This is a genomic window from Embleya sp. NBC_00896 (assembly GCF_045207785.1).
Taxonomy (GTDB): Bacteria; Actinomycetota; Actinomycetes; order Streptomycetales; family Streptomycetaceae; genus Embleya.
On the sequence record NZ_CP108776.1, the window covers coordinates 3,438,707 to 3,496,377 of the forward strand.

The 57,671-nt window shown below is 69.2% G+C and carries 50 protein-coding genes and 1 tRNA gene (1 of these 51 cut by a window edge); 27 read left to right on the top strand and 24 right to left on the bottom strand.

The window, feature by feature from the left end; all coding sequences use genetic code 11:
• Positions 1-169: 169 nt before the first annotated feature.
• Complete coding sequence (locus OG928_RS15575) at positions 170-1,798, bottom strand: MFS transporter (protein WP_406284066.1); 1,629 nt, start codon at positions 1,796-1,798, stop codon at positions 170-172.
• A gap of 135 nt (positions 1,799-1,933) precedes the next feature.
• Here OG928_RS15575 and OG928_RS15580 point away from each other — a divergent pair, with 135 nt between their 5' ends.
• The gene (locus OG928_RS15580) at positions 1,934-2,137 is read left to right on the top strand and encodes a hypothetical protein (protein ID WP_406284068.1); all 204 of its coding nucleotides are present in this window, start codon (positions 1,934-1,936) and stop codon (positions 2,135-2,137) included.
• A gap of 85 nt (positions 2,138-2,222) precedes the next feature.
• On the opposite strand, the gene OG928_RS15585 is transcribed toward OG928_RS15580, so the two are convergent.
• The 3 genes from OG928_RS15585 to OG928_RS15595 form a co-directional block, all read right to left on the bottom strand.
• Positions 2,223-2,513, bottom strand: a complete 291-nt coding sequence (locus OG928_RS15585) for a hypothetical protein (RefSeq protein WP_406284070.1) — start codon at positions 2,511-2,513, stop codon at positions 2,223-2,225.
• 70 nt (positions 2,514-2,583) lie between these two features.
• Positions 2,584-3,093: a nuclear transport factor 2 family protein gene (locus tag OG928_RS15590; RefSeq protein ID WP_406284072.1), complete on the bottom strand. Its 510-nt coding sequence runs from the start codon at positions 3,091-3,093 to the stop codon at positions 2,584-2,586.
• A 13-nt stretch (positions 3,094-3,106) separates the two neighbouring features.
• A complete protein-coding gene (locus OG928_RS15595; protein ID WP_406284073.1) occupies positions 3,107-3,856 on the bottom strand; it encodes a nuclear transport factor 2 family protein in 750 nt (249 codons plus the stop codon).
• 220 nt (positions 3,857-4,076) lie between these two features.
• On the opposite strand from OG928_RS15595, the gene OG928_RS15600 reads away from it, so the two are divergent.
• Positions 4,077-4,499, top strand: a complete 423-nt coding sequence (locus tag OG928_RS15600) for a hypothetical protein (protein ID WP_406284075.1) — start codon at positions 4,077-4,079, stop codon at positions 4,497-4,499.
• 46 nt (positions 4,500-4,545) lie between these two features.
• On the opposite strand, the gene OG928_RS15605 is transcribed toward OG928_RS15600, so the two are convergent.
• Complete coding sequence (locus OG928_RS15605) at positions 4,546-6,564, bottom strand: serine/threonine protein kinase (protein ID WP_406284077.1); 2,019 nt, start codon at positions 6,562-6,564, stop codon at positions 4,546-4,548.
• 240 nt (positions 6,565-6,804) lie between these two features.
• Between OG928_RS15605 and OG928_RS15610 the strand changes: the two genes are divergently transcribed.
• On the top strand, positions 6,805-6,996 hold the full coding sequence (locus OG928_RS15610) for a ferredoxin (RefSeq protein WP_406284079.1): 192 nt from the start codon (positions 6,805-6,807) through the stop codon (positions 6,994-6,996).
• 75 nt (positions 6,997-7,071) lie between these two features.
• Here the strand turns inward: OG928_RS15610 and OG928_RS15615 are convergent, their stop codons facing one another.
• Complete coding sequence (locus OG928_RS15615) at positions 7,072-7,995, bottom strand: RDD family protein (RefSeq protein WP_406284081.1); 924 nt, start codon at positions 7,993-7,995, stop codon at positions 7,072-7,074.
• Between the two features lie 56 nt (positions 7,996-8,051).
• Positions 8,052-9,158 carry a S1C family serine protease gene (locus tag OG928_RS15620; RefSeq protein ID WP_406284083.1) on the bottom strand — a complete coding sequence of 369 codons (1,107 nt, stop codon included), beginning with the start codon at positions 9,156-9,158 and terminating at the stop codon, positions 8,052-8,054.
• Between the two features lie 219 nt (positions 9,159-9,377).
• On the opposite strand from OG928_RS15620, the gene OG928_RS15625 reads away from it, so the two are divergent.
• Complete coding sequence (locus OG928_RS15625; RefSeq protein ID WP_406284085.1) at positions 9,378-9,818, top strand: nuclear transport factor 2 family protein; 441 nt, start codon at positions 9,378-9,380, stop codon at positions 9,816-9,818.
• A 70-nt stretch (positions 9,819-9,888) separates the two neighbouring features.
• The gene (locus OG928_RS15630; RefSeq protein WP_406284087.1) at positions 9,889-10,365 is read left to right on the top strand and encodes a GNAT family N-acetyltransferase; all 477 of its coding nucleotides are present in this window, start codon (positions 9,889-9,891) and stop codon (positions 10,363-10,365) included.
• A 97-nt stretch (positions 10,366-10,462) separates the two neighbouring features.
• On the opposite strand, the gene OG928_RS15635 is transcribed toward OG928_RS15630, so the two are convergent.
• Positions 10,463-11,608, bottom strand: a complete 1,146-nt coding sequence (locus OG928_RS15635) for a CapA family protein (RefSeq protein ID WP_406284089.1) — start codon at positions 11,606-11,608, stop codon at positions 10,463-10,465.
• A 135-nt stretch (positions 11,609-11,743) separates the two neighbouring features.
• Entirely contained in the window at positions 11,744-12,280 is a 537-nt protein-coding gene (locus OG928_RS15640; protein ID WP_406284091.1) for a hypothetical protein, read from the bottom strand.
• A 211-nt stretch (positions 12,281-12,491) separates the two neighbouring features.
• Between OG928_RS15640 and OG928_RS15645 the strand changes: the two genes are divergently transcribed.
• Positions 12,492-13,124 (top strand): DedA family protein, encoded by a 633-nt coding sequence (locus OG928_RS15645; protein WP_406284093.1) that lies wholly within the window; start codon positions 12,492-12,494, stop codon positions 13,122-13,124.
• Between the two features lie 97 nt (positions 13,125-13,221).
• Here OG928_RS15645 and OG928_RS15650 read toward each other — a convergent pair whose 3' ends face one another.
• Positions 13,222-14,439 carry an LLM class flavin-dependent oxidoreductase gene (locus OG928_RS15650; RefSeq protein ID WP_406284095.1) on the bottom strand — a complete coding sequence of 406 codons (1,218 nt, stop codon included), beginning with the start codon at positions 14,437-14,439 and terminating at the stop codon, positions 13,222-13,224.
• Positions 14,440-14,839: 400 nt separating this feature from the next.
• Positions 14,840-15,832, bottom strand: a complete 993-nt coding sequence (locus OG928_RS15655) for a PP2C family protein-serine/threonine phosphatase (protein ID WP_406284096.1) — start codon at positions 15,830-15,832, stop codon at positions 14,840-14,842.
• 289 nt (positions 15,833-16,121) lie between these two features.
• On the opposite strand from OG928_RS15655, the gene OG928_RS15660 reads away from it, so the two are divergent.
• The 3 genes from OG928_RS15660 to dnaE all read left to right on the top strand — a co-directional run bounded on the left by OG928_RS15660 (position 16,122) and on the right by dnaE (position 21,418).
• Entirely contained in the window at positions 16,122-17,240 is a 1,119-nt protein-coding gene (locus OG928_RS15660; protein ID WP_406284097.1) for a hypothetical protein, read from the top strand.
• Between the two features lie 124 nt (positions 17,241-17,364).
• Positions 17,365-17,637: a DUF2277 family protein gene (locus OG928_RS15665; protein ID WP_406284099.1), complete on the top strand. Its 273-nt coding sequence runs from the start codon at positions 17,365-17,367 to the stop codon at positions 17,635-17,637.
• Positions 17,638-17,869: 232 nt separating this feature from the next.
• Complete coding sequence (gene dnaE / locus OG928_RS15670) at positions 17,870-21,418, top strand: DNA polymerase III subunit alpha (RefSeq protein ID WP_406284100.1); 3,549 nt, start codon at positions 17,870-17,872, stop codon at positions 21,416-21,418.
• Between the two features lie 378 nt (positions 21,419-21,796).
• Here the strand turns inward: dnaE and OG928_RS15675 are convergent, their stop codons facing one another.
• Positions 21,797-22,228, bottom strand: a complete 432-nt coding sequence (locus OG928_RS15675; protein WP_406284102.1) for a winged helix-turn-helix transcriptional regulator — start codon at positions 22,226-22,228, stop codon at positions 21,797-21,799.
• Positions 22,229-22,361: 133 nt separating this feature from the next.
• Here OG928_RS15675 and OG928_RS15680 point away from each other — a divergent pair, with 133 nt between their 5' ends.
• Positions 22,362-23,222: an NAD(P)H-binding protein gene (locus OG928_RS15680; protein ID WP_406284104.1), complete on the top strand. Its 861-nt coding sequence runs from the start codon at positions 22,362-22,364 to the stop codon at positions 23,220-23,222.
• Between the two features lie 69 nt (positions 23,223-23,291).
• Here the strand turns inward: OG928_RS15680 and OG928_RS15685 are convergent, their stop codons facing one another.
• Together OG928_RS15685 and OG928_RS15690 are read right to left on the bottom strand one after the other, a co-directional pair.
• A complete protein-coding gene (locus OG928_RS15685; protein WP_406284106.1) occupies positions 23,292-24,026 on the bottom strand; it encodes an NDP-sugar synthase in 735 nt (244 codons plus the stop codon).
• A gap of 196 nt (positions 24,027-24,222) precedes the next feature.
• Complete coding sequence (locus tag OG928_RS15690) at positions 24,223-25,026, bottom strand: helix-turn-helix domain-containing protein (RefSeq protein WP_406284108.1); 804 nt, start codon at positions 25,024-25,026, stop codon at positions 24,223-24,225.
• A 144-nt stretch (positions 25,027-25,170) separates the two neighbouring features.
• On the opposite strand from OG928_RS15690, the gene OG928_RS15695 reads away from it, so the two are divergent.
• Positions 25,171-25,599, top strand: coding sequence for an SRPBCC family protein (locus OG928_RS15695; RefSeq protein WP_406284110.1), 429 nt, complete (start codon positions 25,171-25,173; stop codon positions 25,597-25,599).
• Between the two features lie 93 nt (positions 25,600-25,692).
• On the opposite strand, the gene OG928_RS15700 is transcribed toward OG928_RS15695, so the two are convergent.
• Genes OG928_RS15700 through OG928_RS15710 form a run of 3 tightly spaced genes read right to left on the bottom strand, consistent with a single transcriptional unit; the run spans position 25,693 to position 29,218 of the window.
• Positions 25,693-26,961 carry an ABC transporter permease gene (locus OG928_RS15700; RefSeq protein WP_406284112.1) on the bottom strand — a complete coding sequence of 423 codons (1,269 nt, stop codon included), beginning with the start codon at positions 26,959-26,961 and terminating at the stop codon, positions 25,693-25,695.
• On the bottom strand, positions 26,958-27,662 hold the full coding sequence (locus tag OG928_RS15705) for an ABC transporter ATP-binding protein (protein ID WP_406284114.1): 705 nt from the start codon (positions 27,660-27,662) through the stop codon (positions 26,958-26,960). The genes OG928_RS15700 and OG928_RS15705 overlap by 4 nt, the downstream gene beginning before the upstream one ends.
• Complete coding sequence (locus OG928_RS15710; RefSeq protein WP_406284116.1) at positions 27,659-29,218, bottom strand: peptidoglycan-binding protein; 1,560 nt, start codon at positions 29,216-29,218, stop codon at positions 27,659-27,661. Before OG928_RS15710 ends, OG928_RS15705 begins: the two co-directional genes overlap by 4 nt.
• A 303-nt stretch (positions 29,219-29,521) precedes the next feature.
• Between OG928_RS15710 and cyaB the strand changes: the two genes are divergently transcribed.
• From cyaB to OG928_RS15725, 3 genes are all read left to right on the top strand, one after another.
• Positions 29,522-30,115: a class IV adenylate cyclase gene (gene cyaB / locus OG928_RS15715; RefSeq protein WP_406284118.1), complete on the top strand. Its 594-nt coding sequence runs from the start codon at positions 29,522-29,524 to the stop codon at positions 30,113-30,115.
• Between the two features lie 93 nt (positions 30,116-30,208).
• Positions 30,209-31,414: a serine hydrolase domain-containing protein gene (locus OG928_RS15720; protein ID WP_406284120.1), complete on the top strand. Its 1,206-nt coding sequence runs from the start codon at positions 30,209-30,211 to the stop codon at positions 31,412-31,414.
• 236 nt (positions 31,415-31,650) lie between these two features.
• Positions 31,651-32,115 (top strand): hypothetical protein, encoded by a 465-nt coding sequence (locus OG928_RS15725; protein ID WP_406284122.1) that lies wholly within the window; start codon positions 31,651-31,653, stop codon positions 32,113-32,115.
• Between the two features lie 24 nt (positions 32,116-32,139).
• Here the strand turns inward: OG928_RS15725 and OG928_RS15730 are convergent, their stop codons facing one another.
• A complete protein-coding gene (locus OG928_RS15730; protein ID WP_406284124.1) occupies positions 32,140-33,012 on the bottom strand; it encodes a BTAD domain-containing putative transcriptional regulator in 873 nt (290 codons plus the stop codon).
• Positions 33,013-33,292: 280 nt separating this feature from the next.
• Here OG928_RS15730 and OG928_RS15735 point away from each other — a divergent pair, with 280 nt between their 5' ends.
• Positions 33,293-34,144, top strand: coding sequence for an arginase family protein (locus OG928_RS15735; protein WP_406284126.1), 852 nt, complete (start codon positions 33,293-33,295; stop codon positions 34,142-34,144).
• Between the two features lie 40 nt (positions 34,145-34,184).
• Here OG928_RS15735 and OG928_RS15740 read toward each other — a convergent pair whose 3' ends face one another.
• Positions 34,185-34,556: a hypothetical protein gene (locus OG928_RS15740; protein WP_406284128.1), complete on the bottom strand. Its 372-nt coding sequence runs from the start codon at positions 34,554-34,556 to the stop codon at positions 34,185-34,187.
• Positions 34,557-34,687: 131 nt separating this feature from the next.
• Between OG928_RS15740 and OG928_RS15745 the strand changes: the two genes are divergently transcribed.
• The 3 genes from OG928_RS15745 (at position 34,688) to OG928_RS15755 (ending at position 37,581) form a co-directional block, all read left to right on the top strand.
• Positions 34,688-35,689 carry a Scr1 family TA system antitoxin-like transcriptional regulator gene (locus tag OG928_RS15745; RefSeq protein WP_406284130.1) on the top strand — a complete coding sequence of 334 codons (1,002 nt, stop codon included), beginning with the start codon at positions 34,688-34,690 and terminating at the stop codon, positions 35,687-35,689.
• A complete protein-coding gene (locus OG928_RS15750; protein ID WP_406284132.1) occupies positions 35,665-35,775 on the top strand; it encodes a DUF397 domain-containing protein in 111 nt (36 codons plus the stop codon). The genes OG928_RS15745 and OG928_RS15750 overlap by 25 nt, the downstream gene beginning before the upstream one ends.
• A gap of 300 nt (positions 35,776-36,075) precedes the next feature.
• Positions 36,076-37,581: an ATP-binding protein gene (locus tag OG928_RS15755; protein ID WP_406284133.1), complete on the top strand. Its 1,506-nt coding sequence runs from the start codon at positions 36,076-36,078 to the stop codon at positions 37,579-37,581.
• Positions 37,582-38,159: 578 nt separating this feature from the next.
• On the opposite strand, the gene OG928_RS15760 is transcribed toward OG928_RS15755, so the two are convergent.
• Positions 38,160-38,232: transfer RNA gene (locus OG928_RS15760), tRNA-Lys, on the bottom strand.
• Between the two features lie 901 nt (positions 38,233-39,133).
• On the opposite strand from OG928_RS15760, the gene OG928_RS15765 reads away from it, so the two are divergent.
• On the top strand, positions 39,134-40,498 hold the full coding sequence (locus OG928_RS15765; RefSeq protein ID WP_406284135.1) for a serine/threonine-protein kinase: 1,365 nt from the start codon (positions 39,134-39,136) through the stop codon (positions 40,496-40,498).
• A gap of 240 nt (positions 40,499-40,738) precedes the next feature.
• Here OG928_RS15765 and OG928_RS15770 read toward each other — a convergent pair whose 3' ends face one another.
• Positions 40,739-41,137: a DnaB-like helicase N-terminal domain-containing protein gene (locus OG928_RS15770; protein WP_406284137.1), complete on the bottom strand. Its 399-nt coding sequence runs from the start codon at positions 41,135-41,137 to the stop codon at positions 40,739-40,741.
• Between the two features lie 367 nt (positions 41,138-41,504).
• Between OG928_RS15770 and OG928_RS15775 the strand changes: the two genes are divergently transcribed.
• The 3 genes from OG928_RS15775 to OG928_RS15785 all read left to right on the top strand — a co-directional run bounded on the left by OG928_RS15775 (position 41,505) and on the right by OG928_RS15785 (position 51,174).
• Positions 41,505-42,578, top strand: a complete 1,074-nt coding sequence (locus OG928_RS15775; protein ID WP_406284139.1) for a serine/threonine-protein kinase — start codon at positions 41,505-41,507, stop codon at positions 42,576-42,578.
• Positions 42,579-42,668: 90 nt separating this feature from the next.
• The gene (locus OG928_RS15780) at positions 42,669-45,638 is read left to right on the top strand and encodes an SNF2-related protein (RefSeq protein ID WP_406284141.1); all 2,970 of its coding nucleotides are present in this window, start codon (positions 42,669-42,671) and stop codon (positions 45,636-45,638) included.
• A 1-nt stretch (position 45,639) separates the two neighbouring features.
• The gene (locus OG928_RS15785; RefSeq protein WP_406284143.1) at positions 45,640-51,174 is read left to right on the top strand and encodes a DNA methyltransferase; all 5,535 of its coding nucleotides are present in this window, start codon (positions 45,640-45,642) and stop codon (positions 51,172-51,174) included.
• 59 nt (positions 51,175-51,233) lie between these two features.
• Here the strand turns inward: OG928_RS15785 and OG928_RS15790 are convergent, their stop codons facing one another.
• From OG928_RS15790 to OG928_RS15800, 3 genes are read right to left on the bottom strand one after another with little or no spacing between them, the layout of a single operon-like run.
• Positions 51,234-51,431 carry a DUF397 domain-containing protein gene (locus OG928_RS15790; protein ID WP_406284145.1) on the bottom strand — a complete coding sequence of 66 codons (198 nt, stop codon included), beginning with the start codon at positions 51,429-51,431 and terminating at the stop codon, positions 51,234-51,236.
• A complete protein-coding gene (locus OG928_RS15795) occupies positions 51,428-51,640 on the bottom strand; it encodes a DUF397 domain-containing protein (RefSeq protein ID WP_406284147.1) in 213 nt (70 codons plus the stop codon). Before OG928_RS15795 ends, OG928_RS15790 begins: the two co-directional genes overlap by 4 nt.
• Entirely contained in the window at positions 51,637-52,482 is an 846-nt protein-coding gene (locus OG928_RS15800) for a Scr1 family TA system antitoxin-like transcriptional regulator (protein WP_406284149.1), read from the bottom strand. The genes OG928_RS15795 and OG928_RS15800 overlap by 4 nt, the downstream gene beginning before the upstream one ends.
• A 159-nt stretch (positions 52,483-52,641) precedes the next feature.
• On the opposite strand from OG928_RS15800, the gene OG928_RS15805 reads away from it, so the two are divergent.
• The 5 genes from OG928_RS15805 to OG928_RS15825 form a co-directional block, all read left to right on the top strand.
• Positions 52,642-53,091 (top strand): ATP-binding protein, encoded by a 450-nt coding sequence (locus OG928_RS15805; protein ID WP_406284151.1) that lies wholly within the window; start codon positions 52,642-52,644, stop codon positions 53,089-53,091.
• Between the two features lie 81 nt (positions 53,092-53,172).
• A complete protein-coding gene (locus tag OG928_RS15810; protein ID WP_406284153.1) occupies positions 53,173-54,474 on the top strand; it encodes a DUF262 domain-containing protein in 1,302 nt (433 codons plus the stop codon).
• The gene (locus tag OG928_RS15815) at positions 54,467-55,657 is read left to right on the top strand and encodes a DUF3696 domain-containing protein (RefSeq protein WP_406284155.1); all 1,191 of its coding nucleotides are present in this window, start codon (positions 54,467-54,469) and stop codon (positions 55,655-55,657) included. Before OG928_RS15810 ends, OG928_RS15815 begins: the two co-directional genes overlap by 8 nt.
• A gap of 129 nt (positions 55,658-55,786) precedes the next feature.
• A complete protein-coding gene (locus OG928_RS15820; protein ID WP_406284157.1) occupies positions 55,787-56,665 on the top strand; it encodes a hypothetical protein in 879 nt (292 codons plus the stop codon).
• A 151-nt stretch (positions 56,666-56,816) separates the two neighbouring features.
• A protein-coding gene (locus OG928_RS15825) for a DEAD/DEAH box helicase (protein WP_406284159.1) crosses the window boundary here: on the top strand, positions 56,817-57,671 show its 5' portion. Its footprint extends 5,901 nt past the window's final position; the window shows 855 of its 6,756 coding nt (coding positions 1-855); the start codon lies at positions 56,817-56,819; its stop codon lies beyond the right edge, outside the window.

Here is a 57,671-nt window from a genome sequence, read left to right on the forward strand (position 1 = left end):
GCTCCCCTGTGCACGCTCCGGGGACCAGCCGGGGCCGACCGGGCACCACCCGCAGGCCGTCCGACCGCCGCCGGCGCCACGGCGAGGGCCTTGATCCGCACCCCGTACGCACGAAGGGCGACCCCTCCCGGGGTCGCCTCCTCGTGCCTCCTCCGCCCCCACCCGATCGTCAGTCGGCGGTCACCGGCATCGGCATCGCGTCGCTCTCTCCCTCGCCCGCCACCGGGTCCGCGGCCTTCGCCACGCCCACCGCGCCCGCCGCGTCGTCGCCCTCGACGGCCTGCTCCGGGACCGGCACTCCGCGCAGCAGGTAGGTCGCGGCGAGCGCGGCCAGGGTCAGGATGACCGCGCCGCCGATCGTGGCGTACTGCATGCCGTGCGTGAACGCGTCCCGCGCGGTGTCCAGGAGGTGCTCGCCCGCCCCACCCGACACGTGGTCGGCGGTGGCGCTCGCGGCCGCCAGCGTGTCGTTCGCCGCGTGCAGCGCGTCGGCCGGCACCCCGTCGAACGTCGCGTCCTTCATGTCCCGGCCGTACACCGCGTCGGCGACGCTGCCCAGGATCGCGATGCCGAGCGCCCCGCCCAGCTCGCTGCCGGTCTCCGAGGTCGCGCTCGCCGACCCGGCCCGCTCCGCCGGTGCGGAGCTCAGGATCATCTCGGCGGTCAGCGTGGTGGCGATCAGCACGCCGGCGGCCACCAGGCCCGCGCCGACCAGGACCACCACGAGCGGCGAGTCGGGCCGAGCCTGGCTCATCACCGCGAACCCGCCCACCGAGAGCAGCAGACCGCCACCGATCAGGTATCCGGGCCGGACCGTCTTGGCCAGCAGGCCGGACACGGTGAGCGCGACCATGATGCCGGGCATGACGGTGAGCGACCACAGCGCCGCCTCGAGCGGGCGCATCCCGAGCACGAGCTGCATGTACTGGGTGTTGAACATCGCCGAGCCCATCATCGCGATCATCGCGATGACGTTGACCGCGATCGACGCGCTGTAGGCCCGGATCCGGAACAGTTCGAGGTCGATCAGCGGGTCGGCGAGCGTGCGCTGGCGGCGGACGAAGAGGTACCCGGCGGCCACCCCGAGGACGATGGCGATCGCGTACAGCGGCGCGAGGCCCTCGGCCGCGATCTCCTTGATCCCGTAGATCACCGCGAGCACCGCCGCGAGCGAGAGCGCGGCGCTGATCAGGTCGATCCGACCGGCCGCGGCGTGCTTGAACTCGGGAAGCAGGAACGGGCCGACCACGAGCAGCAGCACCATCGCGGGCACGTTGAGCAGGAACGCCGAACCCCACCAGAAGTGGTTGAGCAGCAGCCCGCCGGCCACCGGCCCGAGGGTGGCGCCCGCGGTCAGCGCCGCGGTCCAGATCCCGATCGCGGTCCGCCGCTGCGCGGGGTCGTGGAACATGTTCCGGACCAGCGCCAGCGTCGAGGGCATCAGCGTCGCACCGGCCACACCGAGCAGCGCCCGGCTCGCGATCAGCATCTCGGCGCTGTTGGAGAAGGCCGCGACCACCGAGGCCACCCCGAAGGCCGCCGCGCCGATCAGCAGCAGCCTCCGCCGCCCGATCCGGTCGCCGAGCGCGCCCATCGTGATCAGCAGCCCGGCGAGCAGGAAGCCGTAGATGTCCATCATCCACAGCTGCTGCGGAGCCGTGGGCTCGAGCTCCTTGCTGATGAACGGAAGCGCGAAGTACAGCACGCCCATGTCCATGGACACGAGCAGAAGCGGGATGAGGAGGACCGTGAGGCCGATCCATTCCCTACGGCCGGCCTTGGCTGCGGTGGAGGTCATGACGGGAACAGTACAAGCGTCTAAGACGCTTGTCTATGACGCTTGTATAAAAGTCCTTCCCGAGTGCGCTCACCCCGCAGCGGGTACTCGTGTGGCGTGCGGGGGCCGGCGACGACGCGAACCGAGGACGGCGACATGAGTGACGAGCGGATTCCCGTGGACAAGCTTCCCGAGGGCGACCGGCCGCGGATGGACCTGCGCAGCGGCGCCGAGACACCCGTGGACCCCGAGGACCTGGTGCTCGCCGAGGGCAAGGACCTGACCGAGGAGAACATCGAAGCGGCCCGCCGCCGGCTGGCCGAACTCGGCGCGGCCGCGGTGGAACGCATCGTTCCCTGACCGCACGCACGCACGACCGCACGCACGCACGACCGCACGCACGACGACGGGCGCGGCACCCCACCCGGGGCCGCGCCCGTCGGGGTCAGCGGGGAGTGCGCCGCCGGGGACGCATCTCGATGGGGCGGACCTGGTAGACCCCCCGGTCGCGATCCCGCTGCTCGTCGGCCACCTGGAGCGCGATCAGGATCTCCAACGCGCTCCACGCCATCCCGAGCATGCCCAGGCCCACGAACAGCATCGCCCACACCCAGAACCAGGTGTGCGCCCAGACGCCGAGCAACGCCACCATCGCCGCGACAAGCGTCAGCGCCAGGAGTACACCGGTACGAGCCGCCGCGTTTCGCGCGCCGTCGGGAAGCCTGTCGTGCGCCATGGCCGACCCTTCCTGCCACCGAGTTCCAGGATGTTCCTCGCCTGCCCCGTCGTGCGCCGGAAGAACCCGTTCAGTCCCGGGATCGATGGAACTCCCGCCACGTGTCCCAGATGGCCGGGACCGTCCCGGTGCCGTACGAGCGTTCCGGCCAGTTGGCCGGCGGCAGCCCCGCGGGGTTCGCGCCGACGTTCGCGCCGTACCAGAGGTCGTGTCGGCGGCGGGCGAAGTACCACGTGCCGTCCCGCCGTTCGTACCCGTCGCGGTACAGGATCGCCTGGTGCAGCCAGCGCGACCCCTCCTGGATCTCGCCCTTGCAGTACACGTGTCCCGTCGCGTGATCCGCGTCGACCAGGTCGATCACATGCGTGCCGACGTTGAGGATCGTCACCCCGAGCGGGGCCAGCTGCGCCGCGAACGACTCGCGCAGCGCCGCGCGTCCGGTCAGCTCGCGGGTGACCCGCACGTCCGGCACGAACAACCCGCACAGCGCGTCCAGGGCCCGGCTGTCCAGGGCCAGCGCGTACCGCGCGGCGAGTTGGCGGATCTGCTCATAGGCCAACAGGCGTTGTACGTCGTCCATGTCCGACACCCTGTCAGGTGCCCAGGCGGCGGACCTCCTGCGGGTTGTACACGACCTCCACGTACGACCAGCGGCCCTCGCGGGCGTAGTGCAGCACCAGGTTGACGTCCAGGCCGCCGGTCGGCCCCTCGGCCCGCAGCACGGTCGAGACGCGGTTGCCGTCGACGATCCGCAGCCGGACGTCGTAGCGCTTGAAGGGCGAACGCTTGACGCCGTCCTGGATCCACGCGCTCAGCGCGTGCCGGCCCTCCACGAACCCGCTCACGTGGTCGCGCACCCGCACCTCGTCGGTGAAGACCGCCGCGACCGGCGCCCACTCGCCGCCGGCCGCCGCCTCGGCGAGCCGGGACGCGAAGTCGCCGAAGGCGCGCTCGATCTCCTCGCGCGGGGCCGCGCCCGGCAGCGGTTCGGGCGCCCAGCCGATGATGCCGCGCAGCTCGGGCCCGGCCGCGACCGCCGCGTCGCCGCCCGCCGCGTGCCAGCGCGCGGTCATCGCGTCGGCGTCGTCGCCGTTGCGAAATTCGCCCACCGTCTCGAAGCGGTCGCCGTCGCCGACCCGGCGCAGGATCTCCGTTCCGGGCAGCGTGTACCGGGCGGTGCCGCCGGTCGGGTCCGGCAGGTTGTGCCACACGTAGCGGCACACCAGATCGCCGTCGATCATCGTCCACTCGGTGAAACGTCCCGCGCACGCCTCCCCGTCGCCGCCCCCGCCCCGGGCCGCCCGCGCGAGTGCCGCCACCACCTCGTCCCGACTGCCGCCCACCGTGCCTCCCCGCGTTGTCCCGGCGAGCGGGGGCGCACGGAGAGATCCGGGCGCTGTCTGCCACCTCCGGTGCGCGTGATCCTGCCCGCGCGCCGGTCCGAAGTCCAGACCCCATGGGACCACCGAAACGGAACCGTCGCCGGCTGGTATACGTATTACCGATCGCAACAAGCCAGACGGGCTGCGCGCGCACGACGAACATGAAACGGAGGGGACGCGAGTGATCCGGTACAGGGTCCGGGTGGACTTCTACCAGGACGTCCCGCCGGACCGTCCTCCGACGGGGTACGTGGGCTCGTTGCTCTCGGGCGACTTCGCGGGACCGGCACTGCCGCGGGGCGGCGACTCGATCTCGGCCATCCCGCTGGGCGGTGCGCACATAGGGCCGTGGACCGGCGGACCGTACATGATGGTCCACCGGGTCGAGCACCACCCGGTCCCCGTGGACGGCGAGGGCCACATAGTGGAGTGGTGGGAGCAGTATCCCCAGCCCTCCGTGCACGTGGTCGTCAACGCCGAGTGGCCGGACACCGAGGAGTCCGAGCACGAGTTGATGAACCTGTACGAGGAGCAGAGCTGGAGTTCGTTCCCGGCAGGACCGGAGAACCCGTTCCTGCCGGTGGCTGCGGCGCCTGACTTCTAGGCTTTCGCCCGATTTTCGGCGGCACCCCGTCGCGTGGCGCGACGGGCTACTTCTTCGGTTTCGTGTAGCCCGTCGTGTCCACCGACGCCAGGATCTTCTTGAGATCGCCGTCGTACTCCCGGGACAGACCGGCCGTCGAGAACGAGATCATCGATTCCGGCAGCCACCACACCTGCGGCTGGAACGCGTCCCCGCTCGCGCAGGTCACCACGTACTTGAGGTAGTCGTAGGTCAGGTCGCCCTTCTCGACACCCGGCTTGCTGGTGGTCTTCGGACTGTTCTTGCTGGTGGGTGTCTCCTTGTCCGCGGGCTTGGTGACGCACGTCGGCTTCGCGCCGAGCGTCCAGCCCGCGGGGTCCTTGAAGTCCACCTTGCGCTCGGCGGTCTTGCCGACCCAGATCCGCAACCCCGCGCGCTCGCACGTGGTGCGTTGCTCGGCCGGCGTCTTGGCCGGGAGCAGGCATACCTCGGTGTCGCTGACCTGCTTGCTCTCCCAGTCGGCGGGCACCGCGAACTTCACGCCATTGACATTCTGGGTGAAACCACCGGGCTTGCCGCTGAGTTGCGGCGGCGTGTTCGTCGTCTTCTTCGTCTCGGGGTCGGCCTTGTCGTCCTTGCCGCGCAGCACGAACACCGCGCCGGCGGCGATCGCGAGCACCGCCAGGGTGGCGCCGATGATGATCGCGGGGCGCTTGCGGTTCGAACCGCCGCCGGTGTGCTGCCGCGCCGCGGCGCGGCCGGTCGGCGGCGGGGTGTGTCCGCCGTGGGTCGCCGGGGGCGGAGTGTGTCCGCCGTGCGTCGCCGGGGGCGGGGTGAACGAACCACTGGCCGGCGGTTGTTGATGGTGGGTCGCGTACGGCTGGGCGGCGGTGCCGTACTGGCCCGACTGCTGCGGGGGGACGCCGTACGCGCCCGAGGTCGGGGTGTCGCGGTACAGCGGCGGCTGCTGGGGGGACGCGCCGTACGGGTCGTGCGACGGCTGACCGTAGGTCGCCGGCGGCGGAGTCTGCGGCGGCACCACCGGCGCGCCGAAGGCCGCGGTGCCGCCCGAGCGCGCGGGACCGCGCGGAGCCTCGTACACGCGCGGCGGCGGGGTCTGCGGCGCCTGCTGCGGCGGCGGGGTCTGTTGGACCTGCCACGCGCCACCGGACGCCGGCGTCGTCCACAACTGCCCGATCAGCGACGTCGCGTCCGCGACCGGGTCGAGCGAGGGCGCCGCGGCGTTGCCGAGCGCGCCACGCCACACGTGGGTGACGGAGGCCAGCAACTCGCGTGCGTGCGGCCGGTAGTGCGGCTCCTTGTCGGCGGCGCGCTTGACGATCAGGCGCAGCGCGTCCGGCACCCCGGACAGGTCGGCCTCGTCCTGCAGCACGCGCAGCGCGACCACCTCGGGCGCGCCGGTGCCGAACGGGATCACGCCCGTCGAGGCGTAGGTGACGAGCATCGCCCACGCGTAGACGTCGGCCGCCGGCGTGCTGTCGTGGCCCTTGAAGCGTTCGGGGCTCATCCAGGCGGGGGAGCCGATCATCATGCCGGTGCGGGTCAGTCCGGCGTCCTCCATCGAGCGCGCGATGCCCAGGTCGAGCACGCGCGGTCCGGCGGGCGAGCAGATGATGTTCTGCGGTTTGAGGTCGCGGTGCACGACGTCGGCGTCGTGGATCGCGACGAGCGCCTCGGCGAGCCCGGCCGCGAGGCCGAGGAGTTCGTCGTCGCGCATCGGTCCGCCCTGGTTCACCCGTACGTCCAGGGTCGGGCCCGGGACGTACTCGGTGGCGAACCACGGTGTCTCGGCGTCGACATCGGCATCGAGCACCGGTGTCGTACACGTGCCCTTGATCGCGCGCAGCACGTTGACCTCGCGCGTGAACCGGGCCCGGAACTCGGGGTCGTCGGCGTACTGCGCGTGCACCACCTTCACGGCCACACGGCGTTCGTAGCCGTCCAGGCCCGCGTACACCGCGCCCATTCCGCCCGCGCCGAGCCTGCCGGTGATCCGGTACGGTCCGATGTTCTGCGGATCGCCCGGACGCAACGAACGTATCTCGGCGCCGCCCTCGGCCGTCATGGACGTGCCTCCCGTGTTGGTTCGCCGGCCCGCGGCTGCGGCCGTACCGGGATGGAATCCTCTCATCCGGTGGTGTGACCTCCCCAGGGCACCGGCTGGTTCCCCGTTCGGGGGAAAAGGCTCGCCTTACCCATGGGGGTCCGTGATAGTCCATCGGTTGCGTCACGCACGGCAACGTGCCGAGCACGATGGTTCATTGCAAGTCTTCCAGGCAACGCTTCCACGACCGAAGGGCCGCACGTGAAGATCGTCGTCGACTTCGACAAGTGCAAGAGCAACGCCCTCTGTATGGCCGAGGCACCCGAGGTGTTCGAGGTCCGGGATGACAATTTCCTGTACATCCTGAACGAGAACCCCCGTGACGAGATGCGGCCGGAGCTGGAGGAGGCGGCCCGGGTCTGTCCGACCCGCGCCATCTCGATCCAGGAGTAACGCCGTTGGACCGAGGCCGTTGGACCGAAGCCCTTGGCCTGGGGCCGCTGGTCTGGGGCCGTTGGTCGGGTCGGGTCAGGTCGGGTCTCCGGAACGCCCCGCGGAGGCCCGGCCCGACTGCCACCGCTCCCGCACGCCGCGCGCGCCCTGGACGACCGCCGTGGACGCGTTGCGGGTGGCCGACCAACCGCGCGCGAGCATTTTGACGTTGACCACGACGGTGCCGGCGGTTCGGTCGTGCCACGTGCGCCGCCGCGGGCCGAGCACGGCCAGCGGATCCAGGAAGCCGATCAGGCTCACCAGCGCGAACAAGCCGGCCAGGCCCCACTCGCGCAGTGCGATCTCGTACCACGTGAGCAGCACCGCGGCCCACGGCAGGACCACCGCCACCAGGGTGCGGCGTCCCGCGCGCCACGCGCCGACCGGCACCCGGCCGGGGACCGCCGCCGCCGGCGTGCCCGCCGGGACCACCTTCGCGCCGACCATGATCTTGCCGAACGTGCGGCCGTACCGGGCGTGCATGAACCAGTCGTAGAGCGTGGGCACCAGCAGGTGCGCGAGGATCAGCAGGAACAGCAGCGTCTTGGTGGTCCCCCACAGGCCGTCCACGGCCTCCAGCGGCGCGCGTTGGGCCTCCCCCGCCCGGCCGAACACCACGTCGAGGAACGCGTCGCGAACGACCTTGGTGGGCAGATCCGTGGCCTTGGCCTGGATGTAGTGATAGGCCAGGAACCACAGCGGCAGCACCAGCGCGGTGGTGAGCAGGTAGTCCGTGGTGCGCGCGACGAGCCGCATCGTCCGGGACGCGAGCGGGAGTTCGCCGGCGTCGCCCGGCTCGCCTTCCACTGGGCTCGGCTGCGCGGTCGGCGGGGCCTGATGCGGGATCAGAGTCGGTGCGGGCGCGGGCGGTTGGTGCCAGGACAGGTGCGGATCACCGTTGGCGGCTCGTGCGTCCCCGTACGGCGACCCTGGGCCCTGCGGGGGCTGAGGGAACGTCATGAACGGGACGGTATCGCGCAGATCGGTCCCGCCGTCGGGGTCCCCGACGAAAACCGTCAGCTCTTGAGCTCGCCCAGGATCACCTCGACCGTGGCCCTGCCGCGGTCGCCGGTGCGGAGCAGGTCGACCTCGACCCGGTCGCCCGGCTGCTTCGCGGCCAGCACCTCGGACAGCGTGCCGACGTCCGGCACCGCCTGGCCGTCGATCGCGGTGATCACGTCGCCCGACTGGATGCCCGCGGCCCCCGCGGCGCCGCCGTCCTGGACGGACGCCACGCCGACACCGGTGGCCTGCCCGTTCGGGCCGGACACGGTGCGCACGGTGACGCCGAGCGCGGCCTTGCCGGAGCTGACGACCCTGCCCTCCTTGATGATCTGATCGGTGATCGACTTGACCGTGTTGGACGGGATGGCGAAGCCGATGCCCGGGGCCGCGCTGTTGCCGGTCTCGGGGTCGGTCGCGGCGAGCGTGGGGATGCCGATCACCTGGCCGCCGAGGTCGACGAGCGCACCGCCGCTGTTGCCCGGGTTGATCGCGGCCGAGGTCTGGATCGCGCTGGAGATGGTGGCGCCCGGGGAGCCGTCGGTCTGCGGCTCGCTGACGGTGCGGCCGACGGCCGAGACGATGCCCTCGGTGACGCTGGAGTCGAGGCCGAGCGGGTTGCCCATGGCCATGATGATCTGGCCGACCTCGAGCTTGCTCGAATCGCCGAACCTGGCGGGCTTGAGGTCGCTGGGCGGAGCGTCGAGCCGGATCACCGCGAGGTCGTCCGGCGCGAAGGACGCCACGAGCTTGGCGGTGATCGGCTTGCTCACGTTCGGGAGGGTGACCTCGAACGTGGTGGCCTGGCCGACCACATGGGCGTTCGTGACGATGTTGCCCTGGTCGTCGTAGACGACGCCGGAGCCGAGCCCGCTCGCGGTGGTGATCTGCACGACCGAGGGCAGGACATCTCGGACGATCTGCCGGTATTGCGCATCGAGGTCGTTGACCGGAGCGTTGTTCGGCGTCGTGGCCGACGCGACGTTGCCGTTGCCGTTGTCCGTGGCGGTGTCCGAGCCCTTCTCCTTCGAGTCGCCGTCGCTGCACGCGCTCGCTCCACCCAGTGCGATCGCGGCGGCCGCGACCGCGACCGTGAGCCGTTGCCGCGTCGTCCCGCTCACGGTGTCTCCCTCGCGTCGTACATGTCGTCGGCGGTCCCGCGCGACAGCCCGGTTGCCGATCCCAGGGCGGGTCCCCCGAGCTTTCGACGCACTAACCACATAAAAGGACTTTTCACCGCCCCGCCGGCGCCGCGCCCCTTTCGCCATGTGCTTGTTCATGTCAAGTTGGCTCCGCGATCACGGAACGACGCCACAGAGCCGGAGAGAGTGGGCACCCGCATGCTGACGCTTCAGGAGATCTCGGACCGGATGGAGATCCAGGACCTGATGGTCCGCTACTCGCACGCGGTGGACACGGGCGACTGGGACGCCCTCGACACCGTCTTCACCGCCGACGCGCTGATCGACTACTCGGCGATGGGCGGTTCCAAGGGCGGCCTGAAGGAGACGAAGGAGTTCCTGGCGTCGGTGATGCCGGGCTTCGGCGCCTACCAGCACCTGATCTCGAACTCGTCGATCACGGTCGACGGCGACACCGCCACGGGCCGCACGATGTGCCACAACCCGATGGTCTTCAAGGGCGAGGACGACGAGACCCCGGGCCCGATGATGTTCTGCGGCCTCTGGTACCTCGACACCTTCACGCGCGTGGACGGCCAGTGGCGGATCGCGACCCGCAGCGAGGAGAAGTCGTACATGTACGTGGCGCCGACGGCGTAGGGCGGTCGTCCGGTCCGGTCCGCTCCCCGCCCCGGTGAAACGGCCCACGGAAGCGAGGTAGTTTCGGGGGATGATCCGCGAAGCCACCGCAGCCGACATCCCGGCCATCCACGCGCTCGTCCGCGAGCTCGCCGAGTACGAGAAGTGCCTGCACGAGGTCAAGTCCACCGAGGCCCAGTTGCACACCGCCTTGTTCGGCCCGACCCCGGCGGCCTTCGCGTTCATCGCCGAGGACGACACGAGCGGCGAGGTCGTCGGCTTCGCCCTGTGGTTCCTCAACTTCTCGACCTGGGAAGGCGTCCACGGCATCTACCTGGAGGACCTGTACGTCCGCCCCGAGGCCCGGGGCGGCGGCCACGGCAGCGCGCTGTTGAAGCGCCTGGCCCAGGTCTGCACCGAACGCGGCTACGCGAGGCTCCAGTGGGCCGTCCTGGACTGGAACGAACCCAGTATCGGCTTCTACGACTCCCTGGGCGCCACCCAGGAATCCGACTGGATCGGCTACCGCCTCACCGGCACCCCGTTGACCCGCCTGGCCGGCAACTGACCCACGCGGCCCTCGAAGGACCCCCGTGCCATCCGCACGGGGGTCCTTCGCGTCGACAGCTCGCGATCGGGGGCCGGTTCGCTCCAGGCCCGGCGCGCTACTTCTTCGGCGTCGCCGTCAATCCCGTGCACGGTCGCAGGGTGTCCCGGCGATCCAGGATCCGCTTCGACTCCGCGCCGGTCACCGGCATCGGCACGCCGCGGTTGTCGATCGAGGCCGGCGTGAACTTCTCGCCGACCACCTTGCCGTCCTTGATCCTGAGCGTCGCGACGCCGGTGTCGTTCGAGTTCGGGTACGGGGACGTGCCGTACCAGAGGAAGTTGCCGTATCCGTAGCCCACGTAGGTGTCGCCCAACCAACCCGCGCCCTGCATCACGTGCGCGTGCGTGCCCAGGATCGCGTCCGCGCCCGCGTCCGCGAGCTTGCGGGCCACGCTCTTCTGATCGGCGCTCGGGCACTTGTCGCCCTCTATGCCCCAGTGCATGTACACGACGATCACGTCGGCCTGCGCCTTCGCGTCGCGCACCGCCTTGACCAGCCGGTCGGTCTGCAACGCGGTGGCGATCCCGGGCTTGCCGGCGCCCGCGCGGTAGAGCTGGTTGGTGATGTCCTGGACCTGGCTCGCGGCCAGGAACGCGACCTTGACGCCCTTCACGTTCTTGATGAACGGGCGATACGCCCGCTCGGCGTCCTTACCGAGGCCGACCACGCCGATCGGCGCCTTCTCCAGCGCGGCGACCGAGTCCTCCAGCCCGACCTTGCCGTAGTCCACGGCGTGGTTGTTGGCCATGCTGACCACGTCCACGCCGACGGCCTGCAGTTCGTTCAGCGCCTTCGCCGGGGCCCGGAAGTGGTAGGTCTTGTTCTCCGGCGTACCGCGCTCGGTGATCGCGGACTCCAGGTTGACCATCGCCAGGTCCGCGTCCGCGAGGGTCTTGCCGATCGGGCCGAGCGCGCCCTCCGGGCCCGCGTTCAGGCGGGGCACGGTGCGCTCGAAGAAGTGCACGTCACCCGCGAACGCGACGCTGATCTCGGTGCCCGGCTCGGCCGTGGCGGGCGGTGCGGTCGTGCTCTGCGGACCGGCCGAAGCGGGGTCCCTGCCCACGACCGGGGTCGAGTCCGCGGCGTTCTTCGACGTCCCGTCCGAATCGCCGGAGTCGGACAACAACCCACACGAGGCGAGACCGGCGATCAGCAGCGGGGCGAGGCCGAGCGCGGTGGTCCGGCGGTGGGGTATATGCACGCGCACAAGGTAGCCCAGCCACGTACGCGTCCGTACGTCAGCGCGCGCGTGACGAGAATTACCTCACCCGACCGGCCCTTCGACGCAACCATTCGGCCCTCCCGCGGACGACCGACCGGCCCGTTCGGGCGCCGATCAGCCGTTGAGCGCCTCGTACACCCGGTCGCACAGCTCGGGATGCATGTCGAAGTAACCCTCGTCGTCGACCTCGAAGGCCCCGGTCCGGAAGCTCTCGGTCACCGTGCGCAGCATCAGCGGGATGGAGGCGTACACCATCGGGTCGTCCGCGCCCTGGACGAAGCTCGCGACCTGGACGTCCTCGCCGTCCCAGACCGCCGCGTAGAAGTCGGCCGCCGGCGACACGAGCAGCGGCAGCCACTCGACGCCCTCGGGCTGGTCCATCTCGATCTCCTCGCGGAACTCCAATGCCTCCGCGAGGCTCACCAGGACGTAGCCCGGTATGAACGATGCCTCGTCCACGAGCTGCTCGGGCTCCTCGCGGGTGCCGTCCGCCCAGCCGAACCACGAGACGATCTCCGCCGGTACCCCGTCACCCACCCGGGTGCGTACCGCTTCCGCCGGCAGCCCCGGCTCCAGCAGGGCCACCACGGGGCGGTCGAGGCCGGTCAGCTCCGCCCGCACGGCGTCGAGCCCTTCGTGAACGGCGTCCATGCCACGTCCCTTGCGTTGTTCGTATTCGCGTTCGGTGAGGGTGTTCGTATTCGGCGCGGTCCTTCCCGGCGGTACCGGGAGCGGTGCCGCGACCGAGGGATCAAGCCTGACAGACGTTCGACCGTTCGGCGCACCCCGCCTTGTTTCCGCGCTCGGCGGGTAGCCGCCAGGCAATCGTCCGCTCGACGAACGACCGGCGAAGGGAGTGGCCATGGACGCGTGGCTCGACCCGATCATGTCGTTCACGCAGTCCCCGTGGGCCTACCTGATCGTCGCGCTCACCGCGCTCCTGGACGCGATGCTGCCGATCCTGCCGAGCGAGAGCGCGCTGATCGCGTGCGGCGTGTTCGCGACCGTGGGCGGCTTCTCGCCCAACCTCTTCCTGCTGATCCTGGCCGGCGCGATCGGCGCCTTCGTCGGCGACAACCTCACCTACGCGATCGGCCGGTGGGCCGAGCCCTTCGCGAACCGGCACATGCTCAAAGGCGAGCGCGGCAAGCGGGCCAGGGAGCGGGCGGAGCGCTGGCTCACCGAGCGCGGTGGCGTGATGATCGTGGTCGGCCGCTACATCCCGGGCGGCCGAACCGCGGTCTCGCTGGTCGCGGGCATGGTCGAGTACCCGATCGCGCGGTTCCGGATGTTCACCGCGATCGCGGGCGTGACCTGGGCCACGTACGGCGTCCTGCTGGGGTTCTGGGGCGGGGCGGCGTTCAAGGACAGCCCGCTCAAGGGCATCGCCGCCGGGCTCGCGGCCGCTGCGGTGCTCACGCTCCTGGTCGAGCTGATCCGGCGGCTCGTGACGGCCCGGCGCAGGCCGGCCGACGCATCCCGCCCGCATCCCTGACCCACCGTCAAAAGCCGCGAGGCCACCGGGACTTCCCGGTGGCCTCGCAGGTGTTCAGGTGTTCAGCTACTCGCGTCCGCTTCGCGGTGCGGCGAGGTCAGTACGGGAGCGGCAGGATCGCGCTCGTCGGGAGGACCTCGACCTTGAGGTCCGGGTCCGGGCCGGCGCCCTGGAAGCGACCGTACTTCGGCACCGCGTTGCGGCGGTACTTGGTGGTCGAGTGCTCCGGGTCCTTGTCGAACTCGGGGATGACCTTGTCACCGAAGAGCTCGAGCATCTCGAGGTTCTCCTCGTGCGTCATGCCGTCGTTGACGCCGAAGACGAGCTGGTCACAGCCCACCTTCCGGTACGCCTGGACCTGCTCGCACACCTCGTCGGGGGTGCCGACGAGCATGTAGCCGCCCTTGATCAGGTCGTCGAGCAGTTCGTCGCCGCCGGCCGAGAGGTCGAACGTGGGCGACGGCCAGGTCACCGCGTCCGCCGACTTGGGCATGGTGTCGTGGTAGAGGTTCACCAGGGTGACCAGGTAGCCGCGGCCCTTGCTGAGCGCGATCTCGCGGGCGCGCTTGCGGTCGGACAGACAGATGACGGCGTTCGTCATCATGACGTTGTTGTTCTGGTAGTCGCCGATGATCTCGACCGGGTTCTCGGCGGCTTCCTTGTAGGCCTCGATCCGGCCCGCGAGGTTGTGGACCGGTTCGAAGTTGAACGCGATCGCGCCGATGCCCATCGAGCCGGCCTTGCCGAAGGTGGCCGGGTTGCCGCAGGCGACCCAGATCGGCGGGTGCGACTCGCCGTACGGCTTCGGGTGGATGTCGTGCGGGGTCGGCACGGTGAAGTGGTCGCCCTCGAACGTGTAGTCGGTCTGCGCCCACATCCGGGGGATCTCGCGAACGACCTCGTCCCACTCGGTCTTCGTCGAGTTCTTGTCCATGATGTTGAACGAGGCCATCTCGTGGCTGCCCGCACCGCGACCGGTGCCCCACTCGAAGCGGCCCTCGGTGATGTGGTCCATCATCGCGGCGCGCTCCGCGTAGCGGACCGGGTGCTCCTTGCGCGGCGACAGGCTGTTGATGCCGGTCGCCAGGTGGATCCGCTCGGTCTTCGCGGCGACGTAACCGATGGCGACCTCGGGGGCCGACATGTGGCTGTACTCGACCAGACCGTGGTGCTCGCCGAACCAGGCGTACTTCCAGTTGTGCTTGTCGGCCTTGATGGCCAATTCCATCTCGCGCATGAGCACGAGGTGCTCGCTCGCGCGATCGTGAGCGGCCGGACCGGGGGTGTACCCGTTCAGGAAGATGCCGAACTCCACGTGGAGCCTCCCAAAATCGCCTGGTTCAACGAGCGCTGCATACGCCTGTATGAGGTCTGTGTACGGGACAGTATGCGAGCGCCGGTCGGAACTTTGTTTACACGTGGCTAACGTCACGTCAGATGTCAGGCGCCGCCCGGGACATCGAGCTGACGCATAGTCAGATCCTCTCGCGACAAAGGCCGGAGATCCAGAGGACCGGCCACGAGGCCCCCGCCACACCCCTGATACGCGGGTCGATGCGCGGTCGATACGCGGTCGATACGCCATCGCCGAAACGGCTCGAAATCTCCCCGCGAACACAAACGATCCCGGAGTGGCCGGGCCGGCGGGAATCACCCGACGCCCATTACTCCGAGATCGTTTCCGGTGTCGAAACCGCGTCGCCGACGCGCCTCGCTCAGCCGACCCTCGTCCGCGCCAACAACAGCGTCACGTCGTCGCGGTGACCGGTCAGGTCGGCGAGCCCGAACAGCCGGCCCGCGGTCGCCTCCAGGTCGAGGCCGCGACTGCGCTCGAAGCGATGCGCGAGTCGTTCCATGCCCTGATCGAGCGACAGTTGCGGGCCCTCCACGAGACCGTCGGTGACCAGGCCGAGCGTCTCGCCGGGGGCCATGGTCAGCGTGGTGCACGGATACTCCTGATCCGCGAGCATCCCGAGCGGCAGACCGCCCTCGACGTCCTCGATCCGCGGCGTGCCGGCGGGATCCGCGAGCAGCAGCGGCGGGTGCGCGGCACGCGCGACCGACAGCCTGCCGCGGGCGGGATCGAGGTAGGTGAGTGTGCAGGTCGCGTGGGCCGGACCGGGGAAGCGGTCCAGGAAGTCGTTGACCAACGCGAGCGCGCGCCCCGGATCGGGCGTGACCACCGCGTACGCGTGCAGCAGGGTACGAATCCTGGCCATGATCGGCGCCGTCCCCGCGCCGTGCCCCTGTACGTCCCCGACCGCGAGCGCGACCTGTCCGTCGTCCAGCGTGAACACGTCGTACCAGTCGCCGCCCACGCCGAACTCGTCCTGCGCCGGGCGGTGCCGCACCGCGAGTTCCAGGCCCGCGACCGGCTCGGGGTGGGACGGCGAGACGCCCGCGCGGAACGCCTCGGCGAAGTCCCGGTACGGCGGCGGCGCCACCGGCTCGGTGCCCAGCGCGCGGGTGACCCGGCCGGCCACGTCCGGCGGCATCCCGCCCGCGGCCGAGGCGGCCGCGGCGTCGGCGTACCAGTCGGTGGTGATCGCCATCAGCGTGTGCGACTCCTCCTGCCACGCGTCCGTGCTGACCGTGAGGCTGCCGTCCTCGCCCTGGTACACGCGCCAGGCGGTCGCGGGGTCGTAACGGCTGTCGCGCGTCCCCGACGAAACCAGCAGCCGCCCGGGCCCCGCGTCGACTGTGACCATGCGCCGTGCCTCCTCGCGTCGGACCTCCTGCGCAGGGCCCAACGCGCGGCGGGACCGCGAGGCAACGGGCGTTGCGCCGAACACGCGAGGATCGCCCCGGGCCCGACCGACAGGGGCCGGACGCGATCACGGCGCGAGACACCCGACCGGCCGATCCGTCGACGACCCGTCGCCCACCGGCCGCCCGCCGGCCATCCGGGGCACATCCGGCCCACATCCGGCCCGGTTAGGGTGCCGGTCTCCACCGGTTGGCGACGCCGCCCGGGGTGGGCGACGGGGGTGCGCGCACATGGGCGATCCGACGACGAACCTGGTCCTGCGTCCGGCCCGGGCCCAGCTGTGGCTATGGGTGCCGTACCTGCTCGTGTTGACGGCGGTCTGCGGTCTGGTCCTGATGCTCGCGGAGAACCCCCTCGACTACGTCGTGGGTCTGGTGCCGCTGGTCCCGAGTTGGCTGCACGTGCTCGGCGTGCTGTCCGACCGGAGCGAGTTCGGGCCGGACGGCGTGCGTGATCGCCGGTTGTTCGAGCACCGATTCGTCCCGTGGACCGACATCCGTCGGGTGGCTCCCGCACGCGGCCCCGGCGGATCGCGGGTCGCCTTGACGGGCGCGGACGGGGCGGCGGCGCACATCCTCGCCGCCTCGCGAGGCGCGTTCCCCGGTGGCCGGACCCACATTCGGGACCACCTCGACCGAATCCGCGCCGTAGCCCCTGCCGGCGTACCGGTGGACCCCGTCGAGGCGGCCGACCGGCCCGGCGGGCGGCGGGTCGGCGGGCCGCTCGCCCGCGGGGGCCGCACCCTCGCGTGGATGCTCGCCCTGCTCGTCCCGCCGCTCGGCTTCCTCGCGGTCGCGGCGCCCCAGGACGCCCCGTGGTGGCCCGGCAACCCGGCGGAGGCGCGGCGACTGCCGGACCCGTGCGCGCTCACGCCGCCGCCGAGCGAACTCACCGGCGGCGAGCCGGCACGGGGACGCGAGGCGCGCTCGCGTCCGGCGCGCTGTGTGTGGTCGGGGCCGGTGATCGTGACCGTCGAGTACCGCCTGTACCGGTGGGAACGCGATCGACACGGCAGCGGCCGAGACCGCGCGCACGACGTGTTCCGGACCAGGACCCGACCCGCCGGCGGGCTGTGGACGCCGCTGCCGGCACTCGGCGACGAGGCCGCCGGCACCCGGTACGACACCATCGTGGTGCGCGGGGCCAACGTGCTCGTGGAGGTCACCGCCCTCGCCGGCCCCGGGATCGGCGAGGGTGTCGTGGAGAACGAGTTCCCGGACGGCGAGGGCGCGGAGGACCTGGCCGATCGCACCGCGCACCCGACGGGTCCGGCACCGCCGCCCGAGGTGGTGCGCGCCGCGGTCGAGCGGATCGCCCGGGAGGCCGTCGCCCGCATCGAGGTGGAGTGACGGCGCTCGGCAGCCGGCTTCGTACTCGGCGCTCGGCGCTCCGTGGCCGGCGGCCGGTGGCCGGCGCTCCGCGGCCGACGATCCGCGCCCGACGGGTGTCGGCGCCCCGATCTAGCCTGGAGGCATGTGTAGGAACATCACGACGCTGCGTGGGCTCGAACCCGTCGCCACCGACGTGGAGATCGAAGCCGCCGCCCGTCAATACGTCCGCAAGGTGGGCGGCGTGCAGTCCACGTCCGCCCGCACCGAGGAAGCCGTCGAACGAGCCGTGGCCGCGGTCGCCGAGGCGACCAGGGTCCTGCTCGCCGAACTGCCCGAGCGCCGCCAACCCCCGCCGACCCTGCCTCCGCTGCGCAGGCGCGAGGCCACCGCGCACGCCGCCTCCGAAGCCGGCTGAGCGCCGGGCGGCGCGTCCGCCGAGCAGCCGCGACAGCCGTACCCAAACCGCGCCGAACCCGCGCACAGACCACTTCGAGGGCCACTCCGGGGCCACTCGGATACGGCTGGGAAACGACTCGGAAAAGCCTTCGCCGATCGGCCCGGACACCTCGCTCGGACACCCGGTTGCCGACCTCCGCCGCGTTATGGTGGATGGCCCCCGCCGCCCCCTCCGAGGAGCCTCACACACCGTGTCTGACTCGTTCGTTCACCTGCATGTCCACACCGAATACTCGATGCTGGACGGAGCGGCGAAGAACGACAAGCTGTTCGCCGAGGTGGCCCGGCAGGGCATGCCGGCGGTCGCGATGTCGGACCACGGCAACATGTTCGGGGCGTACGAGTTCCAGCGCACGTCCAAGAAGCACGGCGTGAAGCCGATCATCGGGATCGAGGCGTACGTCGCGCCCAGCACGCGGCACGCGCGGCGCCCCGAGTTCTGGGCCCCCGGCGGCAAGCGCGCGCCGAGCGAGGACGGCGAGGGCGGCAAGGACGTCTCCGGTGGCGGCCGGTACACCCACATGACGATGTGGGCGGAGAACGCGCAGGGCCTGCGGAACCTGTTCCGGCTCTCCAGCCTGGCGTCCATGGAGGGCTACTACATGAAGCCCCGGATGGACCGCGAGCTGATCGCGGAGCACCACGAGGGCATCATCGCCACCACCGGCTGCCCGTCCGGCGAGGTGCAGACCCGGCTCCGGCTCGGCCAGTACGACGAGGCGGTCAAGGCCGCGGCGGCCTACCAGGACATCTTCGGCAAGGAGAACTACTTCCTGGAGCTGATGGACCACGGCCTCGACATCGAGCGCACGGTCCGCGAGGACCTGCTGCGGGTGGCCAAGGAGCTGGACATCCCGCTGCTGGCGACGAACGACTCGCACTACGTCACCGAGGACCAGGCCGACGCGCACGACTCGCTGCTGTGCGTGGGTGTGGGCAAGAACAAAGCCGACCCGAACCGCTTCCGGTTCGCGGGCACCGGCTACTACATCAAGACCTCCGACGAGATGCGCCGGCTGTTCGACGAGCTGCCGCAGGCGTGCGACAACACCCTGGCGATCGCCGAGCGGATCGGCGACTACGACGAGGTGTTCAACCACGTCGACCGGATGCCCCAGTTCGACGTGCCCGAGGGCGAGACGCAGGAGACCTACCTGCGCACGAAGATCGCCGAGGGCCTGAAGCGGCGGTTCGGCGACACCCCGAGCAAGGAGGTGCTGGACCGCATCGAGACCGAGATGCGCGTCATCGGCCCGATGGGGTTCGCCTCCTACTTCCTCGTGGTCGCCGACATCTGCCAGTACGCCCGCGACAACGGCATCCCGGTCGGCCCCGGCCGAGGCTCGGCGGCGGGCTCGATGGTGGCCTACCTCACCGGCATCACCGGGCTGAACCCGCTCGACTACGACCTGCTGTTCGAGCGCTTCCTCAACCCCGAGCGGATCAACCCGCCGGACGTCGACATCGACTTCGACGACCGCCAGCGCGACCAGATGGTGCGCTACGTCACCGAGAAGTACGGCTCGGCCTACACCGCACAGGTCAACACCTTCGGCACGATCAAGGCCAAGGCCGCGATCAAGGACTCCAGCCGGATCCTCGGTTTCCCGTTCGCCACCGGCGACCGGATCACCAAGGCGTACCCGCCGGACATCATGGGCAAGTCGATGCCCCTCGCGGGGATGTTCGACAAGGATCACGCCCGCTACACCGAGGCCGGCGAGATCCGCGCGCTGTACGAGTCCGACCCCGAAGTGAAGATGGTCGTCGACACCGCGCGCGGCATCGAGGGCCTCACCCGCGGCACCGGCGTGCACGCCGCCGCGGTCATCCTGTCCTCGACCCCGCTGATCGACTTGATCCCGCTGCACCGGCGGGACAAGGACGGCGTGATCATCACCGGCTTCGACTACCCGTCCTGTGAGGAGATGGGCCTGGTCAAGATGGACTTCCTGGGGCTGCGAAACCTGGGCATCATCGACCACGCCATCAAGATCATCAGGGCCAACCGGGGCGTCGACGTCGACATCGAGACGATCCCGCTGGACGACCCGGTCACGTTCGACCTGCTCTCCCGGGGCGACACTCTCGGCGTGTTCCAGCTCGATGGCGGGCCCATGCGCGCACTGCTCAAGCTGATGAAGCCGACCGAGTTCGAGGACATCTCCGCGGTCTCCGCGCTGTACCGGCCCGGCCCGATGGGCATGAACTCGCACATCAACTACGCGCTGCGCAAGAACGGCCAGCAGGAAATCGTGCCCATCCACCCGGAGTTGGAGGCACCGCTCACCGAAGTCCTGGGCCCCACCTACGGCCTGATCGTGTATCAGGAGCAGGTGCAGCGCGCCGCGCAGGTGTTGGCCGGTTACAACCTCGGCCAGGCCGACCTGCTCCGCCGTGCGATGGGCAAGAAGAAGAAGGAGGTCCTGGAACAGGAGTTCATCCCGTTCCAGGCGGGTTGCCGAGAGCGCGGCTACTCGGACGAGGCGATCCAGGCCGTCTGGGACGTCCTGGTGCCGTTCGCCGGCTACGCGTTCAACAAGTCGCACTCCGCGGCGTACGGGCTGGTGTCGTACCAAACGGCCTATCTGAAGGCGAACTTCCCCGCCGAGTACATGGCCGCGCTGCTCACCTCGGTGGGCGACGAAAAGGACAAGATGGGCATGTACCTGGCCGACGCCAGGTCGGCCGGCATCCGCGTCCTGTCCCCCGACGTCAACGAATCCGTCGCCGACTTCACCGCCGTCGGCTCGGACGTGCGGTTCGGCCTGCGGGCCATCCGCAACGTGGGCGACAACGTCATCAACGACATCGTCGAGGCGCGGACGAGCAAGGGGAAGTTCAACTCGTTCGCCGACTTCCTGACCAAGATCGGGCTGCCCGCGTGCAACAAGCGCGCGGTCGAATCGCTGGTCAAGGCCGGGTCGTTCGACGCGCTCGGGCACACCCGCCGGGCTCTGGTCGACGTACACGAGCAGGCACTCGACGCGGTCGTGGGCCTGAAGAAGCAGGAGGCCGCGGGCCAGTACGACCTGTTCGGCGGCGGCGACGAGGCCACCGAGGAACCGGCCGTCGGGCTCGACTTCACGCTCACCGACCAGGAGTGGCCGCGCAAGCTCAAGCTGGCCACCGAACGCGAGATGCTCGGCCTGTACGTGTCCGCGCACCCGCTCGACGGAGCCGAGCACATCCTGTCCCGACACCGCGACACCTCGATCGCCGAGCTGAAGAACTCGGGCCGGACCGAAGGCCAGATCCAGCTCGCCGGGCTCATCACCGGCATCCAGCGCAAGGTCAACAAGAGCGGTTCGCCCTGGGCGATGATCAACCTCGCCGACCACGACGGCGAGATCGAGGTGCTGTTCTTCCCGCAGTCCTACACGCTCGTCGCGCACGCACTGGAAGAGGACGTCGCGGTCAGCATCAAGGGCCGGCTCAACGAGCGCGACGGCGCGATCAGCATCTTCGGCTCGGAGCTGGTCCCGCTGGACATCGGCTCGGCCGAGCACGGCGGCAAGGCACCGGTGTGCCTGAAGCTGCCGACCACCAAGGTCACCCCGGCCCTGGTCGCCGACCTCAAGCGCACCCTGGCCTCACACCCGGGAGACGTCCCGGTCCACCTGGTCCTGGAGAGCGCCCGCATGCGCACCCGCTACAACCTGGACTTCCGCGTCAACCCGGAGGGCGGCCTCGCCGGCGAAATCAAATCCATGCTCGGCGCAGGCGTCTGGAGCATCTAACCCCCAAGCGCCGGCCGGCCACCTCCACCCCGTCCGGCGCTTGCGGACAACCCTTCCAAGCCCATCGGGCGCTCGAGAACAAAGCCCACCCAGCCCGTCCGGCGCTTGAGAACAAAGCCACCCCAGCCCGTCCGGCGCTTGAGGACAACCCTTCCAAGCCCGTCCGGCGTTTGAGGACAACCCTTCCAAGCCCGTCCGGCGCCTGAGGACAAAGCCACTCCAGCCCGTCCGGCGCCTGAGGACAAAGCCACCCCAGCCCGTCCGGCGTTTGAGGACAAGCTTTTCAAGCCCGTCCGGCGTTTGAGGACAACCCTTCCCAGCCCGTCCGGCGCCTGAGGACAAAGCCAACCCAGCCCGTCCGGGCGGCTTCGCGCCGAGTCACGCCCGCTCCCTGTCGTACGCCTCCCGGGCCACAAGCACCTGCTCCATGTGCCCCTCCAGATGCGCGATCAAATCGAGCAACTTGGCCGCAGTCCCCTGACCCATGACGGTGAGGCTGTACTCCACCCGCGGCGGAATCGCACTATGTACCTCGCGCCGCACAAACCCGTCCCGCTCCAGCGCCTGCAACGTCTGCGCCAGCATCTTCTCGCTGACGCCGTCGACCCGCCGCCGCAGCGCGTTGAACCGCATCGGCCCGTCGTAGAGGCCGCCCAGGACCAGCACGCCCCAGCGGCCGGTGATGTGCTCCATCGCCGCTCGGGACACGCACGCCTTCGCGAACACGTCGAACTCGAACTCCGCGGTCGGGTCCGGCCCGGTCACCGTGTCCATCGCTGCCTCCTTCGCCGGCTCCGGCTGCGTCTCCATGCCTTGAGACTACCTCCGAGTGAGCACTTTCAAAAGGGATGCACTCTCCCAACGCTTGCGCTTTCGAAAAGTTAGTGCAATCGTTTGGACAGCGACCGGACGACGGGTTCGGCGCGAAGGAGAGGAACGCGTCATGATCGTCGTCACCGGAGCCACCGGACAGTTCGGCCGCCTCGTCGTCGAGGCCCTGCTCCAGCGCGGCACGCCCGCGTCGGAGATCGTCGCCGCGGTGCGCACGCCGGCCAAGGCCGCCGACCTCGCGGCCCGCGGGGTACAGGTGCGCGAGGCCGACTACGAGCGGCCCGAGACCCTGGTGCCCGCCTTCACCGGTGCGGACAAGCTGCTCTTCGTGTCGTCCAACGGCCCCGAGGAGGCCCGGATCTCGCAGCACGGCGCCGCGGTCGCGGCCGCCGCCGAGGCGGGGGTCGGGCAGCTGATCTACACCTCGGTCTACGACGCGACGAACAGCCCCCTCGGCCTGGCCCGCGTGCACCGCGACACCGAGGCGAGGATCGCCGCGACCGGTCTCCCGAGCGTGCTGCTGCGCAACGGCTGGTACACCGAGAACTACACCGGCTCGCTGGCCGGCGCCGTCGAGCGCGGCGCGGTCGCCGGTGCGGCCGGCGAGGGCCGGATCGCGTCCGCCGCACGGGCCGACTACGCCGAGGCCGCGGCCGTCGTGCTGCTGAGCGACGACCAGGCGGGCAAGGTGTACGAGCTCACCGGCGACACCAACTGGAGCCTGGGCGAGCTGGCCGCCGAGGCCGCACGGCAGACCGGCAAGGACGTGGCCTTCGCCAACCTTCCGGCCGAGCAGTACACCGAGATCCTGGCCGGCGTGGGCCTCCCGGGCTTCCTCGTCGAGCTGCTCGTGGACGCCGACATCCAGGTCGCGGGCGGCGCGTTGGCCGGCATCACCGGCGACCTGTCGGGTCTGCTCGGCCGCCCGACCACGCCGCTCGCGGACACGGTCGCGATCACGCTGAAGGGCTGACGCGACGTCATGAGCGAAAGCGCCCCGGGTCGGCAGTCGATGCCGCCCGGGGCGCCTTCGCGTGTCCGGTCAGGCTCCCGCGACCGCGAACTCCTGGGCCAGGCGCCGTCCTTGGCCGATCAGCTCGTCCGTGGCCGCCTTGACGTCCTTCACGGTGTCGATGCCGCGCCAGTAGCCGTCGATCCGGTACGCGCGCATCCGGTCCCGCGCGGCCAGGTCGGGGAACGTGGTGTCCTCGTGGTCACCCTTGTCCGGCAACAGCGCCACGACCTCGGGCGCGACCGCGTACACACCGGAGTTGATCCAGTAGGGCAGCACGGGCGACTGGACGAAGCCGCGCACGCGGTCCCCGTCGTCGATGTCGACCACACCCCAGTTCGACCGGTAGGGCGAGAGCGCGATCGTGACCGCGGTCCGGGCGGCCTCGTGCCGGGCGATCAGGTCGCCGAGGTCGAAGTGCGTGATCACGTCGCCGTTGAGGGCGAGGAAGTCCGCCGCCGGGTCCGGCAATCGACGGGCCGCCAGCTTCATCCCGCCACCGCGGCCGAGCGGTTGCTCCTCGACCGCGTAGGTCGCCGCGAGACCGAACCGCGCACCGTCTCCGACGTAGTCGCGGATCATGTCGGCCCGGTATCCGACCGACAGCACGACGCGCTTCACCCCGTGCCCGGCCAGCCACAACAACTGGTGCCCCAGAATCGGCGCCCCCGCCACCGGCACCATCGCCTTCGGCGCGTCGTCGGTATACGGCCGCATCCGCGTCGCCTGCCCACCGGCCAGGATGACCGCCTGCTCGATCGCCACGCTTCGACTCCCTTTTCCCGCTTGCCCGCATCGGACCGATTCACAACGCTACGAGAACGTCGACCCGGTCCTGCCCATCCCCCCACCGCCGAACCCCTCGGAAGGTCCCGCGTGCGGGCTTGGTGCCGAGCCGTGCCGAGCCGTGCCGTGCCGTGCCGAGCACCGAGCCCGACCGAGCACCGGTGAGCGTTTCCGGTCACGGCACCAGCAGCCGCCGCAACACCGTCGGGGTATGTCCGAGCTGCTCGCGCACGGTGCGGGACAGGTGGGCCTGATCGGCGAAGCCGAGGTCGGCGGCGAGCACCGCGAGGCTGGGCTCGCCGGCCTCCAGCCGGTCGAGCGCACGGCCGAGCCGGACGCGGTTGCGGTAGCGGGTGACGGACACGCCCAGCTCGCGGGTGAACGCGCGGCTGAGTCGGTACGGCGACGCCCCCACCAGGGCCGCCAGCGGAACCAGCCCGGCCGCGGCCGGGTGGTCGACGGCGATCGCCTCCCGGGCCGCCGCGACCAGGCGGCGATCGGTCGCCGGCCGGTCGATCGGCCGCGGGCGGGCCACGACCTGCTCGACGGCGCGATGGACCAGGGCGAGCAGGTGCTCGGTCGCCGCGTAGTCGACATCGCCCCGCGCGGCGGCGCGCAGGCAGCGGCGATGGGCCAGGTCGAGCGGGCCGTCGACGTACAGCGCCGAGCGCGCCGTACCCCCGGCCTCGCCGGCCAGGTCCCGCCACAGCTCCGGCGCGACCTGCACGGATGTACACACGTCACCACCGGCCGGATGCGCGAAGCGCTCCTCCTCCCCCGGGACACCGACGTAGGCGATCGTCGGCTCGAGGTCCACGCCCACCCCGCCGACGCTGCGCCGGAATCGGCCGCTCCGCACCAGCACGATCCGGTAGTCGTCGCGGGCCTCGGGCTCGGTCCAGTGCCGGTGGTCGCTTCGACACGTCACGGCGCTCACGACGAACGCGGGCCGCGTGACGAGATCGATGTTCGACAGCACCCTTCCACGCTACGCGGGGGCCCGGACAGGGGCGGCGGGCGGCGGGCGGCGCAAGAATCTTCAAGACCTCCGGGCGGGTCTGCGGCAGTCTCGAAGCAGGTATCCGCAGGCTTCGAGTTCCCAGATCCCGACCGGAGAATTCCCATGACCCACATCCACGAGACCCGAACCATCGACGCCCCCGTCGAGGACGTCTGGGCGATCATCGGCGAGTTCGATACGGGCCCGACCCGGATGGCGCCGGGCTTCGTCGTCGAATGCCGGCTCGAAGCACCCGACACCCGGCTCGTCACCTTCGCCAACGGCATGACCGCCCGTGAACGGCTGATCGAGCTCGACGCCGAGGCCCGGAGCGTCACCTACTCCGTCATCGGCGGCAGCAGCACCCCGACCCGCGATCGCGCGACCATGCGGGTCCTGCCGACCGCCGACGGCCGAACCACCTTCGTCTGGACCCGCGACGTGCTGCCCGACGCGCTCGGCGTCCCGATGGCTCAGGCGATGGTCCACGGCAGCGATCTCGTCAAGGCCACGATGGAGGCCCTGAGCGAGTCGCCGGTACGGCCGAGCTGAGCCGGTGGACGGCCCGGCCCGGCCGGCCTGCCGGGTCGAGGGCGCGGCGCGGCGGGTCACGTCGGATCGGGTCGGGTCGGCTCGGTCGGGTCGTCATCGCTTGAGTGCTTCGACGGGTTCTATGCGGGCGGCGCGCCAGGCGGGGTAGAGGCCGGCGAGGAGTCCGGTGGTGAGGCCGATCAGGGGTGCGGCGGCGACGGTGGCGGGTTCGATGATCGGGGTCCACTGCTTGACGGCCGCGGTGGCGACGACGGTGACGGTGGCGAGGCTGGTGCCGATGAGGCCGCCGAGGGTGCCGAGGGTGGCGGATTCGGTGAGGAATTGGCCGGCGATGTGTCGGCCGCGGGCGCCGAGGGCGCGGCGGAGGCCGATCTCGGCGGTGCGTTCCATGACGGCGATCAGGGTGGTGTTGGCGATGCCCACCGCGCCGATGATCAGGCAGATTCCGGCGAGCAGGAGGAAGAGTGCGCCGAGGTCGTCGGTGACGTGGTCGCGGAGGGTGCGCGGGTCCGGCGGCGGGATCGGCTTGAAGGCCTCGGGGGTGTCGGGGCGCAGGGCGTACGGGACTTCGCCGGCGATTTGGCGGGCGGCGCCGATCTTCGTGGTGACGAGCATTTTGGCGCGTTGGCCGGGGTCGGGGGGTCCGTAGATGCGTTCGGCGGTGGTGCGGGGGATGAGGACGGACAGGAGGAGGTCGGGTTTGTGGTCGGTGTCGGTGAGGATGCCGATGACGGTGAAGGGGGTGTCGCCGATGAGGATGGCGGGGGTGGTGTCGAGGGTGGTGATGCCGAGGCGGTCGGCCATGCCTTGGCCGATGACGGCGACGGCTTCGGCGCGGGTGTCGTGGAAGGTGTCGTAGCCGCGGCCGGTGGCCCAGTGGGGGCCGGCGGCGTCCAGGAGGCCGGGTGAGGCGGCGATGACGGGGATGTGTTGGCCGTTGGCGTCGGGGCCGATGGGTGCGGAGCGCACGGTGGTGCCGGTGGGGAGGCGGACGGTCCAGTGGACGCCGGCGTGTTCGACGCCGTTGAGGGTTTGGACGCGTTGGTCGGCGTCGGGGGTGAACATGAGGGGTTGGTTGGGTGGGTCGGTGCCGCCGGTGTCCTCGATGGTGACCTCGGTGGCGGTGAGGGCGTTGAAGCGGTCGTCGATCTGGCCGGTGGCGGTCGCGGTCAGGCCCAGGATCGCCACGAACGTTCCCACGCCCAGCACGGTGCCCAACGCGGTCAGGACCGAACGGGCCGGACGTTGCAACATCCCGGCCAACGCCTCGGAGAACAGGTCGCGCGGGTGTTGTCGGGACGGGATGATCCGGTTGTTTCGGCCGGGCTCGGGCCGGGGTCTCAGCAACTCGTCCAGGCTCATCGGAGGACGCCTCCCGAGATGACGCCGTCGCGGATCGCGACGCCGCGGCCGGCGCGCGCGGCCACCGCCCGATCGTGGGTGATCACCAGGATCGTCATCCCCTCCGCGTGCAGGCCGTCGAGCAGGGCGAGCACGCCGTCGGCGGTGGCCGTGTCCAGGTTGCCGGTGGGTTCGTCACACAACAGGAGTGAGGGGCCCGCCGCCAACGCCCGGGCGATCGCCACCCGTTGACGCTCACCACCGGACAGCGTGGTGGGCGTGTGATGCAGGCGATGTCCCAGACCGACACGGGCCAAGACCTCCCGCGCCCGCGCGGCCCGCTCCGCCCGACCGCGCCTGCCGCCCTGGTACATCATCGCCAACTCGACGTTCTCCACCGCCGTCCGATACGGCAACAGGTGGAACGACTGGAACACGAAGCCGATCCGCGACCCCCGCAACGCCGTGCGGTCGCGCTCCTTCAAGGCACCCGTATCGATGCCGTCCAGGCGATACGTCCCCATCGTCGGACGATCCAACAACCCGGCCACATTGAGGAACGTCGACTTGCCCGACCCGGACGGCCCGGTGATCGTCACGTACTCGCCACGCCCCACCACCAGATCACCCGGCCGCAATGCCGCCACCGGCGGCGGCCCCGGATAGGTCAGCCCCACCCCCGTGAACTCCACGACGGGCGGCGGTGTCCGATGGCCGGTCACGACCGGGGAGCGCCGTTCCCGAGGGCCTTGCCGTCCGCGTCGACCGGCGGGGCCTTGCGCGCGGCGCCGATCACGATCCGGTCGCCCTGGGTCAACGCTCCGTCTTCCATCGGCGTGACCTCGACATAGCCGTCGCCGGACGTGCCCGGCCGTACCTCCACCCGGCGCCGCTCGCCGCCGGCGTCCAGCACGGTCACCACCGTTCGCCCGTCCGCGCCGGCGGCGACCGCCGACAACGGAACCACCAGCACGGGGTCGCCCGACGACGCCGCATCGATCGTCAGGCGGACGTCCTGCCCGGCCAGGCTCGGATCGAGGACGTCCGTCGGTTCGACGACGATCTCGTAGCCCTGTGCGCCCGTTTGCGCCGCGCCCCCGGCCCCGCCCGCAGCCGAGCCGTCGCTCGCCGCGGGGTCGCTCGGCGAGCCCGGCGCGTCCGCGATCGAACGCACGCTCCCCTCGGCCCGGACCCCGGAGAGCTCGGACAGGATGCCGACCTTCAGCCCCGCTCGGACCAACCCCTTCTCGTGCGAGGCCAGCTGTCCGCGCACGATCAGGTCGCCCGCCGAGATCGTGAGGGCCTTCTCCTTGACCTCATCGCCCACTCGGGCCTGCACGGTGTCCACCCGAGCCGGAAACTTCGACAGGAAGACCACCTCCGCCGCCGGCAGCATCGCGCCGGATTTCGCCCGCAGCGCCGCAAGCGCGTCCCCGGCCCTGGCCACGTCCTCTTCGGCGTAGCGGACCTGCTCCTCGGCCTGCCTCGTCCCACCCGTGTTCGCGCCGCCGGTCGCCGGTGACGAACTGCCGGAACCGCCCGCCTGGATGGCCTTCAAAGTGTCCTTGGCCTGGGTCAACGCGCGCTCCGACGAGGTGATCCGCTCCTCGGCGGCGCGCACGGCCTCGTCGCCGCCCTCGCCCGCCTCGGGCGCGTCGTACCCGATCGTCGTGTAGAGCGCGGCCACCGCCGCCCTGGTCCCGGCGCCGTACGTACCCGCCCGATCCGAACCGACCCGGTACCCGAGGCCCTCGAGCGCCGCCTGCAACTGCTCGACGTCGTGGCCCTCGCTGCCCGGCTTCAGGTCCCGGTACACCGGCAACTCGCCCGGCAGCACGAACACCGGCCGCCCGGACACCTCGATGATCACCTGCCCGGCCTCCAGCACGTCCCCAGCCTTGACCCGGACGCCCGTCACGACCGACCTGACGACTCCCCCGCCGTCCTTGCCACCGCCCGCCGTCGGCTGCGGCGCCACCACCACCGTCTGGCCCGCCGTGACCCGTCCGCGCAACACCACCGTGTCGGTGAGCACCCGGCGTTCCACCACCGCCGAGATCACCGAGGCCGCCGGCGCCTTCGCCTCGGCCGCCTTCTCCGCGGGGGACTTGATGAACCGAGCCGCGGTCACCCCACCGGCGGTCAACGCCACCGCCACGACCACGGTCGCGAGCAGCGCACGACGCCGGCCGGAGCGCGCCGGCGGCCGGCCCCGCGGATACGCGCCCTCCGGCTCGTCGGCCGCACGAAGTGCCTTGGGCTGAATGTGGGTGTCCATTCGGGTCCGCGCTCCGTCGGATAGTCGAGACATCTGGACCTGAAGACTTCGGCAAACCCCGGGGTCGGGCACCGAACAAGCTATGTATGCACCTACGTACGGTCAAGGAACGTCACTTTATGTTGCTGATATTAGCCTATAAATCACCCGAAAGATGTCCATAACATCCGTGCTCCGAGCCGGTCGCGCAGTGTGGTGTGCGCCGACTCGTGCACCGACTGCGGAAGACTCGACCGCGGAACGCATGACCGAGGTCCCGGCCTCGCCGCGACCTCGGCCGCCTCCCGAAGGGAGTGGGATCGGGTGATCGAGGCCGAGGTGAAGGCGCGCGTGCGGAACCTTCCGCTCGTGCGGGAGCGGCTCGAACGACTGGGGCCCGGGCGGGACGAGGTGTACGAGGACACCTACTACGACGACGAGGCGCGCACGCTCTCGCGCGGCGATCGGGAGTTGCGGGTCCGCACCGTGCGCGGTCCGGGCGGCGCGGTGTCGGTGCTGACCTACAAGGGCGCTCGGGTCGATCCGGCGTCCGGGTCGAAGCCGGAACACGAGACCCGGGTCGCCGACGCGTCCGCCGTGCGCGCGCTGCTGGGCGGCCTCGGCTACCGGCCCTGGATCCGCTTCGAGAAGCGGTGTCGCAACCACGGCTTCTCGTACGCGGGCCGGGACATCCTCGCGACCGTGGTCCGGGTGCCCGAGCTCGGCGAGACCTTCGTCGAGGTCGAGACGATGGTCGACGGCGACGCGCTGCCGGCCGCACTCGACGCGATCCGGGCGGTCCTGCGCGACCTGGGCATCCACGAGGACGACCACACGAACGAGTCGTACACGGACGCCGTCATCGCCCGGCGAGCCCTTGGCCGGTCACCATCGGAGGCGCCGACCGACTCGTCGTGACGGCCCGACTCGGGGTCGTGTCAGGGAAGAGCGGGGGGCGAGATCGGGGTAATCCCCGATGGCCGCAGGTCGTCGAACGGCCAGCGTGGGGGCATGACTTCGCACCTCTCCCGGATGATCGTCGGCGTGGGCGTTTCGGGCGTTCTCCTGCTCTCCACCATGGCCACGGCCACGGCGACTCCGGCGGATCCTCCACCCGCCACCGCCTGTCCCCCGAACACCCCGGTCACGCCGATCCCCGTGCTGCCGCCGCCGAACCCGGAGGCCCTCAAGGCCGCCATCGGCGACCTGACCCACCCTCAGGCGGTCTCCGCCCAACTCCGCGTCGCCGGTCCGGCCGGTCGCTGGTACGGGACTTCGGGTAGCGCCGACCTGCGCACCGGACGCCCCGTCCGGCCGGACGACCGCTTCCGCGCCGGCAGCATCACCAAGCTGTTCGTCGCCCCTGTCGTGCTCCAGCTCGCGGCCGAGCGCCGGGTCGACCTGGACGCGCCCATCCAGCGCTACCTCCCAGGCCTGCTGCCGGCCGACTACGCGCCGATCAGCCTGACCAATCTGCTCGACCACACCAGCGGCCTCCCGGACATGGTCGCCCCGGAGGCGCCGGACGAGGACAGCCCCGAGAGCATCGTCGCGCACCGATACGACGACTGGACCCCGCGGCGCCTGGTCGAGACCCAGTCCGGCGGACCGCTCAAATTCGCCCCGGGCACGAAGCAGGAGTACCGGGGCGTCAACTACGTGCTCCTGGCCCTGCTCATCGAGCGGATCACCGGCCGCCCCTACGGCGACGAGATCGGTCGGCGCCTGCTCGACCCCCTCGACCTCCGGGACACCTCGTTCCCCGGCCACGACTCGCGCATCCGCGGCCCGCAGGTGCGCGGCTACCTGCGAATGAGCGACGGGCGGCTCCGGGACATCACCGTCTTCAACCCGTCCTCCTCGTACGGCGAGGGCGAGTTGATCTCCACCACCCGTGATCTGGACCGCTACCTGGAGGCGCTGTTCGCCGGGAAGCTGCTCCCACCCGCCTTCCAGGAGAAGCTCTTCACCCTGCCGTCGGACGACGTGAAGATGCTCGACGGCTGCCCGGCCCGCTACAGCCAGGGCCTGCAGACGGCCACCGTCAACGGCGTCACGTTCTGGGGCAAGACGGGTGAGCAGTACGGCTACAAGTCCGCGGCGTTCTCGACCCGGGACGGGCAGCGGCGATTCGTGCTGTCCACCACGGCGACCTCCCGGAAGGAGACCGAACGGCCGATGACCGCCCGCGTCGCGGAGGCGCTCACGAAGCCCTGACGGGCACGCCGCGGCCAGGGGGCTCGGTGCCGTGGAGTCGTCGTGGCACGGTCGTGGTCCGTCGTGGTCCGTCGTGGATCGTCTTGGAACCACGGCGGAACCACGATGGGACCTCGATGGGACCTCGATGGAGCCGCGATGGCACCCCTCTTCGGGACGATCACCAATAGCTGATCTCCCGTCAGCTCTCGGTGGATGCCCCCGTCCGCCGAGGGTTCCTCGTGAAGGGAATGCCCATGTTCCGCTCGAAGATCGCCCGTACCCTCGGCGTGGTCGGTGCCGCCGCCGCGCTCACCGCCGTGGCCCAGGGTCCTGCCTCGGCCGCGACGGTGAACTGGAGTACGAGCTATCCGAACCTCGGCAACACCATCTGTTCGAGCTCGACGGTGCTCTCGCAGACCGGCGTCCAGCTCCTCACCTGCATGTCGTGGGGCGGCGGCAAGGTCCAGTCGTACACGATCGCCGTGAACGGCCAGGCTGCCTCGGTGCTGGTGCCCGAGGTCAAGACGGGGGTGACTCTCAACAGCAACGCGACGAACACGTGCGCGGCCATCGCCATGCCGGCGAGCAGCTCGCGTTTCTGCAGCGGCCCCAAGCTCAACGTGCCCGCGGGCACCTGCACGACGATGTTCGCCTTCACCAACTACACCTGGTTCACCGCCCAGGCACAGTGGTCGCCGTCGCGCCAAATCTGCGCGTAGGCACGTCCGGTCGGGCCGCGGACGTCATGTTCGCGGCCCGACCGGCGGCGAGGCGGACGCTCCGCATCCACAGGGCGGCGTGACGATGTCGCCCGCGAGGATCAGCTGTTGCAGTCTGCGCGCGTCCGGTCCCGGTTCGACGCCGAGCCGATCGACCAGCACGCCGCGCAGGCTGCGATACGCCTGCAACGCGTCCGCCCGTCGGCCGCTCCGGTACAGCGCGACCATCAATCGCGGCCACCACGGCTCGTACAACGGATCCCGCGCGACCAGGCCGGCCAGCTCGTCCACCACCTGCCGATGTCGTCCGAGCGCGAGGTTCGCGTCGATCCGCGCCTCCTGGGCCGAGACCCGCAGCCGCAGCAGCGCCCCGCGATGGCAGGCCACCGGCCCGGCCGGGTCCGCCGGATCCACCCCGGCGTACGGCTCGCCGCGCCAGCGCCCCAACGCGTCGCCGAGCAGCTCCGCCGCCGTCGCGGGATCACCCGCAGCCAACGCGGCGCACCCCGACTCGACCCGCCCGGCCGCCACGTGCGCGTCCAACTCGACGCGCTGCTCGGCCAGTTCGTACCCACCCGGCCTGGTCACCACGATCCCGCCGGCGTCGTCACCCAGTAACCTCCGCAGCCGCAACACGACTTGTGCAACGGCCTTGCCGCGCGTCGCCGGCACACCGGTCGGCCACACCTCCGCCAGGATCCGCTCGACCGGCACCACCTTGCCGATCGACGCGGCCAGCAGGGCCAGCAGCACCCGCGGCCGAGCACCGGCGATCGGCCGCCACGCGTAGGGCCGTCCGCCGCTCGGCCACAGCTCCACCGGCCCGAGCACGCCGACTCCGGCCGTGGTCGCGACGAGGTCACCCGCTCCCTGACGTATCCGTACCGACTCAAGCATCAGTCCTCCTCCGTGCAGCCTCCTCGGAGGCTAGGAAGTCGACACGTGCCGCAGGGCCGACCGCTACGCGGTCCGAGGGCAATCACGCCTCATTCGAGGGCCCCTGAGGGCGCGATCCGGAGGCGGCGGTCGGGATCGACGGGTAGGACGCGGGCGGGTGGTGGCGGCGGCGGCGGCAGCAGCAGCAGCAGCAGCAGCGCATAATTCGCCGGCCCGTATATCCATGCACGGCTACGGTGGTGCTCCCAGCGATCTCCGGCCCACCGACAAGGAGCCCGACATGCCCGATCCCACCGTCGTCGAAATAGCCCAGTGGCAGGGCTCCTCCACTCCGACGGCCCGCCGGCGGCTGCCCGAGGGCGCCGCCCGACTGGCCGCGCTCGCGTCGCCGTCCGGCCATCTCCGCGCGCTCACCGACGACGCGCCGGGCACGGCCCACGCCGGCGTCGCGCACGCGGACGTGCTCGCGCACAACCTGGCGGCGGCTCGTGACGCGGTGGCCCGGGCCGGCCATCCGGTCGTCACCGTCGGCGGCGACTGCGCCGTGGACCTCGCGCCGATCGAGGCGGCCGTCCGCCGGCACGGCGATCGGCTCGCGGTGGTGTGGTTCGACGCGCACGGCGACCTGAACACCCCGGCCACGTCACCGTCCGGGGCGTTCCACGGCATGATCCTGCGCGCGCTCCTCGGCGAGGGACCGGCCGAGTTGTCCCCCGAACGGGCCCTGCGCCCGGGTCAGGTCGTCCTCGCCGGCGTCCGCGCGCTCGACGAAGGCGAACGCGCGTACATCGACCGGCACGGCATCCCCGTGCTGCCGCCGGCGCGACTGGCCGATCCGGCCGACCTGGTCGCCGCAGTCACCACCACCGGCGCCGACGCCGTACACATCCACATCGACCTCGACGTCCTCGACCCGACCACATTCCCGGCCGTCGGCACCCCGGAACCCAACGGCCTCCCTCCGGCCCACCTGCTCACCGCCGTGGCCGCCCTGACCACCCACTTCACCGTGACCGGCCTGACCATCACCGAATACGAGTCGACCGGAACCGACCCCGCCGTACTCACCACCCTCATCCCACAACTGATCACCCTCACCACCCACACCCCGCCCACCCCATCCGGAGTTTGACCAAAAGCTTCGACAGGACCTTGAGCGGTCACCGCCCTTGTTACTCGCTCGGGTGCTTCCCGTAGTAGGGGCTGACGGTCGTGGCCAGCTTCCGCTGGATCTGCCGCAGTGCCCTGATCGTCGCCTCGTCGGCGAGCCCCGTGGTCGTTGACCATTCGACGCCCGAGCCGGCGAGGTCGCTGACGAAGACGATCTCCGTTGCCAGGAGGGTCCGCGCCCAGTCCACCGCTTTGAGAGGAACGTCGTCGCCGAGTGCGGCCCGTAGTCTGCGGCACTGGTCGAGTAGATCCTGGGCGTCCGTGAACCCCATGCCGACGGCAAGCTGATCGCTGCATCGAGCCGGCCCGCCCCATTCAAGAAGCGCACGTCGTAGCAGCTCGACCTCGTGCTTGGTCAGAAGCTCACTTGCCATCACCACGCGTTCTGACATCGCCTCCGCCACCCCCTCCTCGTCGACACGGACCGATGTCCGAAAAGCGCCGTCCGCGTTGTATCTGGAGAACTACCGTGAATCGCGGACTCCGTCCATGTCGAAGGAGCACGATGACCGACAGACCTTCTCCCGGGAACGCCACGTTCGTCGCCGCACGCTACGCCCGGGGCTGGAACACGCAACAGCAACTCGCCGACGCCTTCGAGCACCAGGCACGCGAACTCGGCCTTCGCATCGACGTGAGCGTCCGCCAGGTCCGCCGCTGGGAGAGCACCGCGCCACCGTGGCCCACACCCGACTATCAGTCCGTACTTGAGGCGATGTTCGGGCAGTCGCTGTCCGCGCTCGGCTTCGTACCGCCGTACGGCAATGGGGTTCAGTCGGAAACAGTGCACGGTGTACGCGCGGACCGTCACGGCGGATGGTGGCGAGCCGTCGTGGACGATCTTCCGAACCATCTGGAACGTCTCGTAGCCATGGAATCGATCGCCACCGGCGTCCGTTCGTACCAGACCACGCTGATCCCCGGCGTTCTCCAAACGTACGAGTACGCGTGTGCCGCAATCCGCGCCACCGGTCCGTCCTTGAGCGATGAAGCCGTCCACCAACGTGCCGAACTACGCATGGAACGGCAACGCCGCTTCCGACCGACACCCGGTCACCCTGCGTGGTTCATCATCGACGAATCCGCGCTACGCCGCTCCCTGGGCAATCGAAGCGTGCTCCTCGACCAACTCGCACATCTCCTTCAAGAAGCTTCGCGACGCCCGGAATTGCGGATCCAGGTCTTGCAGGTCGACGCAGAGACGGCGATCCCTCAGCCGTTTGTCATCTACCAATTGCCCGAGCCGAGCAGGTGTGTGGTCTACCTCGAAGCCGTTGGTGACGCCATGTACGCCGACAGTGTCGAGATCGTCGCGGGATACTCCATCGCGTACGAGAGCTTGCAGGCCGCCGCGCTACCGCCTGCGCGCTCGCTGGAGTTCATCAGCAGGAGGTTGGCGAACCTGTGGGATCCCGAGACGGAAGTGAGAACCTCGTGGGGTGGCGAAAGTCCAGCCACTCCGGCGACAGCGGATGCGTGGAGGTGGCGGCCAGGACCGCCTGCATAGGGGTGCGGGACAGCAAAGACGGATCCTCCCCAGTGATCGCGTACCGCGCCGAGGAATGGTCGAAGTTCCTCGCCGCCACGCGCTGACCACAGACCGAAGGCCCGACCTCATTGGACCCGAGGTCGGGCCTTCTTGCTGTCTGAGCCGCGGCCGTTCGACGGCCGAACCGCAGTCACCCGAGGGATTTCGGAGGGGACGCGAGACTGGGCTGCACACATCATTACGCCCCTCTGACGCATAAATAACAGCAGGTCAGGACGGGTTTTGGGACGGCCTCCTTACTCCTGGGCCCTGCTGCCGTAGCAGTCATGGTGAAGCCCAGCGAGACGGATTATGTCGAAGTAGACTTCGACGTAACCAGTCGCAGTCAATGTGTGGGAGATCCGATGGAGAACGGTCTGCTGGTCAAGCCAGGCGACGTGGTCGACCGGGACCGAGAGTGGAACCTTCTCGTGGAGTTCCTCGCTGATCCGGATCCCGCGATGCGGCTCGGCATCGTGTCCGGGCGACGGCGACACGGGAAGTCGTACCTTCTACAGGCCTTGTCCGAGCAGGTCGGCGGCCTGTATGTCACGGCGATCCGGGAAGAGGGGCGGCTGCCTGCGATCCAGCGGTTCAGCGATGCGGTCGCCGCCCATGCCGGTCTGCGGTCCGGCAGTCTGCGCCTGACGGACTGGCGTGATGTGCTGTCCAACGCCCTGGATGTGACCGCCCGTTCACCGCACCCGCTGTTGGTGATCGACGAGCTGCCGTACCTGCTGCAGCACTCACCTGAGATCCCGGGCTTGCTACAGCAGCTTTACGACGAGCGTCAGCGTGGCGCGCGGCCCGGGGACGGGCCGGGCCTGCGGTTGATCCTGTGCGGTTCCGCGATGAGTGTCATGCATGAGCTGTTGTCGGGGACGAAGCCGCTGCGGGGCCGGGCCGTGGTCGACCTGCGCCTGGGGCCGTTCGACTACCGGGACAGCCGCACCTTCTGGCAGATCAAGGATCCGCTGACCGCGTTGAAGGTGCACGCGGTTCTCGGCGGTGCACCCGGCTACCGGCCGGTGGCCGCCCGCCCGCATCCGGACGACGGCTTCGACGCCTGGCTCACCCGCACCCTCCTCGACCCGGGCCGCGCGGTGTACTCGCGCACCGAGACCGAGTACCTCCTGCGGGAGGACCCGCGGATCACGCAGCACACGCTGTACTACGACATCCTCACCGCCATCGCCCAGGGCGCCACCACGCCCACCAAGATCGGCGCGGCCCTCGAGCGTCCGCGCAACGCCGTTGCCCACCCTCTCGGGGTGCTGGAGTCGACCGGGTATATCCGGCGTGAGCAGGACATCCTGCGTACCCGGCACCCGGTCATCACGCTCGCGGACCCGGTCATCCGCTTCAACCAGCTGATTACGCTGCCGCAGGCGGCCGCGGTGGAGCAGGGCTTCGCCGAGCAGGTTTGGCAGCAGGCCGCCCCGACCTTCAACTCCAAGATCCTCGGACCGCACTTCGAGGACCTGGCCCGCGACTTCACTCGCCGCTACGCCTACGGCCTGCTGCCCACAAGTCTGCCCGGCCCGGTCGGCACCACCGAGGTCGCCGACCCGGCCGCCCGGACCAAGCACGAGGTCGACGTCATCGCCCTGGCTGCCGGCGAACGACCGCAGTCCCCCCGCGCGAAGATCGCCCTCATCGGGGAGGCCAAGGCGACCGCCGCCCGCCGCGGCACCGGAGACCTGCAACGTCTGGAGCACATCCGCACTCTGCTGGCCGACCAGGGGTACGACACCTCCGGCACCACGCTGGCCTTGTACTCCCTGCACGGCTTCTACCCCGACCTGATCGAACTGGTGGGCCGACGTGACAACATCCTCCTGGTCGACCTGCCCACCCTCTACGGGGAGTAATTCGGTCTGGCGGAAGTGGCTCCGGGCCGGCCCAGATTCCCTGGGCGATCCGGTGACCGGCTTCCCTGCGGAACCGCCGTACCCGCCGCGACTCCAGCGCCGCGACCACCCGCAGCCACAGATCCTCCTGCACAGCAGGCGTTGGCCACCGCCTGTCCCCCTCGATCAGCACCCGACGAGCAGGAGCGCGTCAGTTTCTGGTCAATATCCGACAATGTCGAGACCTCTCGCCAAGATCTGCTCCAGTGGCTGGTCGAGCACGGGCTCCATCCAGCGACTCCCTAGCAGCCGAAGCCTCTCGGGCCCAGGCATTCAGACAGTTCCATACCCGACGTCATCGACCGGGCCCTGGCCGAGGCCGCCGGCCGGATCGTCCCGCGCGCCGCGAAGGCCGTGGTCGAGTCCGCCGAAGACCAAGTCGCCGAGCCGACCGGTGAAGCCCGGCCGCTCCCGTGTGACCTGACACCGGGACGTCCGCTCACGCAAGCGGCCCCGGACCAGAGGTCCAGGGCCGTGAAGAAGACCGCAGCTCGCGGTATTCGTGCTGGTCAGAAGCCTAAAGTCGGTCCTGACGCGGGTGGGCCGTCAGGGGATCGAACCCTGAACCCGCGGATTAAAAGTCCGCTGCTCTGCCAATTGAGCTAACGGCCCGGTTGGGCATCGGCGGTGACCCGCGTTTTGCCCACCGGCAGAGTACCGGTAACGCATCGAACCTGCTGCGAGTATCCCCGGACACGCCGTGACCTGCGCAGATGGGACTTGGACGAACTCGACACGAGTGCGTCCGCAGGGCTGCACTGAATGGCGCGAACGAGACAATACGAACACCACATGCTGTTGCGCCTGGACCCTGTGCTCCTCCGAAAATCCGTGTGAGGGGGCAAAAATCCGGCTCAGATCGGCATGCTCGTGGAGATCCGGGCTCACACCGGGCTCACAAATGGCCTTTCGGGCCTCGCAGCACGGTTACTGTGCGTTATCAGGGCCGTCTTGTGCGACCTGGCGTCGGTCCTTGTTGGGGCGCGGCGGCGCTCGTCGTGATCGCCAAGGGCGTCTGACCGCCGTCGGCTCGTCTGCGCGCCGCCGCGCACGCCTGGCGCCGCATCACCGGACACAGCCTGCGCCACGGCCTCGTCAAGGAATCCCTGGTCGCAGAAGCGCATCCGGACGACGTTGCTTGGCAGGGCCGGTGGGCGCCGGGCAGCCGCTCGTTCCGCGAGCGGTACGTCCCCAAGCCGGCCGACACCTGGACCACCAACGCCACCCGCAACCTCACCCGAAGGGGTCCCGCGGCCGGGTAACCGCGGCTCGCCCGCCCCGGATTGGATCACCGCCCAATTTGCCCCGGTTCTTGGGTCGCTTCGCGATTGGTTTGCCGCAGGGGGCGCAAACGGCACCGCGTATGAGGGATGTTCCGCAGTGCGGGTCGTCCGTGCGTGGTTGGCTGAGCGGCCGGGACTGCGTGGTGGTGGCCACATAGGGCGATAGAGGGATGTTTGTGCGGGTTGTGGCTGGTCGTTACGCGTTGGTGCGTTTTGTGGGTCGCGGCGGGATGGGTGAGGTCTGGGAGGCTCGCGACGAGCTGATCGGACGGCGCGTGGCGGTCAAGTTGCTCCCCCAGGACGGGCGCGCCGCACCCGGTACCGCGCTGTCCTTCCGCGAGGCGCGCACGGCCGGGGCACTGAACCACCCCGGGGTGGTCACCGTGCACGACGTCGGCCGGGACGAGGCCGACGGGGCGTTGTTCCTGGTGATGGAGTACCTCGACGGGCGAGACCTGGCAAGCGTGTTGCGCGAGGACGGCCCGCCGTCGACCCCGACCGCGGTCGACTGGGCCGCGCAGATCGCCGCCGCGCTCGCGCGCGCCCACGACGCCGGAATCGTCCACCGGGACCTGAAACCCGCGAACCTGATGCTCACCGCCGAGGGGCGGGTCAAAGTCCTCGACTTCGGCATCGCCCGGTTCGCGGAGTCGGCGGCGATGTCGAGCCAGGTGATGGGGACGCTCGCGTACATGGCTCCTGAGCGGTTCGACGGGCAACCCGGTGATACCCGTTCCGATCTCTACTCGTTCGGCTGTGTGCTGCACGAACTGTTCACCGGCCGCATCCCGTTTGACGTGCCCGGCCCGGTGCCGATGATGAACGCCCACCTCAACACCGAGCCCGGCCGACCCAGCGAGCACCGGCCCGGCGTACCTCCGGCAATCGACGACCTGGTCCTCGCACTGCTCGCCAAGGACCCGGACCAACGCCCCGGCAACGCACACGAGGCCCTGAAACGCCTGCGCCCACCTCACGCCGCCGGCACGACCGTCCCGCGCATTCCGCAGAGGCGTCGCCCTCCGCTGGACCTGTCCAGTGAGCCAACCCCGGAATCTCCCGCTCCCGACGATGCCCCGTCCAACCAACGCGACGATCGACCCTCTGATTCGCCTGACTCACCCACTGGCTCCATGTCTGTGCAACGACGGTCGATGAGTCCCGCCGGCGTCACCGTGGCCTTGGCCGTAGCCGTTGCCGTCGCTTCCCTCGCCGTCACCGCTGTCGTACTGGGCTCCGACTCGCGGCGTAACGCTGACGTTGCAGCGACAGCCACTGTGACAGCGACGTCTGATCAGGCGGTCGTTGGCGGCAATGTGTCCTGCACTTCGGGCAATCTCGTCGTTGGCGTATGGGTGGAGGCCACGAGGGGATCAGGTTTCGCTTTCATCCGCCTGGAACCCGCCGGATCGTCCAGCTATCAGTACACCTTGCCGAGCTCCGAGACGTACACGCTGCATGTGGGCTGCGGCGGCACGTCAAAGGACTGGGCCGTATCTGTCAATGACGCACCGCAGGTGTCCGGAAGGCGAAACTCCTTCATCTGCAACGACATACGGGACCGGCCCGGCTACGGGACGTGTACCACCCAGTAGGTCCCCGGCCCGAGGTGACCCTGAACCGTACGGTAGGGGCGACCACATGCGGCACCTCGCGCGGCTCGGACAAGAACGTGCCCAGCACCCGCACCGTGCCCCACTGCACCGAAGGACCACCATGACGTGCAGCATCGACACCCCCGGACCCGCCGACGAGATCACCCGCGACCTGGGCGAACTCGTGCGCCTGCTCAACCACGCCCTCCTGAAGGACGGCGTCGGCTACCCGAGCGACATCTACACCGTGGTCGGCGGCCTCGGCACCGCCGCCGCCGGCCTGCCGCACGTCCTGAACGCCCTGGAACTGACCGTCGCCGACCTGGGCGAGCAAGGACACGTCCGCGTCGACGACGACAGCGACCCCACCGGGCGGATCGCACACACCATCACCAGCCTGCGCGCGGCGGCGGCCCACGCACGCGAAATGACGAGTTCGGTGGTGAGCGGGCCGTCGGCGAGGTTGCCGCGGCGTTGGGCCTCCCACAGCACGGTGAGGGGGTCGACTGCCTCGCCTCGGTGGACGAGGGCGGCGACGCTTCGGTACAGCGCGGCGTGGGCCGGGTCGGCGAAGTCCGTGGGGAAGAGCCGGCGTGCGATCTCGCCCAGGGGCGCGGGGTCGGCGATCAGCGCTGCCACCAGCGCCTGCTCCTCGGCCAGGTCGCGTGGACATGGCCGCTCGGGCGGGACGGTGCGAAGCTAGCTTCGACGTGAATCGACTCGCCGTGAGTAGCGACGAAGAGTCGGCGCGGAGCCGGGTTGGTGGGCGGTGGCGTGGCGACAACTGCGGCATCGGCCAAGCATGCGGCCAAGTGGCGCAGTGGTCTTGGGGGTGCCCACCTAAACTGCCCCCGCGTCACTTGGTGCGCTCGGTGAGCAGCCGATGTGTGCCCGATCGAGTTGTCCCGATCACGAGGGAGGCCGGCAGCCCGTGGAGCCACTGAGAGATGACGACCCGAACGTCGTCGGCGGGTACACCCTGGTGTGTCGGATCGGCTCCGGTGGGATGGGGCAGGTCTACCTCGGTGAGTCGGCGGCGGGTCACCAGGTCGCGGTCAAGGTGATCAAGGCGTCCGAACTCGATGAGGACTCGCGGGCGCGTTTCGTGCTCGAAGTGGAGAGCCTCAAGACGGTCTATGGCCCCTTCGTGGCGGCCTTCGTCGGGGCTGATGCGCGGGCTGACCACCCGTGGCTGGCGGTCGAGTATGTCGCGGGGCCCGATCTGCGCGCCTTCATCGATGAGCACGGCCCGCTGCCTCCGGCCGAGGTCGCCAGCCTCGGCGCCTTGCTCGCGGAGGGTCTGCGCACGGTGCACGAGGCCGGGCTCTTGCACCGGGACCTCAAGCCGCAAAACGTTGTGCTCGCGCCCTACGGGCCCAAGTTGATCGATTTCGGTCTGGCCGTCCTTGCCGAGCGGCGCACCACGTTGACCGCCACGGGTGTCGTGGTCGGCTCCGTGCTGTGCATGCCGCCGGAGCAGGCCCGCGGCGAGCACGATCTGGATCATGCCGCCGATGTCTACGGGCTCGGAGCCGTCCTGCTCTTCGCCGCCACGGGGCATTACCCCTATACCGGGCCGACGTGGCAGGCGACCGCGCTGCGCATCGAGGACCCCGATACGGCGCCCGACCTCGACGGTCTGCCATCCGAGTTGCATTCGCTGCTGACCGCCATGCTCGCGTACGACCGCGCCGACCGGCCGACGACGGCTCGCGTCACCAAGGAACTGGTGCGCATCATCGCGGGCCTCGGGCTGACCGCCGCCCAGGCCAAGCGGCGGCTCACGGGGCGGATCCCGATCCTGGAGCCCCCCACGCTGCCCGGTCCCTCTTCCGTCGATCCGGTCGGGTACGCACCGATCGTCGTGGACGTGGCGGCACGCGAGGACGACGCCATGCCGTGGGCCGAGGAGCGCGATGGCCCGTCCGAGGACGAGGTGACGGACATTCCCCCACCGGCCGACGGGCCAAAGGGCGCGGCGCGGCCGGCGGGTTCGGCCGGGGCTCGGGTGCGTCTTCCCGCGCCATTGCGGATCGCCGAACGGATCCGCGCCGGGTACGCGCGCGACGCCCGTTTCTGACCAGCCGGCGGGCCGTCCGCTCCGTGGCAGACTTTCGGCGGGGCCAGGACACACATTTTTCGGCATTCCGCACACGGAGGGACAGCAGGGGTGGCAGAGCAGGGGGAGACCCGCTATCCGCCGGGCGCTCAGATTCTTGTGCGCGACGAGGAGTGGCTGGTCAGGACGGCCACGCCGACGAAGTACGACGGCGACAAGATCGAGGCGATCGGCGTTTCGGAGTTCGTCCGTGACGAGGAAGCGGTGTTCTTCACCGGCATCGACACCGGGATCCGGCTGCTCGAACCGGACAAGACCCGACTGGTGCCCGACACCTCGTCCTACTTCCGTCGCAGCCGCCTGTTCCTCGAAGCGGTTCTGCGCAAGACGCCGCTTCCGCAGTCCGAGCGGGGACTCGCCCTCGCCGACCGCTTTCTGCTCGATCCGCTGGCCTATCAAAAGCGCCCCGCCGAGTTGGCACTGTCCATGGGCAATCTGCGTCCGCGCATCCTGATCGCGGACGTCGTCGGGCTGGGCAAGACGCTGGAGATCGGCCTCACCCTGGCCGAGCTGATCCGCCGGGGTCGCGGCGAGCGCATCCTCGTCGTCACTCCACAGAGCGTTCTGGAACAGTTCCAGCACGAGTTGTGGACTCGGTTCTCGATCCCCCTGGTACGCCTGGACTCGCTGGGCATCCAGCGCATCCAGCGCGAGATCCCGGCCGGGCGCAACCCGTTCACGCACTACAAGCGCGTCATCATCTCCGTGGACACGCTCAAGAACATCGGCCAGTATCGGCACCACCTGGAGCGCATCCAGTGGGACGCGGTGGTCATCGACGAGTCGCACAACCTGATCAACGCGGGCAGTCAGCGCAGGGCCCTGGCCGAGATCCTCGCGCCGCGGACGGACGCGCTGTTGTTGGCCAGCGCCACCCCGCACAACGGCGACAAGCGCTCCTTCGCCGATCTGATCTCGCTGCTCGACCCGGCCGCGATCGCCGACCCGGATCACTACGACCCGGCGAAGGACCTCGGCCACCTGTTCATCCGACGGACCAAGATCAGTCCCGAGGTGCGCAACGAGTTGAGCGGCACGTGGGCGGATCGAGGCCCCACCGTGTCCCTGCACTGCGCGGCCACGGACGCCGAGGAACGCGTGTTCGCGGAGATCGCCGAGCATTGGCTGCCGGAGCCGACGACCGTTCCCGAGTTCGGGACGGCGGACCGGGACCCGAAGTCGGTGAGCACCGACCCGCTCTTCGCGTACAACGTGCTCAAGACGTTCCTGTCGTCGCATGTCGCCCTCGCCGACACCGTCGGGCGCCGCAAGAAGACGCTGGCCGCGAAGACGGCCGAGCCGACCGCCCAGGGCAGGCACCCGGACGCGGCGATCGCGGCCGAAGTGGCGGCGCTGGAGCGGCTGGAGACGATTACCGCCTCGATCGGTAGAGCCGGCGCCCCCGGCGACTCGGCGAAGCTGGACACCCTGATCGAGCAGTTGAGGGAAATCGGTGTCGGGCCGGGGAGCGCCACCCGCGTGGTCGTGTTCTCCGAACGGGTCCCCACTCTCAAGTGGCTCGCCGAGGTGGTGCCCGCCCGGCTCGGCTTCGCGCCTGACAAGGACGGGGTGGTCAAGGCCGTACAGGTCATGCACGGTGGCCTGAGCGACGAGCAACAGCGCGCGTGCCTGGAGGCGTTCGGGCTCGCGAAAGACCCGGTACGCCTGTTGTTCACCGGCGATGTCGCGTCCGAGGGCGTCAACCTGCATCGGCAGTGCCATCACCTCGTGCACTACGACATCCCGTGGTCGCTGATCCGCATCGAGCAGCGCAACGGCCGCATCGACCGCTACGGCCAGCACCACGAACCGCAATTCCGTGCGCTGATCCTCACCTCCGGCCGGCCGGGCGCGAAGGACGACCGGACCGTCGCCGAGAAACTCCTCGTCCGCGAGGAGGAGGCGCACAAGCTCAACGGCACGGCGGAAGCCGAGTCCGGCTACTACCGCGCCGACGAGGAGGAGCGGCGGTTGATCCGGGAGCTGATGCTGGGCGGAAACGTCGAGGATTTCCTGGACCCCGCGTCCGGTCCGGCCGACGGGGACTTGGCCGACCTCTTCGGCCAGGTGGACAGCATCACCGAACACGAGTTGCCGCGGCGCGCCGAGGTCCCCTCGCTGTTCGACGGAGACACGTCGGCCTTCGTGGACACCGCGTTGGCCGAGGTGTTCGGCGATCGGGCCGAGGACGCCATCGGCCTGGTGCCCCGGAAGGACCACGGGGGTCACGCCTACCTTTCGCTGTCCCCGGCCATGGCGCCCGATCTGTTGCATCGCCTCAAAGCCCTGCCTCCGTCCTACCTGAAGGAGTTGGGCGTCGCCGAGCGCATGCTCGTCACCTTCGATCGCGACCTGGCCTTCGCGAAGCTCGCCGAGGCCCGCGAGAGCACGAAATCCATCTGGCCCGAGATCTCCTATCTCACCGAGATCCATCCCATGGTGGAGTGGCTCACCGACAAGGTGCTCGTGCAGTTCGGGCGGCAGGAGGCACCCGTGATCACGTCGCCCTACGTCGAACATCCCACCTTCCTGGTGCAGGGGATCTACTCCAACGCGCTGGGACGTCCCACCGTGGTCAAGTGGATGGCGGTGGGTGCGGCCGCCGGATCGTTGGTCGTGGGCTCCATGTCGGAGGCGCTGGCCACGGCGAAGGTGGGGCCGCGCCTCGCCGGTGGTGGTGTCCCGCGTGACCTCGCCTACCTCCAGAGCCTGGTCCCGGACGTCGTGGCCGAGGCTCGGACGTACCTGGAGGAGTCCAGGAAGCAGTGGGACGAGGAGATCAGCGCGCCCCTGGCCGACTATCGCCGACGTCTGGCGCACTGGCGGCAGGACTCGCTGCTGCCCGGCGCGACCGACCGTCACCGGGAACGGATCGAGGAAACCGCGGGCGAACAGGCCCAATTGTTGGACCGGTTGCAGACCAGTGGCCGGCCCCTCCTGCGGGTGTTGGCCGTACTCGACCGGCCTGCCCCCGACGATCTCGAAGATTTTGACGGCGCGCGTGACGCGGTGGAGAACTGACGTGACCTACGACTCGCTGGTCAATCACGGCGACTACCTCTCGGCGCACTACCTGGCCGAGGTGTTGCCGAAGGACCTCAAGGCCAAGGACGGTCTGCTCGCCCGATGGGCCGCCGCCGAGGACGACGCGCGGCGCGAGCACGCCGCCGCCATCGCCGAGGCGGAGCGCACGGGGGCCGAACCCGGCGCTGTGCCGCCGCGCGCTCGCACGCCGCGCGAGAGTCTGCGCGCCCTGAACGGCCCCTACTTCGCGAGCCGGGCCGACTTCGAGCGCGACGCCGCAGCCCTCGCGGAGCCGGACGCGCCGGTTCCCGCCGACTGGGGCAAGCGGCTCACCGAGCTGCATCTGGCCACGCTGTCCGCCCTCGGGTACGCGGATGCCCACGAGCAGACGGTGACGGTCCACCGTGCCGGCCACGAGTACTCGGTGGAAGCCGTGCACGCCGAGCCGGGGCTGATCGCGATCTCGTGTGGTTGGACGGCACGGCCCGACGCGGCGCTGGACCCGGACGGCGCCGGTCGGTTGCGGCACCCGGTGGCCCTGGAGGCCTCGGGGCGGATCGCCGACGCGAAGGCGCTCACCGACTTCCTCTTCGCCTGCGACGAACCGCCGCGCTACGTGCTTCTCGTGGCCGGTGGGGTCATCGTCCTGGCCGATCGACTGGCCTGGCACGAGGGCCGCTATCTCGCCGCAGACCTGGACGCCGCCCTCAACCGCCGCGACGACCGCAACGGCGGCGAACTCGACACCATCGCCGCCCTGTTCGGCGTCGACTCGCTGCGAACCCCGGAGGAGGGCGGCACCGCGCCCCTGGCCGGCTTCGTCGAGAAGTCGGGCAAGCACGCGGTGGGAGTGTCCACCGAGTTGCGGGAGGGTCTGCGGCTCTCGGTCGAGTGGATCGCCAACGAAGTCCTGACCCGGCTGCGCGAGGACCACGGGATCACTCCGGAGCAGATCGACGATCCGGCCCGCCTCGCGAAGCAGCTCAGCCGCGAGTCGCTGCGTTACCTCTACCGCATCCTGTTCCTGCTGTACGCGGAGGCTCAGCCGGCCCTCGGTATCCTGCCCAGCGACTATCCCGAGTACGCGCGAGGCTACGGCCTCCAGCGCCTGGGTGACCTGGTGGTGCGCGACCTGGTCGGCGAGAAGTCCAGAACGGGCTTCCACCTGTACGAGTCCCTGGACCTGCTCTTCCGCAAGGTGGAGGAGGGCCACCGGGAGTACGGCAGTGAGCCGGAGGACGTGGCTGCGGACGCGGCCGACCGGGCGGCCGCCGCAGCCGAGCACGAGGCCGCCGCATTGCTCGCCGCGGGCACCATTTCGCAGGACGAGTACACCGCACGGGTCCGGGAGGCCGACCGGACCCGCCGTGCCGCCCGCAGCGCGGATGTCGGGCTGCGCTTCGAGCCGCTGCGGTCCGACCTGTTCAAGAAGGACGCGGTCCGCCTGATCTCTACGGATCAGGTCGAGAACCCGCGCTTCGAGGAGGGCGGGGACGAGCCGGAATTCCTGGACACCAGGCTCCGCAACGAGACCCTGCACAAGGTGTTGCGCCGGTTGATGCTCACCAAGGGCAAGGGTCGCGAGCGGGGCGGGTTCATCTCGTACGCGCAGTTGGGCATCAACCAACTCGGCGCGGTCTACGAGGGATTGATGTCCTATAGCGGCTTCATCGCCGAGGAGGACCTATACGAGGTCGCCAAGGGCGGGGACGCCTCGGGCGGAAGCTGGATGATCCCCGCGTCCCGGGTGCAGGACTACCCCGAGGAAGTCTTCGTCGAGCGGCCTCACCACGAGACCGGTCTGCCCGTGCGGGAGGTGCACCGCAAGGGCTCCTTCGTCTATCGGCTGGCAGGGCGGGACAGGCAGACCTCCGCTTCGTACTACACGCCGAAGTCGCTTACCGAGGTCACCGTCGAGCTGGCGCTCAAGCACCGCCTCGACCAGGACGGCACGGTCACCGCGGCCCGCGAACTCCTCGAATGGAAGATCTGCGAACCCGCGCTCGGTTCCGGGGCGTTCCTCAACGAGGCGATCGACCAGGTCGCGGCCGAGTATCTGCGCCGGCGTGAGCAGGAGTTGGGACGCCGGGTCGACACCGAGCAGCGGCAGATCGAGTTGCAGAAGGTCAAGGCGTACGTCGCGCTCCACAACGCCTACGGCGTCGACCTGAACGCCACCGCCGTGGAGTTGGCGGAGGTGTCGCTGTGGCTCAACTCCATGCACCCGGGCATGCGGGCACCGTGGTTCGGGCTGCACCTGCGGCGCGGTAACTCGCTGATCGGTGCGGGAAGGAAGATCTACCCGGCGAGTGAACTGCCCCACGGTCGGTGGTTGTCGCGCAAGGATGCCCTGCCACCGACGGAACTTCCCTTCCGCGACGGGGAGTTGCCGGAGGGGGCCGTCCACCACTTTTTGCTGCCGGCCGGCGGGTGGGGAGCGGTCGCCGGGGAGAGCGAGGCGAAGAAGCTCGCGGAGGAGCAGGCGAAGGCACTCGGCAAGTGGCGCAAGGGAATCCAGCGGGCGCCGAAGGCGCCGAAGCCGTTCGAGGAAAAGGGCGACGAGCCCGAAGCGAAGCGACAGAAGCGCTATGAGGCGTGGCAGAAGCGGGCGGAAAAGTCCGAACTGTGGCGACTGCAACGGGTCGCCCGCCGCGCCGAATTCCTGTGGAGCCTGGTCGCCAAACGGTTGGAGCTGTCCGAGCAGAAGATCTCACGCCGCATCGAGGTGTGGGGCGCGGACTGGTTGCAGCATCCCGATGAAGCGGTGGATAGGAAGAGGGTCCTTGATGATCTGACAGCCTTGGGAACACCCTACTGGCGTTTGAGAACCGTCATGGACGCATGGTGTGCTCTGTGGTTTTGGCCGCTGGACAAGATGGCCGACTTGCAGGGTGAAACTAACGCCTACCAGATCGACAGCAGGCCGGTCACGGCTGCGGACCTGCCCGCACTACTGTCTACCTCAGTGTCGGAGTCCGGGCCAATGGCAGGGCCTGAGCCGAGTGCTGTACCAACTGCTGGAGACGTGCTCTGGGAGGCGGCCAGTCTCTTTGACGTCCTTGCCGGTGAGCAAAAGCAGCTGGACAGCACAAGAGGACTGAAGACTGCCGGACGCAACGTGAGTGGCGGCCGAAAGGCGCAGATCACCACAAAATGGCGTCCGACAATTCCTCTACTGGATTTCGTCGACTGGCTTGATTTTCTGGAGGCGACTCTCGGGACAGAGGACGCCTCAGCGGGAACCTTCCTGGCAGGGTTGGATGAGCTTCGCGTGGATGAAGCGCTCCCCCTCCTAGAGGCGTTCGAACAAAGTCTTGAGGGCACCCTCGGCATGGACGAGGCCCGTAATCTTCCGAGGCGATTCCCTTGGCTGGACCTAGTCGAGGACATTGCCGGCTCAACAGAGCGGGATATAAATGCAGAAGATGGGCACGGATTCTTTCACTGGGAGTTGCACTTTGCCCATGTGTTCCGGAGTGCGAGTGGAGGGTTCGACCTCCAGGTGGGAAATCCGCCGTGGGTGAGGCCGCGCTGGGAAGAGAATGCGCTTCTCGCTGAATATGAGCCGTGGTTCATGCTCACCGAGAAGCCCACCTATGCAGAACGGTCACAGAGGCTCGCGGCGCTGACCAAGAAGTCCCCCGTTCGCCGCTACTTGCTGCGTGAGCTTGCTGTGCACAGTGGAATCGTCGCCATGCTTGGCTCTGCACAAATGTATCCTTTGCTGAATGGTACACACACCGACCTGTACCGAGCTTTCATGTGTCGCACATGGGAGCACATGTCTTTCGACGGAACAGTGGGCTTGATTCATCCGGACACGCACTTCAGTGGCGACAAGGAGGCTCGGCTGCGAGAAGCGGCATACACTAGGCTTCGTATTCACGGGGATTTCGTGAACGCGGGTAACCGCTTCTTTCCACGGCCAGTCGGGCGGTCCAGTCATTTTGGCGTGCACATCTATGGACGAGCGGGCGATATCCGCTTCGATCACCTGTCTTGGCTTTTCTCGGTTGACGCCCTGCGCCTGTCCGAGCACGACGATGGTTCGGGCCCCGACCCTGGGGTGCGATACGGAAGCAGCTGGGATGAACGGCCACACCGGAAGCGGATCGTACGAGTCGACGAGGGCACGCTCGCGCAGTGGCAGCGGCTCACGGGAGACGAGGACCAACCGGTGCGTCAAGCGCGTCTACTGTCGCCGGTAAGTACTGCGGAGGCGCAGGGTATTGAGGCATTGGTCGACTATCCGCTCCGGCTGGCGGCCCATCACCCTCAGATCGGCGGTGGATACGCCGAAACAATTTCCAAGGCTGCTGGTCTCATTGACCACAATGTGCCCGGCGAAGATGGATCTGTGTTCGAGCCGAATGGCTGGATCGATGTGATTCTGAAGGGGCCACAAATCGGTTTGGCTAATCCTTTCTTCAAGCAGCCCAGCCAGGGTGGCGGGGAAGTTCTGGGGCTCAATCCGGTGAGGCTCCATGCGGATGCCGTCCCTGAGACTGCATATGTTCGCGTGACCGACAGGGAGGCTTTCGAATCTGCCCAACCTCGCTGGGTAGACCACCGGATATTGGCGCAGCTTCGGCAGTCAGAGTCCGAGACAAACTTGGCGCGTGCGGCTATTTCTCGCCTTCGAGATGTGGCGCTGGAAGATGTCACGGACTTGGAGGTGATCGATTACCTAACCGCGCGCTCTCGTCGAAAGTATAGTGATTTCTACCGCATGGTATGGCGGGAGATGATCGCTCCTGATACTGAACGCAGCCTCTATGTGGCCCTAATTCCACCAAAGGCTACACACATTGATCTTTTGCATAGTGCCGCCCTGTCGGACGTTCGACTGACGGCGTTGGTTGCCGGATTCTGGGCAGGTTTGCCTGTGGATTATCTACTTCGAACCAGGGGTGTAGGGCACCTGAAGAAGGCTCAGGCGAGTCGCATGCCAGCGCCAGCGCTGGGGCATCCTCTCGAATCTGCATTGCTTCTTCGCACGCTTAGACTAAACTGTCTGACACGCTCTTACGCGAATCTCTGGGAAGAGCTTTACGACGATGCATGGGCAGCCTGCGAGCCGTGGTCGAGTGCTTGGCCGGATATCGCCCCGCTTAACCAAGTCACGCATGAATGGCGCTTCGACGTGCCATTGCGAAGCGAGCGCGCGCGCCGACTTGCGCTGGTCGAGATTGACGCTCTGGTGGCGGTTTGGCTTGGTGTCAGTGCGGACGCGTTGGTCGCTATGTATAAGGCTCGGTTTCCGATTATGCAGGACTTTGACGCTGTCATGTGGTTCGACGCTCAGGGACGCAAGATCGCGGGTGATCGCTACACTTTTGGTTTTGAGCAGACCAAAGAAGACTACGAGGCTTTCGTTGCCTATCGGCAAGGTGAACGGGCAGAACCTCCTCGCGGCTACACCGCACCCTTCTACAAGGCCAACCGTGAGCAGGAAATGCGTTCAGCGCATGCCTACTTCGAGGCGCGCCTTCAGAAGGCGATCGACGAAGGCGAGTGGACGCCCGACGTGTGAGCGCCAGCGCCCAGCGCCGGGAATCGATCCGGTGCTGGGCCGGCATCGAGTGAAGACGCTTAGATCTGGTCCGCGTTCGAGAGGAACCCGCTCCACGCGTCCGATGTCAGAGTGAGTTCTGGTCCTCGCTCCACTTTGGAGTCCCGAACGTGGACGGTGTGGACTCGCCTGTCAGCCTGTCGGGCGTGGGCGACTTCGACGCAGTCGCCGCCGCTGCTGTAGCTGCTCTTGAACCAGACCGGTTCGGACTTGCTCATGGCGCTCCCCTTCGGTCCGCGAGCCGGAGGAAGCCGCTCCACGCGTCCGGGCGCAGAGAGAGTTCTGGACCCTGCTCCACTTTGGAGTCCCGAACGTGGACGGTGTGGACTCGCCTGTCAACCTGTCGGGCGTGGGCGACTTCGACGCAGTCGCCGTCGCCGCCGCTGCTGTAGCTGCTCTTGAACCAGGCCAGGTCGGTCGTGTTCATTGCGCTCCTCGCATCCGCCGCAACAGGCCCACGGAGTCTTCGAGGGTGAGGGCCTGTGAGCGCATCCTGGCATACCGCATCTGGAGGATGCTGATCTCCTTGGGCTCCGCGACGAACATGCCACCACGTTGGCCTTCGTTGTAAGCGAACCACCTGTTCTCGGGAGTTTCCAGTAGTTGCATGGGACCGTCCAGACCGGCGTGTGCCTTCTGGACCAAGGGCATGACTTGAAGCTCGACGTTGCGCAGTTCGGCAACTGCGAGGACGTGATCGAGCAGGGCCCGCGTGACCTCCGCCCCACCCGTCTGTCGAAGGAACAGGTGCTCTTCGAGAAGGAAGCTGAAGGCTGTGTTCGGTCGTTCCCACAGCAACCGTTGACGTGCTGACCGGGCCGCCCACTGGGCCTCGACCTGGCCATCGCTGAGCGGCGGAAGCTGGTTCACGAACAGCGTCCGTGCATACGCCTCCGTCTGCAACAGCCCCGGAACCACCCGGCATTCGTACGTGTACAAGCTGACCGCGTCCGCCTCCAACCGCGCCCACTGCCGGAACCAGCTCGCCAAGCCCGGCTGCCGGGACAGGTGCCTGGCCGCCCCGCGGATCGCGCCGAACGCGTCCAGGGCCTCCTCCGCCCGCTCCACGAAATCCGGCGGGGGAAAGCGCCGACCCTGCTCGATCGAGGCGACCGTGGCGACCGCATACCGCACCTTCGGTGCGAACTCCTCCTGGGTGACTCCGGCCCGCCTGCGGAATGCCTTGACCACCTCGCCGAACGACCTGAGGCTGTCCGAAGACTCCGGTTCGCCCCCTCCGTACGGCAGTCCGCTCGCTCCGTCCGACATCTGTCGCCACCTCCGCGCGCTCTGCCCCGGCCCGCATTCTCGACCCGGCAATGATCACGGGGCATCACCCGTACTGTCTACTCAAAGCACTCGTACGCTCACAATGCGTACGAGTCGCGGCTCTGGAGAACGGCCGTCGAACAGCGCCACAGTGAACGAGTGAAACCCACTCAACCGTGCCAAGTCGACGCCCCCGCACGGGTGTTCGTCCATCGCTTCAGCTCCACTCCGCGCGGCGCGCGACTCGCCCGCTACCTCGCCGTGCATCAACTCCACGACTGGGGTGTCCCGCGCTGCTCCGATGTCTCCGCCACGGCTGCTCTGCTCATCGCCGAACTCTCGGCGAACGCGGTCACCCATGGACACGTCGAGAGCGGGGATTTCCGGCTTCGACTCACCCTCACCGCGCGCACCCTCCGAATCGAGGTCTCGGACGCACACGGGGGATGGTGCCCGCCGGATGCGGGGAAGCCCGTCGCGCCCCCGCCGCCCGAATCGGAGCACGGCCGCGGGCTGTTCCTGGTGGCGGCAAGTGCCGACCGATGGACCGTGCTCGACCGCGGCCGAGCTGGGAAGACCGTGCGCGCCGAGCTGGACCTGCCGCACTGACGTGGTCGTCCGGCGTCTATATGGTGGCCCGAGAGCGAGTGTCGGGTCACACGCGGCGACGACCGAGGGCGACGGGTGCACATGGCGGACCTGGAGGACAGCGGGAGCAGGCGGGCGTCCGGGCGTGGTCGGCCTGCGGGATATCAGCGGTACCGGCTCCCCGGTGAGGACGCGGAATCACTCCAGACCGGGCTGTTCCCCTCGCTCTACCCTCCCGTCGAGATCGGCAGCGACGGCTTCCCGACCGGCGTGGAGATCGAGGAGCCCTCCGACGAGGAGGACAGGGACCAGGAGCCGTCGTCCGATGCGCTCGAGCTCACCGCCCCCTTCCGGCCGGAGAGCATCAAGATCGAAACCCAGGCGACCACGGTCGACCTGCTGTTGTCCCGCTTACGCGAGGGCATGATCGATCTCGCGCCGGACTTCCAGCGCCGGGCCGGCATCTGGAGCGATGTGCAACAGAGCCGGCTCATCGAGTCGTTGCTGCTGCGTATCCCGATCTCCTCGTTCCACATGGCGCAGGACGAGAATGCGGACTGGGCCGTCGTCGACGGCATCCAGCGGCTCACCGCGATCGCTCGGTTCATGGAACCGGAGACCGTCGGCATGCGACCGTTGACCCTGCGCGGCCTGGACTATCTACGGGACTTCCATGGCAAGGGATACGCGGACCTGACCGGTCGCCTGCGGATTCGTCTGCGGGAGACCCAACTGGTTGTGCACATCATCCGGGAGGGTACTCCGGAGATGGTGATGTTCAACGTGTTCTCGCGGATCAACACCGGGGGACTGCCCTTGAAGGCGCAGGAGATCCGGCACGCCATGATCAAGGGCCCGGCGCGTCATTTCCTGGCCGATCTGGCCGAGGACCCCACGTTCACCGAGGCCACCGCGTACAGCGTGTCGAACGAGCGGATGGCCGACCGCGAAATGGTGCTGCGCTTCATGGCGTTCCGGCTCACCGATCCGGCGGAACACACCCAACGGGACTTCGATCAGTTCCTGGTCGACGCCATGCATGGCATCAACAAGCTGGATGAGCGAGGGCGCAACGAGCGAGCGCTTGAGTTCCGCAAGGCGATGACGTGTGCGACGGCGCTGTTCGGCGCGCACGCGTTCCGGAAATGGCGGGGCGGGAAGGGCAAATCGCCCATCAACAAGGCCCTGTTCGAGACGGTCGCGGTCAATCTCGCCGCCTTGGATGACCACGAGCGTGACACCCTGGTAGCGTCGCGTGACGATCTTCTTACCGGTTTCTTCGAGCTCATGAAGGACTGGGATTTCGACCGGGCCATCTCGGTCGCCACTGGCGACACCAAGAAGGTGCGCACGCGGTTCGGGGACATGGCGAAACTCTTCCGGGGGGTGCTGGACAATGCTTGACCAACTGACGCTGATGAACTTCAAGGCGTTCCAGAACGCGGAATTACCGCTCGGACCGCTTACGTTGTTGACCGGCCTCAACTCGTCAGGCAAGAGCAGCGTCCTCCAGGCACTGGGGCTGCTCCAACAGTCGTACACCTCGGGGAATCTCGCCTACGCCAGGGAACTGGCAATGGACGGAGCCCAGCAGCGTTTCGACGACCCACACGACGGCGGGTTCCTACTCAACGGAGAGCTCGTCGGACTCGGCACCGGACAGGACGTTCTGCACGAGAATTTCGTCGGGGACGAGCCGCGGATCACCCTCGCGGTGAGCGAAGGCGCCTACTACTACTCGTGGACCGTCGGCTACGACGCGGAACAGAACCTGCTGCCGCTGATCGACGTCGACATCCCCCTGACGTCGGAGAGCAAGGCCAACCGACCGGACGGGGACGCCGCGATATTTCCACGATTCTTCACGGCCGGCTTCCAGTATCTGCACGCCGACCGGGTCTCCCCCGCGGAGTTCTATCCGCGTGACCATCACGCCGCGATCGGGCGTCGCTTTCTCGGGGTACGGGGCGAGCACTCGGTCAATTTCTTGCGCCATCACGCCCGGGACGATGTTCGGCCGGGTCGATTGCGCCACCCCTCCGCGCGGTCCGGGTCGTTGCTCGCCCAGGTCACCGCCTGGATGGGTGAACTCTGCCCGGGCGTGGACGTACAGGCTGCCGTCATCGAGGGGACCGACCAGGTCCGCCTGTCGTACGGATTCGGGAGCGGTCTGAGCACGAGTCGACGGCGACGCCCGACCAACGTCGGTTTCGGGCTGACCTACGCGCTGCCCATCGTCGTGGCCTGCCTGACCGCACGGCCGGGATCCCTCGTACTCATCGAGAATCCCGAGGCGCATCTGCACCCACACGGCCAGACCCGCATGGCCGGGCTGGCCGCGGCGGCTGCCGCACAGGGCGCCCAGTTGATCATCGAGACGCACAGCGACCACGTGCTCAACGGTGTCCGACTCGCGGTCAAACGAGGTGACCTCGACCCCGAGCACGCGGTGGTGCACTACTTCCGCAGCGATGGCACCGGCGTGGAGATCACCAGCCCGCGGATGGACCGGGCCGGATTTCTCGACCAGTGGCCGGAAGGCTTCTTCGACGAGCTGGAGAACACGCTCGACCAGCTCATCGACTGACCGGCCGGGCGGGGTCGCCCGGCCGGGTCGCACCATACAGATCGTCGCGTAGGGGGAAACGTGCCGTTGCTGTTCCTGAACGAGAAATCCTGCGGATCCGAATGTGATCCCGGACGCGCGGACTCGGCCATGACCGAACTCGCGCGGGCGGTACTGGCGGTGGCCGGCGCCGACCGCAAGGGCACGGTGCTGGTCACCGAGGAGCCGATCAAGAACCTCCAGATCGCGAACGGCCACAGCATCGGCAAGTGGAGCGGCAAACCGAGCAGCCGGGATCTGTGGGTACGGCTGCTTCAGATGCAGAGCAAGTGGCCCCACCGAGCGGTCTTTCCGGAGGGTGAGGGCTTCTACGAAGTCGACTACAGCCATCGCGAAGAGTCGGCGGTAGGGCTCGGGGCCGCCCATCTGATGGACGGGATCGGCGTCTCGTTACCGGTCGAGACCTGGTGGGACGTGCCCAGACTGGCGTTGCGGCGCGCGGAAATGGTGACGGGCGACGACGGGCAGCCCGGCATCGAGGTCAGCGACGTCGAGATTCGACACGCCTCGTGCCCGCTGCATGTGGATTCGCACCTGAGCTGGATCAAGGACTGCGTCGCAGCGGTCCGCAAGGGCGGTCTGGGCGCGGTGCGGCAGGGCTCGCACCTGTGGGAGGAGCGTACGACGCTCTTCCCCCACCTCGAATTCCTACCGCAGGTGGAACAGAATCTGAGTGGCCTGCCCGCCGCCTGGGTCGCCTCGGTGGGGAGGACGCTCACCGTCCTGGATGCCGCCGCGGCCGACTGGGATCTGAACACCGATCCGATCTGCCCTCCGTGCGAAGTCAGGATACGTCCGGAATACGAGGTGCGCCGGCGGCTCTGTTGGTTCACCGATCTCGACGGCAGCGAGCAATTGTTCGACTGGCACGCCGATTTCGCGCCGCGGCCGGGACGGATCCACTTCCGACTCGTGCACGAGAAGGCCACGCTGCGCATCGCCTACGTCGGCCGCAAGCTCGGCGTCTGAGCCACGACCGCGCCCGCCGAGTCCGCAGGTCGTTGCATGATCGTGAGTCCCGGCGCACGCCCGTCCGGATACCTTGATCGTGCGACCCGCCCCCGAGCGGCACTACGCGGGGCAGGTCACGTGCGAAGAACGGACGGAAAGAGGACCACAGGTGCGACCGACTCTCGCCGCCGAGCAGGTACGGGCCAGTCTGAGCCAGTACCTGTCGACGACGTACGCACTGGCCGACGAGGGTACGCGGCTGGCCCTCGAGCGGTTCCTCGGTGATGCCGACGACGGTATCTTCCGGGGCCCCTACCTCCGTGTCCGCACGCCTTTCCGATCGGCCCGAAGCGACGACTGGCAGCGCCATCTGACGTGGTGGCCACGCGATTTCCGGCCGCATCGACACCAGGAACTGGCCTGGGAGCGCCTGTCCACGCTCAACGGGCCGGCCGAGCCGACCCTGGTGACGACCGGTACCGGCTCCGGCAAGACCGAGTCGTTCCTGATCCCCCTCCTCGACCACTGTCGGCGGGAGCGCGAAGCGGGGCGCGAGGGGGTCAAGGCCGTACTCCTGTACCCGATGAACGCTCTCGCCACCGACCAGGCGCACCGCATCAACAACCACCTCGCCGATGCCAAGGACACCCGGCTCAAGGACGCGGGTGTGCGCGCCGCGCTCTACATCGGCGACCGGGCCTCGCAGGACTTCAAGCAGGCCAACCCGCGCATCGAGGTGGACCGGGAGGAGATCCGCAACACCCGCCCGGACATCCTGATCACCAACTACAAAATGCTCGACCTGCTGCTCCAGCGGCCGCAGGACCAGCGGTTGTGGCAGGGATCGGCCCTCGCTTACGTCGTGTTGGACGAGTTCCACACCTACGACGGGGCTCAGGGCACCGACGTGGCAATGTTGCTGCGCAGGCTCGGCGCGATCACCGGGCTGAGCGAACCGGGCCGACCTCTCGGTGCGGTCTGTCCGGTCGCCACGTCCGCCACCCTGGGGGCAAACGGGGCGGCC

What these genes read in the sequence shown, in the direction of transcription:
- OG928_RS15575 (WP_406284066.1), bottom strand. Translation starts at nt 1,798, where the DNA reads ATGACCTCCACCGCAGCCAAGGCCGGCCGTAGGGAATGGATCGGCCTC.
- OG928_RS15580 (WP_406284068.1), top strand. Translation starts at nt 1,934, where the DNA reads ATGAGTGACGAGCGGATTCCCGTGGACAAGCTTCCCGAGGGCGACCGG.
- OG928_RS15585 (WP_406284070.1), bottom strand. Translation starts at nt 2,513, where the DNA reads ATGGCGCACGACAGGCTTCCCGACGGCGCGCGAAACGCGGCGGCTCGT.
- OG928_RS15590 (WP_406284072.1), bottom strand. Translation starts at nt 3,093, where the DNA reads ATGGACGACGTACAACGCCTGTTGGCCTATGAGCAGATCCGCCAACTC.
- OG928_RS15605 (WP_406284077.1), bottom strand. Translation starts at nt 6,564, where the DNA reads ATGACGGCCGAGGGCGGCGCCGAGATACGTTCGTTGCGTCCGGGCGAT.
- OG928_RS15615 (WP_406284081.1), bottom strand. Translation starts at nt 7,995, where the DNA reads ATGACGTTCCCTCAGCCCCCGCAGGGCCCAGGGTCGCCGTACGGGGAC.
- OG928_RS15625 (WP_406284085.1), top strand. Translation starts at nt 9,378, where the DNA reads ATGCTGACGCTTCAGGAGATCTCGGACCGGATGGAGATCCAGGACCTG.
- OG928_RS15630 (WP_406284087.1), top strand. Translation starts at nt 9,889, where the DNA reads ATGATCCGCGAAGCCACCGCAGCCGACATCCCGGCCATCCACGCGCTC.
- OG928_RS15640 (WP_406284091.1), bottom strand. Translation starts at nt 12,280, where the DNA reads ATGGACGCCGTTCACGAAGGGCTCGACGCCGTGCGGGCGGAGCTGACC.
- OG928_RS15645 (WP_406284093.1), top strand. Translation starts at nt 12,492, where the DNA reads ATGGACGCGTGGCTCGACCCGATCATGTCGTTCACGCAGTCCCCGTGG.
- OG928_RS15655 (WP_406284096.1), bottom strand. Translation starts at nt 15,832, where the DNA reads ATGGTCACAGTCGACGCGGGGCCCGGGCGGCTGCTGGTTTCGTCGGGG.
- OG928_RS15660 (WP_406284097.1), top strand. Translation starts at nt 16,122, where the DNA reads ATGGGCGATCCGACGACGAACCTGGTCCTGCGTCCGGCCCGGGCCCAG.
- OG928_RS15665 (WP_406284099.1), top strand. Translation starts at nt 17,365, where the DNA reads ATGTGTAGGAACATCACGACGCTGCGTGGGCTCGAACCCGTCGCCACC.
- OG928_RS15675 (WP_406284102.1), bottom strand. Translation starts at nt 22,228, where the DNA reads ATGGAGACGCAGCCGGAGCCGGCGAAGGAGGCAGCGATGGACACGGTG.
- OG928_RS15680 (WP_406284104.1), top strand. Translation starts at nt 22,362, where the DNA reads ATGATCGTCGTCACCGGAGCCACCGGACAGTTCGGCCGCCTCGTCGTC.
- OG928_RS15695 (WP_406284110.1), top strand. Translation starts at nt 25,171, where the DNA reads ATGACCCACATCCACGAGACCCGAACCATCGACGCCCCCGTCGAGGAC.
- OG928_RS15700 (WP_406284112.1), bottom strand. Translation starts at nt 26,961, where the DNA reads ATGAGCCTGGACGAGTTGCTGAGACCCCGGCCCGAGCCCGGCCGAAAC.
- OG928_RS15710 (WP_406284116.1), bottom strand. Translation starts at nt 29,218, where the DNA reads ATGGACACCCACATTCAGCCCAAGGCACTTCGTGCGGCCGACGAGCCG.
- OG928_RS15720 (WP_406284120.1), top strand. Translation starts at nt 30,209, where the DNA reads ATGACTTCGCACCTCTCCCGGATGATCGTCGGCGTGGGCGTTTCGGGC.
- OG928_RS15725 (WP_406284122.1), top strand. Translation starts at nt 31,651, where the DNA reads ATGTTCCGCTCGAAGATCGCCCGTACCCTCGGCGTGGTCGGTGCCGCC.
- OG928_RS15730 (WP_406284124.1), bottom strand. Translation starts at nt 33,012, where the DNA reads ATGCTTGAGTCGGTACGGATACGTCAGGGAGCGGGTGACCTCGTCGCG.
- OG928_RS15735 (WP_406284126.1), top strand. Translation starts at nt 33,293, where the DNA reads ATGCCCGATCCCACCGTCGTCGAAATAGCCCAGTGGCAGGGCTCCTCC.
- OG928_RS15740 (WP_406284128.1), bottom strand. Translation starts at nt 34,556, where the DNA reads ATGGCAAGTGAGCTTCTGACCAAGCACGAGGTCGAGCTGCTACGACGT.
- OG928_RS15745 (WP_406284130.1), top strand. Translation starts at nt 34,688, where the DNA reads ATGACCGACAGACCTTCTCCCGGGAACGCCACGTTCGTCGCCGCACGC.
- OG928_RS15755 (WP_406284133.1), top strand. Translation starts at nt 36,076, where the DNA reads ATGGAGAACGGTCTGCTGGTCAAGCCAGGCGACGTGGTCGACCGGGAC.
- OG928_RS15765 (WP_406284135.1), top strand. Translation starts at nt 39,134, where the DNA reads ATGGGTGAGGTCTGGGAGGCTCGCGACGAGCTGATCGGACGGCGCGTG.
- OG928_RS15775 (WP_406284139.1), top strand. Translation starts at nt 41,505, where the DNA reads ATGGGGCAGGTCTACCTCGGTGAGTCGGCGGCGGGTCACCAGGTCGCG.
- OG928_RS15790 (WP_406284145.1), bottom strand. Translation starts at nt 51,431, where the DNA reads ATGAGCAAGTCCGAACCGGTCTGGTTCAAGAGCAGCTACAGCAGCGGC.
- OG928_RS15795 (WP_406284147.1), bottom strand. Translation starts at nt 51,640, where the DNA reads ATGAACACGACCGACCTGGCCTGGTTCAAGAGCAGCTACAGCAGCGGC.
- OG928_RS15800 (WP_406284149.1), bottom strand. Translation starts at nt 52,482, where the DNA reads ATGTCGGACGGAGCGAGCGGACTGCCGTACGGAGGGGGCGAACCGGAG.
- OG928_RS15810 (WP_406284153.1), top strand. Translation starts at nt 53,173, where the DNA reads ATGGCGGACCTGGAGGACAGCGGGAGCAGGCGGGCGTCCGGGCGTGGT.
- OG928_RS15815 (WP_406284155.1), top strand. Translation starts at nt 54,467, where the DNA reads ATGCTTGACCAACTGACGCTGATGAACTTCAAGGCGTTCCAGAACGCG.
- OG928_RS15820 (WP_406284157.1), top strand. Translation starts at nt 55,787, where the DNA reads ATGACCGAACTCGCGCGGGCGGTACTGGCGGTGGCCGGCGCCGACCGC.